The following is a 56782-nucleotide window of genomic DNA, read 5'->3' as shown; positions in this document are numbered from 1 at the left end:
TCTCGAAACAGGGGATGCTGGATACCGACATAGAGATCATCAACATCATGCGGGCCAAGCAACAGGGCAAGGCCGGATGATGAGGGGGGCGGCACTGGCCGCCCCCGGTTTTTACAGATATTGACGTCACCCCGAACGGGGGGCGTGCCGCCACGATGCGGCCAGTTTCGGGGCGAGGCGCAGGGTGCGCCCGTCCATCCATCTCGGGCCTCGCCCGTTTATTTTTGGGGAATCTCATGACTCTTAGCGTTATCGGTAATCTGGCCATCCTGGTCATGTTGCTGCTGTTTCTCTACCGCTTGCAGCAGACCCACGTCAGCTTCACCCGTCGCGTCTTCTCGGGGCTCGGGCTCGGGGTCCTGTTCGGCTGGGCCTTGCAACTGCTGTACGGTGTCGGCTCCGAGGTGCTGGTCCAGACCGGCGACTATCTGGATCTGGTCGGCAGCGGCTACGTGAAACTGCTGCAGATGATCATCATCCCACTCATCATGGTCTCCATCATAGGCGCCATCCTCAAGCTCAGCGGCGGCAGCGCCCTCGGCAAGATCAGCGCCCTGACCATAGGGGTGCTGATCTTCACCACCATGATCGCCGCCGGGGCGGGCATACTGATGTCCAACCTGTTCGGTCTGAGTGCCGAGGGGCTCACCGCTGGCGCCGCCGAGACGGCCCGTGGCGCGGCCCTGCAGACCAGCCTCGGCAGCGTCGAGAGCATGTCTCTTGCCAAGATGGTGCTGGAGTTCATCCCGGCCAACCCCTTCCTCGACATGACGGGTTCACGCAAGACCTCCACCATAGCCGTGGTGATCTTCTCCATCTTCATCGGCCTCTCTGCAACCGGCATCGCCCGCAAGCAGCCCGAGATCTTTGCCAGCTTCGAGCGCTTCATGCAGGTCGCCCACGCCATCGTCATGCGCATGGTGACCCTGGTGCTGCGCCTTACCCCCTACGGCGTGCTGGCGCTGATGGCCAAGGTGGTGTCCGGCTCCAACTACGCGGACATCCTCAACCTGCTGAACTTCGTGCTGGCCTCCTACGGCGCCATCGCCATCATGTTCCTGGTGCACCTGCTGCTGGTGAGCCTGGTGGGGATCAACCCGGTTCGCTTCCTCAAGAAGATCATGCCGGTGCTGGCCTTCGCCTTCACCTCCCGCACCAGTGCGGGCTCCATCCCGATGAACGTGCAGACCCAGACCCGGGCGCTTGGTATTCCTGAGGGCATCGCCAACTTCGCCGCCTCCTTCGGCGCCACCATAGGCCAGAACGGCTGCGCCGGCATCTACCCGGCCATGCTGGCGGTGATGATAGCGCCGACCGTGGGGGTCAACCCGATGGATCCCGGCTTCATCATGACGCTCATCGCCATCATCACCGTCAGCTCCTTCGGGGTGGCCGGAGTGGGGGGCGGCGCCACCTTCGCGGCGCTGATCGTGCTCTCCGCCCTGGACTTCCCGGTGGCCCTGGCGGGTCTGCTCATCTCCATCGAGCCCCTCATCGACATGGGGCGCACCGCCCTCAACGTCTCCGGCTCCATCACCGCTGGTACCCTGACCAGCCGCTTGATGGGACAGACCGATATGGCGGTGTTCAACGGCGACGCCGAGGTAAGCCTGGACGGGGAAGAGTCTGCGGTCTGACCGGGCCCTCTCTTCTGATTTGTTTATGAAAAGGGGAGGCGAGGCCTCCTCTGTCGTGACTGGAGTCAAGCTATGCGTATTGTGATCATCGGTGGCGAAGCCGCCGGCATGAGTGCGGCGGCCAAGGCGCGCCGTCTGGCCAGGGATGCCGAGATAGTGGTGTATGAGGCCTCCGAGGTGATCTCGTTTGGCGCCTGCGGCCTGCCTTATTTCGTGGGGGATGATTTCCAGGAGCCCGGCTACATGGCCGAGTTCACCCCGGAACAGTTCGCCGCCAAGGGGATAGAGGTGAAGACCGGCCACCGGGTGCTGAGCCTCGACGCGGCCGCCCAGACCCTGGTGGTCGAACACAAGGGCGACAGCTTCACCGATCGCTACGATCGGCTGATGATCGCCACCGGCGCCCGTGAAGTGATGCCCCCCATCCCCGGCCTGCAGCAAGAAGGGGTATTCGGCCTGCGCCGCATGGCCGATGGCCTGGCGCTCAAGGCCGCGGTGCAGGATCCGCGCAACAAGAAGGCGGTGGTGATCGGCTCCGGCTTTATCGGGCTGGAGGTGGTGGAGGCCCTGGTCCATCAGGGGAAGGAGGTGCGCCTCATCGAGCTGGCGGACAGGGTCATCCCCGACGCCTTTGACTCGGAGATCACCCAGCATATCGAGACCGAGCTGCGGGAGCAGGGGGTCTGTTTGCATCTCGGCGAGCGGGTCGAGGCCCTGCTGGGGGAGGGCAAGGTCAGCGGCGTGCGCACCGATCGGGGTGAGTATGAGGCCGATATAGTCGTGGTCTGCACCGGGGTCAGGCCCAACACCGAGTTTCTGGCCGACACCGGCATAGCGCGGCTCGGCAATGGCGCCATCGAGGTGGACCGGCAGGGCAGAAGCTCCTTGCCGAATGTCTGGTCGGCGGGGGATTGCGCCAGCGTCTGGCACAGTGTCAAGCAGCAGCAGGTCTATGTGCCGCTCGCCACCATCGCCAACAAGCTGGGGCGCATGGTAGGCGAGAACCTGGCGGGGGCCGAGCAGGTGTTTCCCGGCACCCTGGGTTCGGCGGCGCTCAAGGTGCTGGGGCTGGAGGCGGGTCGCACCGGGCTTTCCGAGCAGGAAGCCCAAGCGATGGGCATCGACTACCGCACCGTGGTGATCAAGGACAAGTGCCACACCAACTACTGCCCGGGTCAGTCCGACATTCACGTCAAGCTGGTCTATGAGGCGGGCAGCAAGCGGCTGCTCGGCGGCCAGATCCTGGGTCGCAAGGGGGCGGTACACCGCATCGACGCCCTGGCGGTGGCCATCACCATGGGGGTCACCACCGAGCAGCTCGGCATGCTGGACTTCGCCTATGCGCCGCCCTTCTCCCGCACCTGGGACGTGCTCAACGTAGCAGGCAACGTAGCCAAGTAGCTGAATGAAGATGACGGCGCATACAGGGCGCCGTCATGGGGCCGCACTCTGCAGGGAAATTGCAGCCATAAAAAAACCGATGCCTTGGCATCGGTTTTTTTGTACCCGTCATGCTCAGCCGCGGCCGAGGCGATTGTCCGGGTAGTTCTTGGCCAGCACTTCGCGGGCGTGGCGGGCCAGGGTCGGCATCTTCAGGGTATCGTAGGCGTTGACCATGATCTCCAGTGCCTTCTCTGTCTCCACAGTGTCGGGATAGGTTTCGACGACCAGCTTGGCGCGGTTGGCGGCGGCGATCAGGGCATCACGCTTGACGTAATACTCGGCCACCCCCAGATCGTAGCGGGCGAGACGGTTCTTCAGACCGACCATGCGGGCACGGGCATCGGCCGCATACTGGCTGTTCGGGTAGTTCTGCAGCATGGTCTTGAAGTCCTGGAAGGCCTGACGGGCGTAGGAGGGGTCCTTGTCGTCCCGATCGATCCCCAGGAAGTCCTGGAAGAAGTTGTAGTCCGCCGCCATGTTGGTCAGACCGCGCATGTAGAACACGTAATCGATGTTCTTGTGCGCCGGATTGAGGCGGATGAAACGGTCGATATTGGCGATCGCCTGGGCGGTGTCATCCTGCTTGTAGTAGGCGTAGATGAGGTCGAGCTGCACCTGGTTCGAGTAGGCACCAAAGGGATAACGAGAGTCCAGGGCTTCCAGCAACTCGATGGCATTCAGGTAGTTGCCTGTGTCCAGCTTGAGACGGGCTTTCTGGTACAGAACTTCCGGCGGTTCGTCGGGAACCTTGGGTTTGGTGCTGGAACAACCAGTGATCAGCGTAGCGACCAAGGCGAGCGACATCAGCAGGCGAGACTTCTTTCCCATCAACAACATCCGGTCCATTTCCACGAAATTGGCAAAGTATCCGTTATGCTTGGCTAAAAGAAAAGCTAGAATACCCGGATTATTTCGAATTGATACCCCCGCTCAAGAGACCATACATGAGCCAGCATATTGAACTGACAGGCGAATTTCAGGATCACCAATTCGGGCAGCGACTCGACCAGGCCCTGGCCGAATTGTTTCCAGACTACTCCCGCACCCGCATCAAGGAGTGGATTTTACAGGACAGAGTGACCCTGGACGGTCAGGTTGCCAATACCCCGCGCGAGAAAGTGGTGGCCGGGCAGCAGGTACATGTAGATGTCGAGTTGGAAGACGATACCCGCTGGGATGCCCAGAACATCGACCTCAACATCGTCTATGAAGATGAACACATTCTGGTGATCGACAAGCCGGCCGGCCTGGTGGTTCACCCGGGCGCCGGCACGCCGGATGGCACTATTCTCAACGCCCTGCTGCACCGCTACCCCGGCATCGCCGAGGTGCCCCGCGCCGGTATAGTGCACCGTCTGGATAAAGACACCACCGGCCTGATGGTGGTTGCCAAGACCATTCCTGCCCAGACCCATCTGGTGGAGGCGCTGCAGGCGCGCCAGATCACCCGTGAGTACGAGGCCGTTGCCATCGGTCACATGACCGCAGGCGGCACGGTCGACGCCCCCATAGGTCGTCACCCGACCCAGCGTACCCACATGGCTGTGGTGCCCAATGGCCGTCCTTCCGTGACCCACTACCGGGTGCACGAGAAGTTCCGTGGCCACACCCGTCTGCGTCTGCGTCTGGAAACCGGTCGTACCCACCAGATCCGTGTCCACATGGCTCACATCAAGCATCCGCTGGTGGGGGATCCCGCTTACGGTGGTCGTCTGCGCCTGCTGCGCAATGCGACCCCTGAACTGACTCTGGCCCTGCGCAACTTCAACCGCCAGGCGCTGCATGCCACCATGCTGAAGCTGGCTCACCCCATCACCGGTGAAGTCATGGAGTGGCACTCTGCCACGCCGCAAGACATGCTGGACCTGATGGAAGTGCTGCGTGCCGATACGCTCGCCAACCCGGACGATTTAGTCTGGAGTTGATGCCAGGTCGGTACCGATGAGAGTGTTGCGTACAGTTATCACCCTGGCCAACCCGGACGATTTGGTCTGGAGTTGATGCAATAGGGCCTGCGTCGGTTTCTGCCGTCGTCCGGCCCGAAGAGATGACAAACGGGGTTCCCTTTCAGGAGCCCCGTTTTTATATCCGTGAATGGAAGGAGTCACAGATGAACTGGATTGAACCCGACTGGCCCTCTCCTGGCAATGTCAGGGCCCTGTCGACCACCCGGGATGGTGGCCTGAGCGAAGGGGTCTTCGCCGGTCTCAACCTGGGGGCCCATGTGGGGGACGAGCCTGCACGGGTCGAGGCCAACCGCGCCCGCCTGCAGCAGGCGGCGCAGATCCCCGGGCCCCTCAACTGGCTCAATCAGGTGCACGGCACTGCCGTCCACTCCGTCAGCGACCAGTACGATGTGGCGCCGGATGCCGATGCGGCCTGCGCCCACGAGGCCGGGCAGGCCTGCATAGTGATGACAGCCGACTGCCTGCCGGTGCTGTTCTGCGACCGGGCTGGCACCCGGGTGGCTGCCGCTCATGCTGGCTGGCGTGGGCTGAAGGAGGGGGTACTGGAAGCCAGTATCGCAGTCATGGGCTGCGAACCGGGGGAGATCCTGGCCTGGCTCGGCCCTGCCATCGGCCCCACGGCCTTTGAAGTGGGGGGCGAGGTGCGCGAGGCCTTTATGGCGGAACAGTCGGAAGCGGCTGCGGCCTTCGTCTCTTCGTCCAATGAGGGGAAATGGTTGGCAGACATCTACCAGCTGGCCCGGTTGCGGCTGGCCCGCGCTGGCGTCACCGCCGTCTATGGCGGCGGGTTCTGCACCTTCAGCGACGGCGAGCAGTTCTACTCTTATCGTCGCAACGGCCAGACCGGCCGCATGGCCTCGATTATCTGGTTGGCTGAGTAAGTGTCTGGGGACGTTCCCCCATACCGAGAGCAGTTCTACTGCCCATGTCGTCGCGACGGCCAGACCGGCCGCATTGCCTCCATCATCTGGCTGGTGCCTTGACGAATTTCCCGCCCTGCATCTTGCAAGGGCGGGGATCCTGCCAGCGCCCTCGTTGCAGAAAAAATAACCAGGCTCGCCCCTTGAAATAGCCCGTACGGGCCTCATCTTTCATCTCAGAAAGTTATGTTGTTTGCCGCGCAAGCGGCGTGTCTGTTTCAAAGGGGGAGTGCAATGCGCCTCGATCGCCTGACCAGCAAATTCCAAGTCGCTATTTCCGATGCCCAGTCTCTCGCACTGGGTCGTGACCACCAATTCATCGAACCCGTCCATCTTATGACAGCCCTGCTCAATCAGGATGGCGGCTCCATCCGCCCGCTGCTGACCCTGACCGGGATGGACATCAATGCCCTGCGCTCCCGTCTCGGCGAGGAGCTCGACCGCCTGCCCAAGGTGAGCGGCGTCGAGGGGGATGTGCAACTTTCCAACGGCCTCGGTCGTTTGCTTAACGTCTGTGACAAGCTGGCCCAGCAGCGCAAGGATCAGTTCATCTCGTCCGAGCTGTTCGTACTGGCAGCCCTCGACGAGAAGGGCAACCTGGGGGAGCTGCTGCGCGCCCAGGGTCTTACCAAGGAGAAATTGGAAGCGGCCATCGACAAGGTGCGTGGCGGCAAGAAGATCGATGATGCCAACGCCGAGGAGAACCGCCAGGCGCTGGAGAAGTACACCATCGATCTGACCGAGCGGGCCGAACTCGGCAAACTCGACCCGGTGATCGGCCGGGATGAAGAGATCCGCCGTACCATCCAGGTGCTGCAACGCCGTACCAAGAATAACCCGGTGCTGATCGGCGCCCCCGGCGTCGGCAAGACCGCCATCGTCGAGGGGCTGGCCCAGCGCATCATCAACGGCGAGGTGCCGGAAGGGCTCAAGAACAAGCGGGTGCTGTCGCTGGACATGGGGGCCCTGGTGGCCGGTGCCAAGTATCGCGGCGAGTTCGAGGAGCGGCTCAAGGCGGTGCTGAGCGATCTGGCCAAGGAGGAGGGCAACGTCATCCTCTTCGTGGACGAGCTGCACACCATGGTCGGCGCCGGCAAGGGCGAGGGGGCCATGGATGCGGGCAACATGCTCAAGCCTGCCCTGGCGCGGGGTGAGCTGCACTGCGTCGGCGCCACCACGCTCGATGAATATCGGCAGTATGTGGAGAAGGATGCCGCCCTGGAGCGCCGCTTCCAGAAGGTGCTGGTGGAGGAGCCCTCGGTGGAGGACACCATCGCCATACTGCGTGGCCTGAAGGAGCGCTATGAGCTGCACCACCATGTGCAGATCACCGACCCGGCGATTGTGGCGGCGGCCCAGCTGTCCCACCGCTACATCGCGGATCGCCAGCTGCCTGACAAGGCCATCGACCTCATCGACGAGGCGGCGGCCAGCATACGGCTGCAGATCGACTCCAAGCCGGAATCCCTGGACCGCCTCGAGCGGCGCATCATCCAGCTCAAGCTGGAGCAGCAGGCGCTGATGAAGGAGGACGACGACGCCAGCCGCAAGCGCCTCGATCTGCTCAATCACGAGCTGGCCGAGAAGGAGCGGGAATACAACGAGCTGGAAGAGGTGTGGAAGGCAGAGAAGGCCGCCCTTGCTGGTACCCAGCACATCAAGGCAGCGTTGGAGCAGGCCCGCCAGGATCTCGAGGTGGCCCGCCGTGCCGGGGATCTCGGCCGCATGTCCGAGCTGCAATATGGCCGCATCCCCGAGCTGGAGAAACAGCTGGATCTCGCCACTCAGGCCGAGATGCAGGAGACCAGCCTGCTGCGCAACCGCGTCACCGACGTGGAGATCGCGGATGTGCTGGCGCGCTGGACCGGGATCCCGGTGGCGCGGATGCTGGAAGGGGAACGGGACAAGCTGCTGCGGATGGAGGATCAGCTGCACAGCCGGGTGATCGGCCAGGAAGAGGCGGTGGACGCCGTTTCCAATGCCATTCGTCGCTCCCGTGCCGGGTTGTCCGATCCGAACCGGCCCATCGGCTCCTTCCTGTTCCTCGGCCCGACCGGGGTGGGCAAGACAGAGCTGTGCAAGGCGCTGGCCGAGTTCCTGTTCGACACCCAGGACGCCATGGTGCGCATCGACATGTCCGAGTTCATGGAGAAGCACAGCGTGGCCCGGTTGGTGGGGGCGCCTCCCGGCTACGTGGGCTACGAGGAGGGCGGTTATCTCACCGAGGCGGTACGCCGTCGCCCCTACTCGGTGATCCTGCTGGACGAGGTTGAGAAGGCGCACCCGGATGTGTTCAACATCCTGTTGCAGGTGCTGGACGACGGTCGCCTGACCGATGGTCAGGGCCGTACCGTGGACTTCCGCAACACCGTGGTCATCATGACCTCCAACCTCGGCTCGGATCTCATTCAGGAGCACTATGCCGAGAAGGACTATGAGGAGATGAAGTCCCTGCTGATGGAGTTGCTGACTCGCAGCTTCCGGCCGGAGTTCATCAACCGGATCGACGAGACCGTGGTGTTCCACCCCCTTGGCGAGGATCACATCAAGTCCATCGCCCGCATCCAGCTGAAGAGCCTGATGGGCCGTCTGGAGTCCCAGGGCTTCGAGGTGGAGGTGAGCGAGGAGCTGCTGACCAAGCTGGTCCATGCCGGTTTCGATCCCGTCTACGGGGCGCGTCCCCTCAAGCGGGCGATCCAGCAGAAGGTGGAGAACCCGTTGGCCCAGGCCCTGCTCAGCGGTCGGGTCATCCCCGGCAAGAAGCTGCTGCTGGGAGCCGACAGCAACGGCCTGACCATGACCCAGTAACCGATCTCGTGTCGGTGCCCACAACGCCAGCCCTCGGGCTGGCGTTGTCATATCTGGTGGCGGTGATTCGGAGGCAAAAAAAACGGCAATCCGAAGATTGCCGGGAGGAATGTATTCGATGCGACCTGGCGTGGGTTGAGCGGGTCGCAGGGGCAAGCCCCGGTTTCGCAGCGGATCATCAGGGATGACCACACGGCTTACAGCCTGCCCGGACTGCGCTCTCTCAGTCCGCACGGCTACACACCTTCTGCATCCGGCATGGGTTGCCGGATGCCATCAATCTGCTTACAGCATGCCCGGGATGGCAGCCTTCATGTCGGATGGCCAGACACCGACCTGTACCTGCCCGATATGCTCTTTTTGCAGCAACAGCATGGCCAGACGGGATTGACCGATGCCGCCGCCGATGGTCTGCGGCATCCGCGCGGCCAGCAGATCCTGGTGCCAGTCATACTGCAGGCGATCCTCGTCCCCTGTGATGGCGAGCTGGCGGCGCAGCGCCTCGGCGTCCACCCGGATCCCCATGGAGGAGATCTCGAAGCTGTCTTCCAGCACCGGGTTCCACACCAGGATGTCGCCGTTCAGACCCGCCAGCCCCAGTTCGCTCTCGCTGCTCCAGTCGTCGTAGTCCGGGGCGCGTACGTCGTGGCGCTCACCGTGGGAGAGGGCACCGCCGATGCCGATGAGGAAGACAGCCCCCAGCTCCTTGGCGATGGCCTGCTCGCGCCCCTTGGCATCGAGATCCGGATAGCGGGTTAGCAGCTCTTCGCTGTGCAGGAACTGGATCTCGCTTGGCAGGAAGGGGGTCAGCGCGTGTTCGGCGCAGACCGCGCGCTCGGTGGCCTTGATGGCGGCCCAGATGCCGCGCACCGTCTCCTGCAGGTAGGCCAGATCCCGGCGCTCACCCGGCATCACCTTCTCCCAGTCCCACTGATCCACATAGACGGAGTGGATGGGGGTCAGCCTGTCTTCGTCCGGGCGCAGCGCCTTCATGTGGGTGTAGATGCCTTCGCCCGGGCCGAAGCCGAAGCGGCCGAGCGTCTGGCGCTTCCACTTGGCCAGGGAGTGAACCACTTCAAAGCTGTGTTCGGGGAGTGTCTTCACCTTCACTTGCACCGCATTCTCGTGGCCAGACAGGTTGTCCTGAGTGCCATCACCGACTCGGCTCAGGATGGGGGCTTGTACCTCCATCAGACCCAGTTGCTGGGCGAGTTGGCGGGAGAACATCTCTTTGACGAAGCTGATCTGTTGTTGGCTGCGAATGTAGTGCTGTTTCATGCTGAATACCTGTTTCAAACTCGTTGGATATGGCGATTCTTCAACAGAATGAGCAACAAATTCAATATTCGATAATAGAAATAGGCTTTACGTATTTTTTTGTTCAAAATATCAGGGTTGTTACTGAGATATCATCAACGGGAGTGCGAAAAAGTGTCGGAAAATTATCGGATCGATAATCTCGATCAGGCCATCCTCACCGCTCTGATGGACAATGCGCGGCTCCCTTACGCCGAGCTTGCCAAGCAACTGGCGGTCAGCCCGGGCACCATCCATGTGCGGGTGGAGAAGATGAAGCAGGCGGGGATCATCGAGGGGACGCGGGTGCAGGTGAACGCGAAGAAGCTGGGTTACGATGTCTGCTGCTTCATCGGGATCAATCTCAAGAGCGCCAAGGATTACCCCTCGGCCCTGGCCAAGCTGCAGGCGCTGGACGAAGTGGTGGAGGCCTACTACACCACGGGTCACTACAGCATCTTCATGAAGGTGATGACCCGCTCCATCGACGAGTTGCAGACGGTGCTGATCCACAAGATCCAGACCATAGACGAGATCCAGTCCACCGAGACGCTGATTTCACTGCAAAATCCCATCCTGCGGGACGTGAAGCCCTGAGTAGCGCCTTCCACACGAGCCCCTGATTTCGCTGTAGATTCTGATATGGAGCGATGTGAAGCCCTGTTCTCGCCGCCGGCTCCGGCATGGCGGGCTCAGGGCTCGAGGTAGGGGATGCCGTACTTGTCGTAGAGGGCCTTGAGACGGCCGTCGCGCTTCATGTGCAGCAGCTCTGCATCATAGGCTGCCATCAGCGCCGGGGTGTCGGCATCGGCCCGGGCCTTGCACCACACATGGTAGTAGGGGCTGCTCTTGAGCGGCTTGGGCAGGTAGTCGAGCTTGCCCTCAAGTCCCTCTTCCCTTATCTGGGCGAAGGCGGTGACCAGAGACATGGGGACCACATCGATGCGCCCGGCGATCAGCTTGCGCAGTTGCAGCTGGTTGATGGGGATCACCTGGAGGCGATAGGCCGGATCGGCCATGGCTGCCGTCAGTTCCGGGGTGTAGGAGAAGTCTTTGGTGACGCCGATGCGCCAGGGCTTTAGATCGGCCAGGGTGCGGTAGCGGATCTTCCCCAGGTCATCCTTGCGCACGAAGAAGTGCCAGCTGTGGCGGATATGGGCCTGTTTGGGGTAGAGCAGGTAGGACTCCCGCTCCGGCTTGTAGGAGTGGCTCAGCAGCAGGTCATAGACGCCGCCCTCGGCGTTGCGGGTGAGCCTGGCGCCGGAGTCGAGCAGCTCTATCCTGATGGGGACCTTGAGGCCGCCGAAGATGGTGGTGACCAGATCCACATCCAGGCCCCGTGGCTGGCCGCTGTGATCCAGCCATTTCAGAGGGGGTTCCAGGATGCCGCCAATGACCAGCTCTCTGGCCGACAGCCAGCAGGGCAGCAGCAAGCAGAGCACGAGCAAGCTTCGCAAATCACATCTCCTGAACACTCGGGGCGGGTTCACGATCCACGGGGTATAGTGACCGGCAGATATCTCACTAGAGACGACCCCGGATGGCAAACCCTGAAATAGAAAGTGAACTGGATGGCATCGACAGGCTTTCTGTCTGTCTCTATCGTCTCGGACTGAGTCTGACAGCTTTGCTGCTGTTGTGTCGAGGGGCAGGTGTGCTGGGGTGGCTGGTGCCGTTGTCGCCGTCTCAGTGGCTGACCATGCTGGTGGTGGCGAGCGGTCTGTGTGGATTCTGTCTGCACCTATATGACAAGCGGGTGCGGTTTTTACTGCAGGGGCTGGCCTGGGGCGGGTTGATGCTGGCCGCCTGTGGTGCCCCCGCCATCCTGGTGCTGGGGGCGGCCCTGGCCACCCTCTGTGGCCTGGCGTACAAGGAGCAGTTCTGTTTCGCCATCCCGGGCATCAGGCTTCTGCCACTGTTGTTGCCCTTGCTGTGGTTGCTGGAGTGGACCCGCGTTGCCTGGGCTGCGGCCCTGGTTGCCCTGGCGAGCGGCCTGCTGCTCGGCCTGCTCAGTCTGGCCAAGTGGCGCATGCCGCTGCATTTCGATATCGGCGATCGGGGACGCTACCAGCTCTAGGTGGCCTGACACTGCTTCATCTGCGCGTTGAGGGCCTGCATCACCTGCCGGCGGTTGATGATGCCGACCACCTTGTCCCCTTCCCGCACCGGATAGATCTTGGGCTTGGCCCCGGTCATCTGGCGGGCGAGATCCAGGATGCTGTCGTCCGGGCTGACGAACAGCGGGGTACGGCTCATCAGATCCTCCACCTGGGTACGGCTGTCGCAGTGGTAGCTGCCGGTGAGCAGACTCGGGATGCAGTCCTGCTCGGAGAGAAATCCGATCAGTCGTTTCTGGTCGTCCAGCACCGGCAAGCCGCTCGAGTCTGCCTGATGGAGCCTGTCGAGTGCCTCGGCCAGGCCGAGTTGCGGGCTGAGGGAGTGGGTCAGGCGGCTCATGTGATCGCGGATCTGCAGCATGTGTGTGGCTCCAAAAGGGTTAAAGTGGTGTCACTATGTCCGCTGGACGGTGCTCGGGGCCAATGGCTTGTACCGTTGAGATTGATAGGCACGGCCCCGGGCCGGCAAGCAACGACAAAAGGAGAGGGTATGCGTGCATTGGTAACGGGCTGCGGCCGTCGGCTGGGGTTCTATGTATGCGAGCAGCTGGTGGCCGCTGGCTGGCAGGTGACGGGCAGCTATCGCAGCGAGCGAGCCGAGCTGGCCCACCTGCGGGCCCTGGGCGTTGAGCTGGTGCAGGCGGATTTTGCCGTGGAAGGGGAGGTCGCACGGCTTGCCACGGCACTGGGTGCCCATGATGATCTGGCGTTGATCATCCACAACGCCTCGGCCTTCGAGCCAGAGGCTGACGAGCCGGCGGCACAACTGGAACAGTTCGAGCAGTTTTACCGGGTGCACATGGCGGCGCCATTTCAGCTGAATCGCGCGCTGGCACCCCAGCTGGCGCGCCAGCACAACGCCAGTATCATCCACATCACCGACATCTACATTCACGCCCCGGCGCCCCAGTTCGCCGCTTATGTGGCCACCAAGGCGGGCGCCCATTCGCTGGCCATGAGCTTTGCCCGGGAGCTGGCACCCGCGGTGCGGGTCAACACCATAGAGCCCGGCCCCATCCTGTTTCTCGATGAGCATGGCGACGCCTGGCGCCAGCAGGTGCTGGCCCGGACGCCGTTGGCGAGGGAGGGGGGGCTGGAACCCATCTGGCAGGCAGTCACGCTCTTGATGGCAAACGACTATATGACGGGAGCCAGCATCCGGGTGGATGGTGGTCGGGCTCTGGCCGTCATCTAGACGTTATGAGCGCGTCGTTGAATGAAGCGATGGCGGGAGTCTGATCGGGCTCCCGTCGTGGTGATCCAGCAGGGCGACTAGTGGTGGCGAATGGTTGCCTGATGGGCAGGCATGTCCGGGGGCACGGCGGACAGCTCCTGGCGCTCATCGGCCGGCTGTCGGAGGGCGACGGGCTGCTGGCCGAAGGCCTGCTGTGCAAACACCTTGCTGGTCCGCAGACGCAGCGTCACCTTGTGGGCGCCAACCCGTCCCCCCTCATACATCTCGGCCAGCAGATCCCCGAGATAGGCATCCACCCCGACCCCGGCGAAGGCATCCCTCTCGTGGCTGGCCAGGATGTCGATGTCGAGGGGTCTGTCCGTCACCTTGCACAGGGGATTGCCGCGATCCCGCCCATGGGCCAGCTCCATGGTCACAAATTCGGCCTTCAGCTGGGCGGCGGAGAGCTCGCTCTGGACGACGAACAGGCAGTTGAGAAAGTCATGGTGCGAGCGCATCCCCACCGGTGTGGTCTGGATCACCGAGCTCAGACGCAGCTGGCCGAAGCGGGCCAGCAGCTCTTCCACGGCCTGGCTGACATGCTGGGCAGGGTCGAGATTGGATCCAATGCTGCAGAGGTAAAACATGGTTGCCATTCCTTGGGTTGGGCTCGTCTGAAATATATACGCAGCTCACGGTTATCTGATTCACTATGAATTAACATATTGTTATCTGTTGTGATCCAACTCTGATTGGCAGAAAGGAGGTTTGCATGAGTGTGGAGATGAAATGGGCGCTGTTGACCGCCTCAGGAGCCTTGGCCGTGATCCTGATCATCTGCCTGGCATCCGTCGGTCTGGCGTAAATCCGAGTTCCGAGTGCAATCAAACCGGCCCCCTGGCCGGTTTTGCTTTTTCATGGAGTGCGGATATGCTGGCCCCCCCATGACGAATCGAGACAGCAGAAGATGACCAAGGTTCGGCCTCGTTCCCTGCTCCAGGTGGTATTGATGGGCTTCGTGCTGGTGTTGATGCCCCTGGGGGGCATGATCTGGCACGACAGTCAGGCGCTCTCCCATCTGGGGCAACTGACCAGCGACGAGATGGAACGTGCGGTGCGGGATACCCGCCGGGCTACCCTGCTCACCGCCCAGGCCATCGATCTGGAGCGCACCTTGCGCCGCTATGCGGTGCTGGGGGACGAGCGCATTCTCGGCAGTTATCAGCAGCAGTTGGCCCGCTATCGCGAGCTGCTCGCCACTCATCGGCAATCCATCCCGGATGCCGCCGTCTACTCCGATCTCGAGGCCACCCTGGCCTGGCTGGATGGCTTGCAGGATCTGCGCAAGGCCAGGATGGAGGCGACCAGTCCCAATTTCACCCAGTTCAATGAACTCAACCAGCAGCTGGAAGTGGTCACCCGCAGTCAGGTTGACGAGCATGTGGCGGGGATGCGGGCGGCCATCGCCGAGCTGAGGAAGGAGATCTGGTGGGTGAGCGGTTTCGTGGTGGGGCTCAGTCTGCTGCTGGTACTGCTGTTTACCTACCTCATCATCCACCCCGTGCGTCAGATTGAGTCGCGGATCCTGAGCCTGGGGGCCGGTGTCGAGCCGGACACGCGCCCGGTGGATGGCCCTGCCGAACTGGTGTTGCTGGGAGAGCGGATCGGCTGGCTGCACGACAAGCTCAAGGAGCTGGAACAGCAGAAGTACCAGTTCCTGCGCCATGTCTCCCACGAGTTGAAGACGCCCCTCGCCGTGCTGCGGGAGGGGGCTGATCTGCTCTCCGAGCAACTGGTGGGGCCGCTCAATGGGGATCAGCAGGAGATCTGCCAGATGCTGGAGGAGAACAGCCGCCGGCTGCAGACCCTGATCGAGCGGCTGCTCGACTTCAATCGCCTCAGCCAGCAGGAGGTGTTCAGCCTGATGGCGGTGCCGCTGGCCCCCCTGTTGTCAGAATTGTCTGCAGAGTACCGGCTGGCGCTGGAATCCAAACAAATCAGTGTACACTGGCCGCCCGAGCCCATCAGCTTGCAGGCAGAGCCTTATCGCCTGCGACTCATCCTCGACAACCTGTTTTCCAACGCGGTCAGTTATGGCGCCAAGGGTGGCCAGATCTGGATCCGTGCCGGCCAGGATGCCAATGGCGGCTGGCTGGAGGTGGCCAATGAAGGGCCCGTCATCCCGCTGGACGAGCGGGAACGGATCTTCGAGCCGTTCGAGCAGGGCAGCATAGTGCGCCAGGGGTTGTTGAAAGGATCCGGGATGGGCCTCTCCATTGCCCGCGAGTCGGCGATGAGCCTGGGGGGCGAGCTTAAATTAATTGAGGATGAACAGGCTGATGTCTGTTTCCGGTTGGATCTTAAGTGAAATTCAAGATGAAACGATTCGTTGTACCCGTATTGATGATGAGCCTGCTCGCAGGCTGCTCCCTGCTGCCATCGCGCAGCCTGACAGAGCCCTCGGAGCAGGTCCTCGCCAAGCGGATGGAGTTCGCCAATAAAGAGATGCAGGTGCGCCTGCAGTACTCGGACTGGTTGCTGGCCAGCCGTCCCCAGCAGCGGATACAGGAGCGCGAACGGCTGGCCGGAGCCACCGATCTCGAGAGCCGGGTCAGCCTGGCCATGGTCAACACCCATCCGTCCGAGTCGGTGGCGAGTCGCCGGGCCGGGCTGGACAAGCTCAAGGCCCTGCTGCCCGAGCTCGGCCTGGATGCCCAGGCCTTTCTGCGCAGCTGGATAGCCCTCGGTGAGGAGCTGCTGGCCCGTGACAGTCGCCGCGACGATCAGAGCCAGGAGGTGCAGCGTCTGCGCCGCCAGATCGAGCAGCTCTCCGCCATCGATGAACAACTCAACCAGCGCAAGCTCAATGGGGGCGCCCAGCCATGATGCGCCGAGGGCATGCCGGGCAGGGGAGAACAACAAGTCTTCACGGTAAAGGGGTGAGAGCATGAGTCGCATTCTGCTGGTGGACGACGATGCCAGCCTGCTCAAGCTGATGAGCATGCGCCTGCGCAGTCAGGGTTACGAGGTGGATACCGCCGACAGCGCCGAGGGGGCGCTGGACAGGCTGCGTCAACAGCGGGCCGATCTGGTGCTGAGCGACCTGCGGATGGGGGGCATGGACGGACTGGCGCTGTTCGAGCGGATCCAGTCCCAGTGGCTCGGCATGCCGGTCATCATCATGACCGCCCACGGCACCATTCCCGACGCCATCCAGGCGACCCGCTCCGGGGTGTTCAGCTTTCTCACCAAGCCCATCGACAAGGACGAGCTGCTCGTCACCATAGAGCACGCCCTGAGCCTGACCCGTCCGAAACAGCAGCATGAGTGGCAGTCCCTCATCCAGACCCGCAACCCCCAGATGGAGCAGTTGCTGATCCAGGCGAGCAGCATCGCCGCCATGGAGGTGCCCGTGCTGATCATGGGGCCGTCAGGTTCCGGCAAGGGGGTGATGACCCAGGCGCTGCACCAGGCAAGCAGCCGCCGTGACCAGCCGCTGCACACCATCAACTGCGCTGCCTTGCCGTGGGCGGCGCTGGATTTGCAGCTGTTTGGCGAGGATGGGCAGTCCGGCCTGTTCGAGCAGGCCAAGGGGGCGACCCTGTTTCTCGACGAGATAGGAAATCTGTCGGAGTCGTTGCAGGCCAAGTTGCTGCAGGTGCTGGCGGAATATGGTCAGGGCACCCCCGAGGTGCGGGTCATCAGCTCCAGCCACCAGGATCTGGTCACCGCCATGGAGGAGGGGCGTTTTCGGGAGGATCTCTTCTACCGCCTCAATGTGGCCAACATCACACTGCCGCCCCTCAGCGCCCGCAGCGAGGATATCCCCCTGCTGGCACGTCAGGCGCTGGACGACTATCGCAGTCGCCACGACAACTGCGCGGCTCTCGGGTTTTCGCCGGAGGCGCTGGCCCTGCTGGCGGCGGCGGCCTGGCCCGGCAACGTCCGTCAGCTCCAGGGGGTGGTGGAACAGCTCGCCAGCCTCTGCTGCAGCCCGGTGATCGGCGCCGCCATGGTGGAGTCGGCCCTGAGCGGTGGCGTCGGCGGCATACCCTCGTTCAACGAGGCGCGCGCCGAGTTCGAGAAGGAGTATCTGATCCGCCTGCTGCGCACCACGGAGGGGAATGTGACCCTGGCGGCCAACATGGCGGGGAGAAACCGTACCGATTTCTACAAGTTATTGAATCGGCACGGTATCGAGGCGGCCAACTTCAAGCTGAAGAGCTGATCCCAAGGGCAAAATGAAAACGGCCTGACCACTGTGGTGGTCAGGCCGTTTTGCCATGTCGCGCCGGGTTTCAGGAGCGGGCGGGATCGGCCGCGTTCGCCGTGGCCTGGGTCTTGCTGGATAGCCAGAGGCCGCTCGCCTTCATCAGATAGCCAAAGAGCGCGCCTATCACCAGGGAGGGCAGGATGAGCCGCCACTCCCCCGCCGCCCCGAAGGTGGCGCAGCAACCGGCGAAGGTGCCCGGAATGTAGCCCAGCCACTGCTGCCTGGCCTGCACGCACATCAGGGTCGCCACCACCCCCGTCATCAGATAGCCCGCCATGCCCGCACCCCACCAACCTTCGCCGTGGATCAGCAGCAGTGCCCACAGCATGCCGGAGGCATTGCACAGCAGGGTCTGCAGCAGCGCCTTGTAACCGCCGCTCGAGGCGAAGTAGCTGGTACAACCGAGGAAACCGACCCAGGAGATGAGGCCGAGGGCGGCGGCCAGTCCGCCCCAGACGGCAGAGAGGATCCCGGTCGTGATGGCGATGGCGATCAATGGGCTCATGGCATGACTCTCAGTGGTTGAATCCGGAAAAGGAGGCAGCCTACCCTTCGGCAAGGGGGCGGCAAGCAGGGGCCGGATTGTGTGTGATCTTCGTCACTCTTTTCAACTCGGGAATACGCTTGCGCTCGCGAAAAAAATTCACTGGAGGCGTCCTTGGCCTTAGCCCATAGTTAGAGGCCCTGTCCCGCTCATGGAGTGAGTCTGATGGCGCCAAACGTGATCGTCCCCCTGCTGGTATTCATTCTGCTGTTCCTGGTCGGCACCATGGCCAAGGCGCTGCCTCTTTACCAGCCCATGTAATTTTGTGTGAAATAAAACTCGACCGGGGCGGGTCTTATGGTTGTCAGCCTCATCGCCCCGGGAGTTTTCCATGTTGATCAAGCGCCGTTCCTCTCATCACCTCACCGAACAGAATGTCACGCCGGAAGCCGTCTATCAGGATCGCCGACTCATTCTGAAAGGGTTGGGACTGAGTGCCGCCACCCTGGCGTTTCCCACCCAGGCCAGCCTGCTGGATCTCTTCTCCGCCGAGGAGTCGACCCCGGCGCCTGCCACCAAACCACTCAATTACAAGGCTGCGACCCGGCCGGACGGATTGACCCTGACGCCGCTGGAGAAGGCGACCAGCCACAACAACTTCTATGAGCTCGGCACCGACAAGGGGGATCCGGCCCGCAATGGCCATTACCTCAAGCCCGAGCCCTGGACGCTCAAGGTCGAGGGGGAGGTGGCCAACCCCTTTACCCTGGATGTGTGGGATCTCATCAACAAAAGTACCCTGGAGGAGCGCATCTACCGGCTGCGCTGCGTGGAGGCCTGGTCCATGGTACTGCCCTGGAGCGGCATCCCGCTGGCGGATCTGATCCGCCGGGCCGAGCCCAACAGTCGTGCCAAGTTCGTGGCGTTCGAGACCCTCTATGATCCCGAGCAACTGCCGGGACAGGCCTCCCGCTCCCTCGGCGGCGGTATCGATTACCCCTATGTGGAGGGCTTGCGCCTCGACGAGGCGATGCACCCGCTCGCCTTCCTGGCGATGGGGCTCTACGGCAAGACGCTGCCCGCCCAGAACGGGGCGCTCATCCGGCTGGTGGTGCCCTGGAAGTACGGCTTCAAGAGCATCAAGAGCATCGTCTCCATCCGCCTGGTGGAGGAGATGCCTCCCACCACCTGGAACCTGCTGGCACCGAACGAATATGGTTTCTATGCCAACGTCAATCCGCAAGTGGATCATCCGCGCTGGAGCCAGGCGAGCGAGCGCTTCATCGGTGAGGGGGGCATCTTCGGCGCCAAGCGCCAGCCGACCCTGATGTTCAACGGCTATGGCGACGAAGTGGCGTCCCTCTATCAAGGGATGGATCTGCGCAAATGGTATTGAGACGGGGAGCCGACGCATGACAATGAGACTGACCACGCGCCATATCACCTTGCTGCGGGCCCTGGTGCATCTGGGGGCGCTGGGGTGCCTGCTCTGGCTGGGCTATGCGGTGCCGGCCGGGTTGTTGGGGGGGGACCCGGTACAGGGGCTGACCCACTACCTCGGCAAGGGGGCCCTGCATCTGCTGCTGCTCACCCTGCTGGTCTCGCCGCTGGCCAAACGCTGGCGCCAGGGTCAGCTCATCAAGCTGCGCCGCCCCCTCGGGCTCTGGTGCGCGGCCTGGGCCGGCTTGCACTTCATGGTCTGGCTGGGGCTGGATCTGCAGTTTGACTGGGGGCTGATCGGCGGCGAGCTGGTGAAGCGCAGCTACATAGTGGTCGGGGCGCTGGCCTTGCTGCTGTTGCTGGCGCTGAGCATCACCTCGATCCCGGCTCTGCTGCGGCGCATGGGGCCCATCTGGCAGAAGCTGCACAACTGGATCTATGCGGTGGCCCTGCTGGTGCCGGTGCACTACTGGTGGTCGGTCAAGAGTGGCTGGCAGGAGCCGTTCATCTACCTGTTGCTGGCCTGCGTCCTGCTGGTGCCGCGTCGCGACAAGCTGCTGCGTCCCTGGCGCCGACCGCCGCAACCGGCCGGGAGGGCGGCGCAACAGCCGTCACGCCCATAGCAAAAGAGGCCTAATCGGCCTCTTTTTTGGTGATCTCTCCGCTGTAGGCATCGACCTGCAGCTGCACTCGCCTATCGTCGGCGTCCAGGGTTTCCACCTCGAATTTGTCCCCTTCCAGCTCGACTTCCCGAATGTCGTGGTACCCTTGTGCCAGCAATAGCTTGACCAGGGCCGGCATGTCGAGACGCGCCTGAGCCGCCCAGCCAAGGGTGGAAAAAAGGCAGAGGATCAGCAGGATACTGCGTGGGATCATATTCATTCCGGATTCATGGCTGGCACACTATAAACGGCATTATGTTAGGTTTTGAGAGATGAATCACCCATGAATAGCGCGCTGCCCCTGCTGGGATTGCTGCTGCCGATGCTGGTCCAGTCGGCCCAGCCGAACGAGGCCTTGCTGCAACAGGCGGTCAGCGAGGGGCGGATCCGGCCTTTTCATGAGCTGATGGAGGTGGCTTCCCGCCTGCCGGTGCGCGTACTGCGCGTCGATCTGGGGGAGGAGGACGGGGTCTGGCTCTATGAGCTTCGGCTCATCGACGACGAGAACAGCGTCATCAAGGTAGGCTATCGCGCCGACAACCTGGAGATGGTGTGGCTCAAGGGCCATCACCTGGAACGCCTGTTCGAGCCTCGCCCACCCCCGGAAGAGGAGTGATCAACCGGATGTTCCCCGCCCTGATGATTCGTCCCCCAATCGCCGCCGGTACAGGCGCAACTCTGCTTTGGATACCCATTTATGCGAATTCTGATAGTTGAAGATGAAAAGATCCTGGCAGGCCAGCTGGCGGAACAGCTGCGCCTGTCCGGATTTGTGACCGATCTCTGCCACGATGGCAACGAGGCGGGTTTTCTCGGCGAAACCGAGCCCTATGATGCCATCATTCTGGATCTCGGCCTGCCGGGTCGCGATGGTCTGAGCGTGCTCAAGGAGTGGCGCAGCAAGGGGATGGACACCCCTGTGCTGGTGCTGACCGCCCGCGGTCAGTTGCACGAGAAGATTGAGGGGCTCAACGCCGGGGCCGATGACTACCTCACCAAGCCGTTCCAGGTCGCCGAGCTGGTGGCACGGGTACAGGCGCTGGTGCGCCGGGCGGCGGGCAACGCCAGCTCCATCCTGGAGATTGGCGGGGTACGGCTCGACATGGCGGCGTCTCAGGTATGGTACGAAGGAACCCCCATCAAGCTCACCGCCCACGAGTTCCGGGTGCTGGGTTACCTGATGCAGCACAGGGGCAAGGTGGTGTCGCGCAGCGAGCTGATCGATCACATCTATGCCCAGGATTTTGATCGCGACTCCAACACGGTCGAGGTGTTCATCGGCCGGATCCGCAAGAAGACCCACGCCGATCTGATCGAGACGGTGCGCGGTCTCGGCTACCGGATCAACGAATGACGCCATCGCAACCGATGACAGGGGGGACTGAATGAGACTGGTGCGTACCCTGCGGGGACGGCTGGTGGTCATCGCCCTCGTCTGGTGCGGGCTCTTCCTGTTTGCCACCGGTTTCAGCCTGCAGACCATGATGCGCAACTACTGGCAGGAGGCGGAAGCCGACGGCCTGCGGTTGCAGCTCTACGATCTGCTCTCCCGTCTCGAGATCCAGCCCGATGGCCTGCCCGTCGTCACCGAGCCCATGGCGGACCCCCGTTTCCGCCAGCCCTATTCCGGCTATTACTGGCAGCTTGAGCTGGGGGATGCCGTGGTCAGCCGCTCCCGCTCCCTGTGGGATGTGCACCTGAGCGCCCACGGCCTGAAATCGGCCTTCGGGGATCCGGATCTCTTCGTCGGCAAGGGGCCCAACAAGGAGCCCCTGCTGATCATGACCCGCACGGTGCTGCTGCCGGGCTCTGACAAGGTGTTTACCCTGGTGATGGCCAAGGACAGCAGCGCCCTGACCCAGACCCTGAAGAAGACCCGGATCAGCCTCTTCCTCGGTCTCGGCTTCGCGGCCGCCGGCCTGGTGCTGGGCTTCATGTTCCAGATCGTCTACGGCCTGCGGCCGCTCCACCTGCTGCGCCGCGAGCTGGGCCGGGTCCATCAGGGTCATCAGGAGGGGTTCAGGCTGCGCTATCCGCTGGAGATCCAGCCGCTGGTGGAAGACATCAACCGCCTGCTGCACCACTACGGTGAGCTGCTGCAGCGGGCCCGCTCCCACACCGGCAATCTGGCTCACGCCCTCAAGACGCCGCTCAGCATCATGCGCAATCAGGTGGCCCAGCTGCCCCCGGAGGATCAGGCCGCCATCGGCGAGCAGCTCGATAAGATCCAGCGCCACATCGATTATCACCTTGGCAAGGCGCGGGTCACCGGGGCCGCCAAGATCCTCGGGGTTTCGACCCCGGTGCGGGCGCGGGTGGAGTACATCTGCCGCGCCTTCTCCCGGCTCTACCCGGGCAAGACGGTGGACCTGCAGGTGCCAGCCAACCTGGCGGTCGGGGTGGAGGAGCAGGACTTCGACGAGATGGTGGGCAACCTGCTGGAGAACGCCTTCAAATGGTCGGCCAGCGAGCTGCGCATCTCCAGCGCCGAGCTGGGGGGCTGGATCACCCTGCGTATCGAGGATGACGGTCCCGGCATGAGCGAGGATCAGATAGCCAAGGCGGTGCTGCGCGGGGTGCGCCTCGACGAGAAGGTGCCGGGCTCCGGGCTCGGCCTCAACATAGTGTCAGACCTGGCCGAAGCCTATCGTGGCAGCCTCATCATGGGACGCGCCGAGCTGGGCGGGCTGGCCGCCTCGCTCTCCCTGCCCAAGGTGGCCAGGGTCGACGGTTAGCACCCCAATGGGTGGTTTGGTTCCATCTTGGGACGCTCGGGCCTGTCTCGTCCTCCGAGGTAGCGTGGGGGACGCACCAGGCATAAGATATGGTCCTTATTTCAAGCGGTAGGAAGGGTAGCAATGACTGACGATCCATGGGCGCTGTGCCATCTCGATGATTCGTTCGATGCCTCCGTGCTGGGTACCAAGGGGGCCCAGATCCAGTGGTTTGAGGACAGGGAGTCCCTGATCGAGTTCTTGCTGGAGGACTTTGTCGATCTGTTGGCCGATGTGGGCGAACTGGATGAGGATCAGACCGAGAGCGCCCGCGAGCGCTTCACCCTGCTGGTGGAGCAGAGTCAGGACGATTGTACCCTGATGGATGCCATCAACGATCTCGCCTCGGGCCTGCGCCGCATCGCCTGGCTGGGGCCGCTCTCGGAGCTGGCCGAGATCAGCGACGACTTCGCGAGTGGTCTGCGCGCCTTCTTCTGGACCCAGTATGATGGGGACGAGGATGACCCCGAGGCCTGGGTGCCGGAAGATCTCTGGCCACAGTTGGTGGAGTGTGCTGAAGAGTACATGGTGGAGGGCGATTTCTAAGCCACGTCACCGGTCACCTAGGATGGAATGTGCAGTTGAAGGACTCACTATCAGCAATAAAAAACGGCGCCTCGAGGGCGCCGTTTTGGTTGGTCAATCGATCACTCAGGCGTTGACCGGTACCTCATGGGCGGTGTTGACGAGATCTGGCCCGCTGTATTTCTCGATCTGCAATTGCGCCATGTGGCCGCAGTTGCCTTGCGCCAGGCTGGAAGAGCCCTCGTCGAAGGTCAGGCAGTTGACGTTGCCGTTCTTGCAGATGGCGCCCACCTCGCCCGGTTTGGCCGGATCAAACCAGGCTCCTTCGCAGATCCGCACCACGCCGGGGCGAATGTCTTTCGAGAGCAGAGCGCCCACCAGGATCTGGCCGCGTTCGTTGAAGGCGCGCACCAGGTCCCCGTCCTGGATGCCGCGCGTCTTGGCGTCGTCCGGGTGGATCAGGATCGCCTCTCGATCGGCGATGGCGAACTTGTCCCGCAGCGGGGTGTTGTCGAGCTGGGAGTGCAGCCGCTGGGTCGGGTGTGAGGTGTTGAGGGACAGTGGATAGCGCGCGGCTGCCTCGCTCTTCACCCACTCCTTGGGCTCATACCATTTGGGATGGCCGGCGCAGTCGGCATAACCCATACCGGCGACCGTATTGGAGAAGATCTCTATCTTGCCGGACGGGGTGCCGAGCGGGTTGAGCAGCGGGTTCTCGCGAAAATCGGCGTGACGGATCCACTGGCGGTTCGCCTCGGGGATCGGGAAACGGATGTAGTTGTTGGACTCCCAGAACATGCTGAACGGCGGCAGCGCGACCCGGGCACCCCGGGCCTGGGCGGCCATGCCGTCGTACATCTGCTTGAGCCACAGCATCTCGTCCTTGCCCTCGGTATAGGCCTCCTGCAGGCCCAGCTTGGCGGCGATGGCGCTGAAGATGTCGAAGTCGTTGCGGGCCTCATGCTGGGGCGGCACGCACTGGTGCATGGGGAACACATAGCGCTGGGAGTAGTCGCCCCCCATCTCCAGATCGTTGCGCTCGTAGCTGGTGGTGACCGGCAGCACTATGTCGGCGTGCTTGGCGGTGGCGGTCCAGTAGGGTTCGTGGACTATCACGGTCTGCGGCTTGCGCCAGGCCTGCAGCAGGTTGTTGGTGTCCTGATGGTGGTGGAAGGGGTTGCCCCCCGCCACGTAGACCAGCTTGATGTCCGGATAGGTCACCTTGCGACCGTTGAAGTCGATGGTCTTGCCCGGATTGGCGAGACAGTCGGCGATGCGGGCCACCGGAATGGGGGCCGGGCTGTTCTTGGGCGCGTTGCCGGCGGAGATACCCGCCAGGATCCCCCCCTTGGCGGTGGGACTGCCACCGGAAGAGTAGTGGTAGCTGAAGCCGTAACCGCCGCCCGGCAGGCCGATCTGGCCCAGCATGGCGGCCAGGGTGACCAGCATCCAGTTTGGCTGCTCCCCGTGGTGCTGTCGCTGCATGCCCCAGCCGGCCATGATCATGGTGCGCTTGGCCGCCATGTCGAGAGCCAGCTGGCGAATCACCTTGGCCTCGACGCCGCAGACGGTGCTCGCCCACTCGGCGCTCTTCGGTTGACCATCGTCCTTACCCAGCAGGTAGTCGAGGAACTTGTCGAAGCCGACGGCGTAGCGATCGAGGAAGGCCTGATCGTGCTTCTTCTCGCTATAGAGGGTGTGGGCCACCCCCAGCATCATGGCCACGTCTGTGTAGGCGTTCGGCGCAATCCACTCGGCGTTGGCCAGCTTGGCGGTCTCGTTGTAGACGGGATCGATGCTGATGACCCGGGTGCCTTTCTCTTTAAGTGCTTTGAAGCCGGCCTGACCCTCGTGATCCGGCATGTTCCAGCTGTTCTTCAGGGTGACCTGAGCGTTGACCCCCCATAGCACCACCAGTTCGGCGTGTTCGACCACGTTGGGCCAGGCGGTCTGCTGCTCGTACACCTCGATGGAGCCCATCACGTGGGACATGATCACCTGGGCCGCGCCTGTGGAGTAGTCACCGGCATAGCCGGTGAAACCGCCACTGAGGTTCATCAACCTATGTAGCAGGGTGCGGCTGTTGTGGAACATGCCCACACTCTTCCAGCCGTAAGAACCAGCGTGGATCGCCTGCGGGCCGACGTCACGCTGGACCCGTTGGATCTCGCCGGCCACCAGGTCGATGGCTTGCTCCCAGCTCACTCGCACCCATTCGTCGGCGCCGCGCAGCTCGGGTTTGGCGCCCGGGCCGTGCTCCAGCCAGCTCTTGCGCACCATGGGGTACTTGATACGGTTCTTGGCATGGACCTGGAAGGGCGCCATGTCGATGAGGTCATTCGGTGCCGGATCGTCGGCCACCGGCTGGACCCGCACCATGCGGCCATCGGCGACGATGGCCTCGAAGGCTCCCCAGTGGGCGCCGGTCAGTATGCCCTTCTGGGCGGGGACCAGGGTGGGGAACTGCTCCAGCGCCGTGCTGATGGCCTGGGCCAGGGCGTGCTTCGGGAACAGGGCACCAAGCAGGGGCAGGGCGGCGCAGGCTCCCAGGCCCTTGAGCAGGCTGCGGCGGGACAGATTGGTCTGTTGATCATTGAAAAAAGTCATATCGAATTCCTCTGTTCCAGCCTTAGTGTGCCGCGCTCATGTCACTGGCGTGTTTCTGCACGTATTGGGTCAGCATGCGCGCCTGCTCCGGGGTGAGGGAGGTGCGGGACTCCATGCCCTTGATGACGCCGATCCACTGGTTGGCATTGAAGTGATCCAGCGCGGTCAGGCCGTGGCAGCCGGTACAGTTGTTGGACATCAGGGTGGAGGCGTATTGCCACAGCTTGCCCTGATCGCCGATGAGCTGGGCCTGATCCACCCAGGCGGTCAGCTTGACCTGATGCCAGGTGAGGTTGGTGGCGCCGTCGGTCTCGCTCTTGCCGGTGATCAGTGCCTGCTTGGCTGCATCGCCGACCAGCACGCTCAGGATGCGCTTGCCGGGGGCGGCGTAGAACACCTCGCTCACGCCGTCCTGCTGCCAGCCCTCGATCTGCACCTGGGCGCGGCCGTTGTCGTTGGCCAGGATCTCGACCTGGGTCGACGGCATCAGGGTGCCCTCGTCCGTGGTGGCCTTGGCATCGAGGAACAGGGGGGTGGTGGCGATGGCGTAACGGGTGGTGACGCTGGCCGGGGTCTGGGCCGCGGCGGCAGCCAGTTCGCTCGCGCCGGCGGCTGCCAGCTCGCTCATGTCGGGCATGATGTGGGCGACACCACGGTGACAGTCGATGCAGGTCTGCCCCTCCTTGATGGCGACCGGGTGTTCGGTGCGGGCGTTGGGGCGCTGGTCCAGAATGTCCATGGCGGCGTAGCTGTGACAGCTGCGGCAGGTGGCGGAGTCATTGGCCTTGAGCTGATCCCAGACCGTCTGGGCCATGCGCAGCTTGTGGTCTTCGTATTTCTCAGGAGTATCGAGCGTGCCGATCGCCTCGTGATAGATGTCCTTCACGGCGCGGATCTTGGTCCAGAGGTAGGAGGCGGGCTCATTGGGAATGTGGCAGTCGGCGCACTCTGCGCGGATCCCCTTCACGTTCTGGAAGTGGACGCTGCCCTGATACTCGGCGAGCGGTGTCTGCATGGAGTGGCAGGAGACGCAAAATTCGGTGGAGCTGGTCTTGTGCAGTACTGTGACTGTCACTCCCAGTGCCGCGACGCCCAGCAGGGCTCCGAGCAACAGGAGCCAGAACCAGGTCTTTCTCAACATTTTTCCAAGCATGGCGGCAGTGTCCTTCGAATCGGATATTACCAATATAGTAGTAGTCTTGAGACTCGAGAGGTTGACCTCAGTCATGGTTTATATTTTGAGATGGTGCAATTTATGGATTTAAATTTCGCTTCATGTTCATTCTGTGAATTTAAATCAAAATTCAATCTCGAGATGAGCCCAGGCCCGCACTAAACCAGGCTCAGGCGGGACAAGGTTGAACGCCAGTCCAGGCCCTGGCGTGCTCCTGCCATATGACCCGCCGCAGGATTTGGGGTTTGTGGAGGGAGCAATGTATACTGTTCGCATATACAGTATTTAGGTGTCTCCGTCATGCGACTCTTTATCGCCGAAAAGCCCAGCCTTGGCCGTGCCATCGCCGATGTTCTACCCAAGCCTCACAAGAAGGGTGAGGGTTTCATCGAGACGGCGCAGGGAGACGTGGTGACCTGGTGTATCGGCCACCTGCTGGAGCAGGCGGAGCCCGATGCTTATGACACCACCTACAAGCAGTGGCGGATGGAGCACCTTCCCATCGTGCCCGCCCAGTGGCAGCTGGTGGCCAAGCCCAAGACCAAAAACCAGCTTGCCGTGATCAAGCGGCTCATCAAGCAGGCCGACTGCGTGGTCAATGCCGGTGACCCGGACAGGGAAGGGCAGCTGCTGGTGGACGAGGTGATCGACTTCCTCGGCTATCCCAAGACCAAGCCGGTGCAGCGCTGCCTCATCAGTGATCTCAATCCCCCCGCGGTGCGCCGCGCCCTCGACAAGCTGCGGGACAACAAGGAGTTCGTGCCGCTGGCGGTGTCGGCGCTGGCCCGCAGCCGCGCAGACTGGCTCTATGGCATCAACATGACCCGCGCCTACACCCTGCTTGGGCGCAAGGCCGGCTGCAGCGAGCTGCTGTCGGTCGGTCGGGTGCAGACGCCGCTGCTGGGGCTGGTGGTGCGGCGGGATCTCGAGATAGACGCCTTCGTGCCCAAACCCTTCTACGAGGTACTGGCCCATGTGATGACGGAGCGCAACGAAAGGTTCAGCGCCAAGTGGCTGCCCTCCGAGGCCTGTGCGCCCTGGCAGGACGAGGAGGGACGGGTGCTCAACCGGGCGCTGGCCGCCAAGGTAGTGGAGCGGATCCAGGGCCAGCCAGCCCAGGTGGAGGAGGTGGAAGAGCAAGCCCGGAAACAGGCGGCGCCACTGCCTTACAACCTCTCCAGCCTGCAGATCGATGCCGCCAAGCGGTTTGGCATGGATGCCAAACGGGTGCTGGATGTCTGCCAGAGCCTCTACGAGCGCCACAAGCTCATCACCTACCCCAGATCCGACAGCCGTTATCTGCCAAGCGATCACTTCAACAGGGCGCCCCAGGTGCGGGATGCCATCGCCGCTACGGCCCCGACGCTGGCCCGCGCCGTGGCCGAGGCGGATGGCAAGATCCGCAGCAAGGCGTGGAATGACGGCAAGGTGGATGCCCATCACGCCATTATCCCCACCGAGAAACATGGCAACCTGGCCAGCCTCTCCGCCGACGAGGGCAAGCTCTATGGCCTGGTAGCCCGTCAGTACCTGCTGCAGTTCTATCCCCCGTTCGAGTACAACGACAGCCGGGTGTTGCTGCGTATCGCGGGCGGCCTGTTCCAGGCCAAGGCGAGGCGCATCCTCAAGGCGGGCTGGAAGGCGCTGCTCGGGGTCGAAGAGGACGATGAGGAGGAGGCCGGCACCCTGCCTGCGCTGCGAGAAGGGGAGCAACTGTCGTGCGAGCGGGGCGAGCTGCTGGAGAAGATGACCCAGGCACCCAAGGCATTCACCGATGCCACCCTGCTGGCTGCCATGACGGGCATAGCCCGTCATGTGCAGGATCCCGAGATCCGCAAGATCCTGCGCGAGACCGATGGCCTGGGCACCGAGGCGACCCGGGCTGGCATCATAGACCTGCTGTTCAAGCGGCGCTTCCTGGTGCGGCAGGGCAAGAGCATCAAGGCGACCCCGACCGGACGGGCCCTGATCCTGGCGCTGCCCGCCACCGCCACCACGCCGGACATGACGGCGCTGTGGGAGCAACACCTGGGTCGGATCGCCGAGCGTCAAACCGGTTACCAGCAATTTATGGGGCCGCTGACGGATCAGTTGAATGCCTTGATCGATGGTGCCAGGCAAGATTCTGGGGCAAGCTTCAGCGCCCTGCCTAGGGAGGCGCCGGGGGCCAACAAGCGGCGCTTCAGCCGCAAGAGTGCGGCGGTCAATAGGGTTGGTGCGGCGCCCCGCAAGGGGGCTGGCAAGCGCCCGGCCAGAAGCAAGGCGTCATGAGCGATCTGAGCGCTTTGCGGTTAGTTGCGGCGGTAAAGAGAGAGGGGCCATTGGCCCCTCTCTCTACTTGGCTGCCGGTTAGCCGGTGTAGACGTTCTCTTCCGGGTAGCGGATCCGGGTCTCGCTCGGTCTGGAGAGCATGATGGCCAGGGTCAGCGGGCCGAGACGGCCACAGATCATTACCAGCACCAGGATGAGCTTGCCCGGCTCGCTCAGGGAGGCGGTGATGCCGGTCGAGAGACCGACGGTGGCAAAGGCCGAGACGGTCTCGAACATGATCTTGTCGAAGGGTTGCGACTCTGTGAGCATCAACAGGAACATGGCCAGCATCAATACCATGACGCTGACGATGATGATGGCGAGTGAACGGGTCACTATCTGGGGCGACAGGGTACGGCCAAACGCGGTGACATGGGGTCGTTTGGTCAGGAAGGCCCTGGTGGCCAGCAACACCACGGCGAAGGTGGTGACCTTGATACCGCCCCCCGTCGAGGTGGCACCGGCACCGATGAACATCAACATCATCATGAACAGCAGGGAAGCCGGCACCATCTGACCGATGTCCACCGTGTTGAAGCCGGCCGTGCGCGCCGTGGCCGACTGGAAGAAGGCCGCCAGCAGTTGGCCACCGGGCCCGGCGTTGCCGAGCGTGGCGGGATTGTTGTGCTCCAGCAGCCAGAACATCAGGGTGCCCAGCAGCAGCAGGGCGGGGGTCATCAGCAGCATCAGCTTGCTGTGCAGCTTCAGCTTGCGCCAGCGATGGTTGCGCACAAGATCGACGATGACGGTGAAACCTATCCCGCCGAGGATGAGCAGGGCCGGTATGGTCAGGCTGATGATGGGGTCGTCTCTGTAGTCGATGAGGTTGTTGGCAAACAGCGAGAAGCCGGCGTTGTTGAAGGCCGAGACCGCATGGAAAAAGCTGACGTAGAGACCATGGCCCCAGCCCATCTCCGGTACCCAGCGAATGGCCATGATGGCGGTGCCGATCAGTTGGGCTATCAAGGCGAATAGCACGATGCGCTTCACCAGCTGGATGATGTTGACCGATCCCTCCTGGCCCAGCGCCTCCTTCGCCAGTATCTGCTGGCGCAGGCCGACCCGCTTGCTGAACATGGCGATGAGCAGCAGTGTCATGGTCATCTGGCCCAGGCCCCCTATCTCCATCAGTATCAGCAGTATGATCTGCCCTTGCAGGGTAAAGGCGGTGCCGGTATCCACTACCCCGAGACCGGTCACACTGATGGCCGAGGTCGCGGTGAACAGGGCATTGATGAAGGTGACTTCGCCCTTGTGGCTCGAGGGCTGCACCAGAAACAGGGTTCCGATCAGGAGGATGATGAGAAAGCTGCCCAGGATCAGCCTGGCTTCACTCCAGCGGGACTCGTTATCCCGATGCAGGGCAAAGGCGTAGTTGCTGCGCCAGTTGATCATAGGGTGTCGAGCCAGTGATCGATGGCGTGCTTGTTGCCGGCGAGGATCAGGATGTCACCGAGTTGCAGCTCCATCTTGCCGGTCAGCACGTTGTGCAATACCTCGCCGCGCTTGATGGCCAGCAACTGGAAGTCGTTCTGTTGCAGCAGATTGAGATCGGCCAGGGTGCGACCATTCTGTTGCAGGCCGATCACGAACTCGGTCAGCACCATCTCGTGCCCCAGCTCCAGGTAGTCGAACAGGCGGTTGTCCAGCATGCTCTGGGCGACCCGGCGGCCCATGTCCCACTCCGGGTTGATCACCTTGTCGGCCCCCACCTTCTGCAGGATCTTGGCGTGGAACTTGTCGCGCGCCTTGACCCACACCTTCTTCACCCCCGCTTCTTTCAGCACCAGCGTGGTGAGAATGCTGGTCTCGAGGTTGTCGCCGATGGCCACGAAGACGATGTCGAAGTTGGCCAGTCCCAGCTCGGCGACCGTGGCCTCATCGGTGGCATCGGCGACGATGACGTGGTTGCACAGGGTCGCGATCTGACGGGTCTTGCTCTCGTCGATATCGATGGCCAGCACCTCGGCATTCTGCAACTGCAGCTCTTCACACAGTGCGCTGCCGAACAGGCCGAGGCCGATGACGGCGAATTGATTGTTCATTCATGCTTCCTCAACGGACTGAAGGGGCTACTCTACTCCAGCGGTTTGAGTCCGAACAGTATCCGGGTTTTTCGTCCCGGGGATCTGGGGTAAACTGCGCCCTTGCCCTTGTCGGAACACGCAGATGAAACTCACTCCCCATGCCCCCCTGTCGGCCCTCAATACCCTGGGCTTGGACGCACACTGCCTCTGGCTTGCCGAAGTCGCCAAGTTGGATGATCTCTGCCAGTTGCGGGCCAATCCAGAGTTGAGTGCCCTGCCACGCCTGGTGCTGGGTGGTGGGAGCAACATCTTGTTCTGCAATGATTTTGCTGGTCTGGTCGTGCTCAACCGAATGAAAGGCATCGAACTGCAGGATGACGGCAGCCACTGGTTGCTGCACGTGGCGGCGGGGGAGGAGTGGCACCAGCTGGTGTGCCATGCCCTGCAACAGGGTTGGCACGGGCTGGAGAATCTGGCGCTGATCCCGGGTACCGTCGGTGCGGCGCCAGTGCAGAACATAGGCGCCTACGGGGTCGAGCTGGCCCATTTCTGTGCCTATGTGGAGGCATTCAACTGGCAGAGCGGCGAGGTGGAGCGCATCGCGGCGGCCGACTGCCGGTTCGGCTATCGCGACAGCATCTTCAAGCACGATTATCAGGACTCCCACTTCATCACCGCCGTTGGCTTGCGCCTGCCCAAGGCCTGGCAGCCAGTGGCGGGTTATGGTCCCCTGGCGGCCCTCGGTGAGCACCCTAGTGCACAGGCCATCTTCGACACCGTCTGTGCCACCCGCATGGCCAAGCTGCCGGATCCGGCCGTGCTCGGCAATGCCGGTAGCTTCTTCAAGAACCCCGTGGTGACGACGGCGCAGGCCGACCAGCTCAAGCAGCAATTCCCGCACATTCCCAGCTACCCGGCCGGGGAGGGGCAGGCCAAGCTGGCGGCGGGCTGGCTCATCGATCAGTGCGGGCTCAAGGGCTTTGCCATCGGCCGTGCCGCCGTGCATCAGGAGCAGGCGCTGGTGCTGGTCAACCTCGGGGGCGCCAGCGCCATGGAGCTCATCGCCTTGGCGGCCCATGTGCGTGACAGCGTTGAGCACAAGTTTGGCGTGGTGTTGGAGCACGAGGTACGTTTCATGGGGCTCACCGGCGAGACCTGGCTGGACGAGGTGCTGGCATGACTCTCACCCCCGTAAGACAGACCCTGATCACCTTGCTGAGCGATGGCCAGTTTCACTCCGGCGAACAGCTGGGGGAGCAGCTTGGCATCAGCCGTGCTGCGGTGAGCAAACACATGGCCGCCCTCAAGGAGCTGGGGCTGGATCTGTTCAGCCTGACCGGCAAGGGGTACCGCTTGGCGGTTCCCATGGCACTCTATGATCAGGCGCAACTGCAGGCCCTGGCCCCCATGGCGCCGGTACACTGCTTCTCGGTGATCGACTCCACCAACCAGTATCTATTTGAACGGGTCAACCAGCTGAGTTCCGGCGAGAGTTGCCTGGCCGAGTGCCAGACCGCCGGTCGGGGGCGCCGTGGCAAGCCCTGGGTCTCGCCGTTCGGCTGCCAGCTGATCCTCAGCATGTACTGGCGGCTCGAGCAGGGCATGGCGGCCGCCATGGGGCTGAGTCTGGCGGTGGGGGTGGCTGTGGTGGAGGCGCTGGAATCCCTCGGTTACCCCGGGGTGGAGCTCAAGTGGCCAAACGATCTCTATTACCAGGGCCGCAAGCTGGCGGGCATACTGGTAGAGATGAGCGGCAGCGCCGGCGCCAGCTGCCATCTGGTGATCGGCATCGGCCTCAATCTGGCGATGCCGAGCCTGCAGGGAGAGAAGATCGATCAGGCCTGGTCTGAACTGCGCCAGGTTCAGCCCGAACTGGTGGATCGCAACCAGCTGGCGGCCTGCGTACTCCTGCATCTGCAAGAGGCCATGCAGACTTTCGAGCAGAGCGGTCTGGCGAGCTTCGTCGAGAGCTGGAACCGGCTCGACTACTTTGCCGGCCAACCGGTGAAGTTGCTGATGGGGGAGCAGGTGATCCGCGGCATCGCCCGTGGCATCGACGATCGCGGTGCCCTGCGGCTGGAGACGGACGAGGGGATCAAGCTCTATCTGGGGGGGGAGATCTCCCTGCGCCGGGGGGACTGAGCGAGGTCGGCTCATGAGAACCCAACAGAAGAGGGGGCCTGCGGGCCCCCTCTTCGCTATCCGGCGACCCGCTGCGGTTATTTGCGCAGCTTGATCTGCTCGATGGCGTGCTCTTGTCCCTTGGTCAGGATCAGGTTGGCCCGCTCCCGGGTCGGCAAGATGTTCTCTTGTAGATTCAGATAGTTGATATCTTGCCATATGTTGCTGGCAATCTCGGTCGCCTCGCTTTCCGCCAGTTTGGCATAGTGGTGGAAGTAGGAGTCCGGATCCGAGAAGGCCCCGCTGCGGAACTTGAGGAAGCGGTCTATGTACCAGGCGCGCAGCAGCTCGGCGTCGGCGTCCACATAGATGGAGAAGTCGACAAAATCTGACACGAAGACCCTGTGGGGCTCCTGGGGGTAATCCATGCCGCTCTGCAGCACGTTGAGCCCCTCCAGGATCAGGATGTCCGGCTGCTCCACCACCTTCTTCTCATCGGGCAGGATGTCGTAGATAAGGTGGGAGTAAACCGGCGCTTCGACCTTCTCGTGACCCGCCCGTATGTTGGCGACAAACTCCACCAGATGGCGGATGTCGTAGGATTCCGGAAAACCCTTGCGGCGCATCAGCCCGCGCTCTTCCAGCTCCTTGTTGGGATAAAGGAAGCCATCCGTGGTGACCAGCTCCACCCGTGGATGCTCGGGCCAGCGCTCCAGCAATGCTTGCAGGATGCGGGCCGTGGTGCTCTTTCCCCCCGCCACGCTGCCGGCGATGCTGATGATGTAGGTGCCCTTGCCGCGGGACTGGCCGAGAAACTGCTCCAGCACCCGACTGCGGCGCTGCTTGGCCTTGACGTAGAGATTGAGCAGGCGGGAAAGGGGCAGATAGATCTCTTCCACCTCGCGCAATGACACCTTTTCGTTGATGCCACGCAGGGTGTGCAGGTCCGTCTCGGTCAGGGTCAGGGGGACCGCATCGCGCAATAACGCCCATTGTTCGCGGGTGAATTGCAAATAGGGGTTATGCTCTGTCGTCATGGTGTCATCACTGTTTCTTGGGCAGGGCGACCATACACCAAGGGATCGGGAGCGACAAGGGACGCGTCCGGTTGGGACTGAGGAGGAGCGTTTTTTTGCATAGATCCCGGCAATAATGCACATTTTGCAGGGCGCAATGGTTGCATCCCCAAAATCCTTACCATAAAATGCGCGACGCTTGGATGTCTGTCGTCTATTTGCCCAGCAAAAACGACAAAAACAACGGGTGCAAGCAGAATTACCGTTGTGGCATTCGTGCAATCGGAGGGGTTCCCGAGCGGCCAAAGGGATCAGACTGTAAATCTGACGGCTCTGCCTTCGAAGGTTCGAATCCTTCTCCCTCCACCATATTTCTCTGCGGTTTGAGTTCTTTGGGTTAGAGAAATGCGGGCATCGTATAATGGCTATTACCTCAGCCTTCCAAGCTGATGATGCGGGTTCGATTCCCGCTGCCCGCTCCAAGATGCTGATATGGCTCAGGTAATTCTGAAAGCCACACCTTAGGGTGAGTTCGGCAATCGAACCTGCCTGTCAGCACCATCCTCTCTGTCCCCCAGATTCAAATCCATCATATAAACTGTTCTGTGGTTAGCTTGCCACCGCGTACTCAGCGTTAGTTTAGAGGGACGATCATGTCTAAAGAAAAATTTGAGCGTAATAAACCGCACGTTAACGTGGGTACCATCGGCCACGTTGACCACGGTAAAACCACCCTGACCGCCGCCATCACCAACGTGCTGGCCAAGCACTTCGGTGGTAAAGCTTTCGCCTTCGACCAGATCGACAAGGCACCGGAAGAGCGTGAGCGTGGTATCACCATCAACACCTCCCACGTAGAATACGACACCGCGATCCGTCACTACGCCCACGTAGATTGCCCGGGTCACGCCGACTACGTTAAGAACATGATCACCGGTGCTGCCCAGATGGACGGCGCGATCCTGGTAGTAGCCGCGACTGACGGCCCGATGCCGCAAACTCGTGAGCACATCCTGCTGGGTCGCCAGGTTGGTATCCCGTACATGATCGTGTTCATGAACAAGTGCGACATGGTAGATGACGAAGAGCTGCTCGAACTGGTCGAGATGGAAGTTCGTGAACTGCTGACCGAGTACGACTTCCCGGGTGATGACCTGCCGGTAGTTCGTGGTTCCGCGCTGAAAGCGCTGGAAGGCGACGCCGCATGGGAAGAGAAGATCATCGAGCTGGCTCACCACCTGGATACCTACATCCCGGAGCCGGAGCGTGCAATTGACCAGCCGTTCCTGATGCCTATCGAAGACGTCTTCTCCATCGCTGGCCGTGGTACCGTAGTTACCGGTCGTGTAGAGCGCGGTATCGTCAAGGTAGGTGAGACTGTAGAAATCGTTGGTATCAAAGACACCGTTTCTACCACCTGTACCGGTGTTGAAATGTTCCGCAAACTGCTGGACGAAGGTCGTGCTGGTGAGAACGTTGGCGCGCTGCTGCGTGGCGTGAAGCGTGAAGAAGTTGAGCGTGGTCAAGTACTGGCCAAGCCGGGCTCCATCAAGCCGCACACCAAGTTCGAATCTGAAGTGTACGTGCTGTCCAAAGAAGAAGGTGGTCGTCATACTCCGTTCTTCAAGGGCTACCGTCCGCAGTTCTACTTCCGTACTACCGACGTGACCGGTACCATCGAACTGCCGGAAGGCGTAGAGATGGTAATGCCAGGCGACAACATCAAAATGGTTGTTACCCTGATCGCCCCGATCGCGATGGACGACGGCCTGCGTTTCGCTATCCGTGAAGGTGGCCGTACCGTAGGTGCTGGTGTTGTAGCCAAAGTTATCGCTTAATCTTGGCTTACATAAATAAAGCAAAGCCCCTATAATAGGGGCTTTCTTATGCAGGGGCGTAGTTCGAATTGGTAGAACAGCGGTCTCCAAAACCGATGGTTGCGGGTTCGAGTCCTGCCGCCCCTGCCATATACCTCGTCTCGTACGGGGCTTTTGTGTCTTTGGTTACGTCAGATACAGGTGGGTTGTATGAGTGTTAGTTCTGAGGGACAGGGCGGAAGCAAGGATACCCTTCTTTGGGGCCTGGTTTTCATCATCCTGGCGGCCGCTGTAGTGGGTAATTACCTGCTCACCGATGTTGTCGCAGCCGTCCGCGCCCTGGGTGTGGTCGTTGTCATCGCTGCTGCAGGTGCAGTAGCCCTGCAAACCACCAAGGGCAAGGCAACACTGGCTTTTGCTCGTGAGTCGCGCCTGGAAGTCCGCAAGGTCGTTTGGCCAACCCGTCAGGAAGCCATTCAGACAACCCTGATTGTGCTGGCGGTGACCGCCGTGATGGGGCTGTTGCTGTTCGTTCTGGACGGTGCCTTGGTCTGGTTGGTCAACCTGATTACCGGTGTGTAAGGAAAAGCCATGACTGAACAACGTGAACAACGTATGAGATGGTATGTCGTGCAGGCATTTTCCGGCTATGAAGGCCGGGTTGCCAAATCCCTGCGTGAACATATCAAGATGCATGGCATGGAAGAGCTGTTTGGCGAAGTGCTGGTCCCGACCGAAGAAGTGGTCGAGATGCGTGCCGGCCAGAAGCGCAAGAGTGAGCGCAAATTTTTCCCGGGTTATGTCCTGGTCCAGATGATGATGGACGAGACCACATGGCACCTGGTACGCAATGTACCACGGGTCATGGGCTTCATCGGTGGCACCTCCGATCGTCCTGCTCCTATCTCCGATAAGGAAGCGGATGCCATCCTCAATCGTCTGCAAGACGCCCACGACAAGCCGCGTCCGAAAACCCTGTTTGAACCGGGTGAAATGGTGCGGGTTGCCGATGGTCCGTTCGCTGACTTCAACGGTACCGTTGAAGAAGTGGACTACGAGAAGAGCCGCGTGAAGGTCTCCGTATTGATCTTCGGTCGCTCAACGCCGGTAGAACTGGATTTTGGTCAGGTCGAAAAGGGCTGATTAAACTCTGTACGTTTAACGGTTGTCAGGGGCAGCGATTATCTCTATAATTCGCTGCCCCTTTATTTGTTGGGGAGCCGTTTGCAGGAGTATGTCTCCGAGGCGCTAGAACCCATTTTTGAGGTATTTTCGTAATGGCTAAGAAAGTCACAGCTTATATCAAGCTGCAAGTTAAGGCTGGCAGTGCTAACCCCAGCCCTCCCGTTGGTCCTGCTCTGGGTCAGCACGGTGTGAACATCATGGAATTCTGTAAGGCGTTCAACGCTCGTACAGAAAAGCTGGAAAAAGGTTCACCGACTCCGGTCGTGATCACCGTTTACAGTGACCGTTCCTTCACCTTCGAAACCAAGACTCCGCCTGCTTCCTTCCTGCTGAAGAAAGCCGCTGGTATCCAGTCTGGTTCCGCCAAGCCGAACAAAGACAAGGTTGGTAAGGTGACTGTTGCTCAGCTGCAAGAAATCGCCAAGACCAAAGAGCCGGATATGACTGGTGCCGATCTGGATGCAAAAGTACGTTGCATCGCAGGCTCCGCTCGTTCCATGGGCCTGGTAGTGGAGGATTAAGACAATGGCAAAACTTTCCAAGCGTATGCGCGTTATTCGCGAAAAAGTTGACGGTACCAAAGAGTACTCCATCAACGAAGCCATTGCCCTGCTGAAAGAACTGGCTACCGCCAAGTTCGTTGAAAGCGTTGACGTTGCCGTTAACCTGGGTATCGATGCTCGTAAATCTGACCAGAACGTACGTGGTGCTACTGTACTGCCGCACGGTACCGGTCGTGACATCCGTGTCGCCGTATTCACCCAGGGCGCCAACGCCGAAGCCGCCAAGGCTGCCGGTGCTGAGCTGGTTGGTATGGATGACCTGGCCGAGCTGGTCAAGAAAGGCGAGATGAACTTCGACGTCGTTATCGCATCCCCGGATGCCATGCGCGTTGTTGGTCAACTGGGCCAGATCCTGGGCCCGCGCGGCCTGATGCCTAACCCGAAAGTGGGTACCGTTACCCCGAACGTTGCTGAAGCTGTGAAGAATGCTAAAGCCGGTCAGGTTCGTTACCGCAATGACAAGAATGGTATCATCCATACCACTCTGGGTAAGGTTTCTTTCAACGAAGTTCAGCTGAAAGAAAACTTGGAAGCTCTGCTGGTTGCTCTGAAAAAGGGCAAACCCTCTTCCGCCAAAGGCATCTTCATCAAGAAAGTCAGCATCTCCACCACCATGGGTGCCGGTGTTGCCGTAGACCAAGCTTCTTTGGAAGCTCAGGGCTAATTGATGGATTTTACAAGGCGCAAAATTTAATCTATAATTTTGCGCCTTGATTGGTTGGGGGTTTCGACCTCCGTCCAAGACCGCAGGTGGCTGCAAGGCCTTAATTTTTCCTGCGTAGACGGTGCCGGAAACCCAGCGAGAAAGTTTTCTTTCTCTTCTGGAATCCTGCTACCGCATCGTTCCCCTCTGTTGTGAAGGTAGGGGGGATGTGTCAGTACTGAGTCATGAGACTCAGATTCAATCCAGGAGTTAAGCCAATGGCATTGGGACTCGAAGACAAAAAGGCAATTGTTGCTGAAGTCAACGAAGCTGCCAAAGGCGCTCTGTCTGCAGTTGTAGCCGATTCTCGCGGTGTGACTGTTGACAAGATGACCGTCCTGCGTAAATCCGCTCGTGAAGCCGGTGTGTACATGCGCGTTGTGCGTAACACCCTGCTGCGTCGCGCGGTAGAGGGCACCGAATTCGGTTGCCTGAACGACGTATTGACTGGTCCTACCTTGATTGCTTTCTCTAACGAACACCCGGGCGCCGCCGCTCGTCTGTTCAAAGAGTTTGCCAAAGCGAACCAAAAGTTCGAAATCAAGGCTGGCGCTTTTAACGGTGAGTTTATCGCCGCAGCACAAATTGATCGTCTGGCCACGCTGCCGACTTACGACGAAGCAATTGCGAAGTTGATGGCTACCATGAAGGAAGCCTCTGCTGGCAAGCTGGTTCGTACTATCGCTGCTGTTCGCGACCAGAAACAAGCTGCTGCTTGATTCTCGCCTATTTAGGCTGTTTGAGTTTATTCAACATCAGGAATTTTTGTCATGTCTATCACTAAAGACCAAATCATCGAAGCCGTTGCTTCCATGTCCGTAATGGAAGTTGTTGAGCTGATCGAAGCAATGGAAGAGAAGTTCGGTGTTTCTGCCGCTGTTGCTGTAGCTGCCGGTCCGGCCGCTGAAGCAGTAGAAGAGAAGACCGAGTTCGACGTAGTTCTGACTGCTGCTGGCGCCAACAAAGTTGCCGTCATCAAGGCCGTTCGTGCTGCCACCGGCCTGGGCCTGAAAGAAGCCAAGGACCTGGTAGAAGCCGCTCCGACCAACCTGAAAGAAGCCGTCTCCAAAGACGAAGCTGAAGCTCTGAAGAAAGAGCTGGAAGCTGCCGGTGCTTCTGTTGAGATCAAATAATCTGCATTTATGTAGATTAGCCTGATAAAACAGGCTAGGGCTGGTGAATGTTTGTTCACCAGCCTTTTTGCGCTGTAGACTGAGAGCATTTCACACCGTTTACGACTCTCGGTGCACCAGCAATCCGGACCGCCTCATCGTCCGGGCCAACACAAAACGGTGTTGAGACAGAGCTGTCCCGCGGGACAGAGTGGGTCACTTATCAGCGAGCTGAGGAACCCTATGGTTTACTCTTATACCGAAAAAAAACGCATTCGTAAGGACTTCGGTAAGCGAGACCAGGTACTGGACACGCCTTATCTGTTGTCCATTCAGCTGGACTCCTTCAAGCAGTTCATCGAGGCTGACCCGGAAGGTGAATATGGCCTAGAGGCCGCTTTCCGTAGCGTTTTCCCGATCACCAGTTACTCCGGTAGTGCTGAGCTTCAGTATGTCAGCTATCGCCTGGGTGAGCCGGTATTTGACGTAAAAGAATGCCAGATCCGTGGAGTGACCTACTCCGCGCCGCTGCGTGTCAAGCTTCGTATGGTTCTATACGACCGTGAAGCAGCTGCCGGCACCGTCAAAGATATCAAGGAACAAGAAGTATACATGGGCGAAATTCCGCTCATGACCGAGAACGGCACCTTTGTCATCAATGGTACCGAACGGGTTATCGTCTCCCAGCTGCACCGCAGCCCGGGCGTCTTCTTCGACCACGATAAAGGCAAAACACATTCATCCGGTAAGGTACTGTATAACGCCCGCGTTATCCCCTACCGTGGCTCCTGGCTGGACTTCGAGTTCGATGCGAAAGACAACCTGTTTGTCCGTATCGACCGTCGTCGTAAACTGCCGGCCTCCATTATTCTGCGCGCCCTGGACTTCAGTTCCGAAGAAATCCTGGCCACCTTCTTCGAGACCATTGGTTTCGAGGTCAAAGATGGCAAGTTGATGATGGATCTGGTGCCCGAGCGCCTGCGTGGTGAGACTGCGACCTTCGACATCATTGCCAATGGCGCCGTGGTGGTTGAGACCGGTCGTCGTGTCACTGCCCGTCATATCCGTCAGTTGGAAAAAGACGCCATCACCCAGATCGAGGTGCCGGTAGAGTATGTTGTTGGCAAAGTTGCAGCCAAGAACTACGCGCACCCGCAAACTGGTGAAATGGTCGTGACTGCCAACCAGGCTCTGAGCTTGGAAGCGGTAGCCAATCTGTCCCAAGCCGGCTTCAAGCACTTCGAGGTTCTGTTCACCAACGAACTGGACCACGGTGCCTACATGTCCGAGACCCTGCGTATCGACAACAGCTCCAACCGTTTGGAAGCGCTGGTCGAGATCTATCGCATGATGCGTCCGGGCGAGCCACCCACCCGCGAAGCGGCAGAGCAGCTGTTCGAAAACCTGTTCTTCTCTTCCGAGCGTTACGACCTGTCTACCGTGGGTCGGATGAAGTTCAACCGCCGTCTGTCCCGTGAAGACGAGACCGGTGTGGGCACCCTGACCAAAGACGACATCGTCGAAGTCATGAAACGCCTGATCGACATCCGTAACGGCAACGACGAGGTGGACGATATCGACCACCTGGGTAACCGTCGTATCCGTTCCGTCGGTGAAATGGCCGAGAACCAGTTCCGCGTCGGTCTGGTCCGTGTCGAGCGTGCGGTGAAAGAGCGTCTCTCTCTGGGCGATCTGGACACCCTGATGCCGCAGGATCTGATCAACGCCAAGCCGATCTCCGCCGCGGTCAAAGAGTTCTTCGGTTCCAGCCAGCTGTCCCAGTTCATGGACCAGAACAACCCGCTGTCCGAAGTGACCCACAAGCGCCGTATCTCCGCGCTGGGCCCGGGCGGTCTGACCCGTGAGCGTGCCGGCTTCGAAGTTCGAGATGTACACCCGACTCACTACGGTCGTCTGTGCCCCATCGAGACTCCGGAAGGTCCGAACATCGGTCTGATCAACTCGCTGTCCGTGTATTCCCGCACCAACGAGTACGGTTTCCTCGAGACCCCGTACCGCAAGGTCATCGACGGTGTGATCACCGACGAAGTGGACTACCTGTCAGCCATTGAAGAAGGCAAGTACGTGATCGCACAGGCCAACGCCGCGACCACCGAAGATGGCCGTCTGAAAGACGAGTTGATCCCGTGCCGTCATAAGGGTGAATCCACCTTTATGAACGCCGACCAGATCCAGTACATGGACGTGAGCCCGCAACAGATCGTATCTGTGGCAGCGGCCCTGATCCCGTTCCTGGAACACGATGATGCTAACCGAGCCCTGATGGGTTCGAACATGCAACGTCAGGCCGTACCGACTCTGCGTGCCGACAAGCCGCTGGTAGGTACCGGTATGGAACGCGCCGTGGCCGTTGACTCCGGTGTTACCGTAGTGGCCAAGCGTGGCGGCATGATCGACTACGTCGACGCCTCCCGTATCGTGATCAAGGTCAATGAAGATGAGCTGCTGCCTGGCGAAGCCGGCATCGACATCTACAGCCTGACCAAGTACACCCGTTCCAACCAGAACACCTGTATCAACCAGCGTCCTTGCGTGATGTTGGGTGAGCCGGTGATGGCGGGCGACGTGCTGGCTGACGGCCCGTCTACCGACCTGGGCGAACTGGCGCTGGGCCAAAACCTGCGCGTCGCCTTCATGCCGTGGAACGGCTACAACTTCGAAGACTCGATCCTGGTGAATGAGCGCGTGGTACAGGAAGATCGCCTGACCACCATCCACATCCAGGAACTGGCCTGTATCTCCCGTGACACCAAGCTGGGTCCGGAAGAGATCACTGCCGACATCCCGAACGTGGGTGAAGCCGCTCTGTCCAAGCTGGACGAGTCCGGTATCGTCTACGTGGGTGCCGAAGTGAAGGGCGGCGACATCCTGGTCGGCAAGGTAACACCCAAGGGTGAAACCCAGCTGACGCCGGAAGAGAAGCTGCTGCGCGCCATCTTCGGTGAGAAGGCCTCCGATGTGAAGGACTCCTCCCTGCGTGTGCCGAACGGTGTGTACGGTACCGTGGTTGACGTGCAAGTCTTTACCCGCGATGGCGTGGAAAAAGACAAGCGCGCCAAAGAAATCGAAGAGATGCAGTTAAAGGAAGCGAAGAAGGACTTGACCGAAGAGTTCAAGATCCTGGAAGACGGCATCTTCGGCCGCTCCCGCAACCTGCTGCTGGCCGCCGGTTACAGCGAAGATCGTCTGAACAAGCTGGATCGTTCCAAGTGGTTTGAATTGGCCATCGAAGATGAAGCCAAGCAGATCGAGCTGGAGCAGATCGCCGAACAGCACATCGAGCTGAAAGCCGACTTCGACAAGAAGTTCGAGAACAAACGTCGCAAGATTATCCAGGGTGATGATCTGGCGCCGGGCGTACTGAAAATCGTCAAGGTTTACCTGGCAGTCAAGCGTCGCATCCAACCGGGTGACAAGATGGCGGGCCGTCACGGTAACAAGGGTGTTATCTCCAAGATCTGTCCGGTCGAGGACATGCCCCATGACGAGTTCGGCCGTCCGGTCGACATCGTACTGAACCCGTTGGGCGTACCGTCCCGTATGAACATCGGTCAGATCCTCGAAGTGCACCTGGGCCTCGCGGCCAAGGGTATCGGCGAGAAGATCGACCGCATGATCAAGGATCAGCGCGAGCTGCACGAGATGCGTGACTTCCTGCAACAGGTCTACGACCTGGGCGAAAAAGACACCCAGCAAGTGAACATCGCCGAGCTGTCTGATGACGACGTACGTACCCTTGCGGGTAACCTGCGTAAGGGTCTGCCGGTTGCTACACCTGTCTTTGATGGTGCCAAAGAGCGCGAAATCAAGGCCTTGCTGAAGCTGGCCGATCTGCCGGAATCCGGTCAGATCTCCCTGTTCGACGGTCGTACCGGCAACGCCTTCGAGCGTAAGGTCACCGTGGGTTACATGTACATGCTGAAGCTGAACCACTTGGTAGACGACAAGATGCACGCGCGTTCTACCGGCTCCTACAGCCTGGTTACCCAGCAGCCGCTGGGTGGTAAGGCACAGTTCGGTGGTCAGCGGTTCGGTGAGATGGAAGTGTGGGCCCTGGAGGCTTACGGTGCGGCATATACCCTGCAGGAAATGCTGACCGTCAAGTCTGACGATGTGAATGGCCGTACCAAGATGTACAAGAACATCGTGGATGGCGACCACCGTATGGAGCCGGGCATGCCCGAATCCTTCAACGTACTGTTGAAGGAAATCCGCTCTCTGGGTATCAACATCGAGCTGGACGAAGAGTAAGAGCTCGCTCTTATTGTTCGAGAATTGACGTGGGCGCCCTGCTGCTTTGGCAGCAGGGCGCCGAGGTTAGACTCCTGACAGGGGAAACACGTGAAAGACTTACTCAAGTTTTTGAAGGCTCAGACCAAGACCGAAGAGTTTGACAGTATCAAGATCGGTCTGGCCTCTCCTGACATGATCCGCTCCTGGTCATTCGGTGAGGTCAAAAAGCCTGAGACCATCAACTACCGGACTTTCAAGCCGGAACGTGATGGTCTGTTCTGCGCCCGTATCTTCGGACCGGTGAAGGACTACGAGTGTCTGTGCGGCAAGTACAAGCGCCTGAAACACCGTGGTGTGATCTGCGAGAAGTGCGGCGTAGAAGTGACCCAGACCAAGGTCCGTCGTGAGCGCATGGGCCACATCGAGCTGGCCAGCCCGACTGCCCACATCTGGTTCCTGAAGTCCCTGCCGTCCCGTATCGGTCTGCTGCTGGACATGACCCTGCGTGACATCGAGCGCGTGCTGTATTTCGAATCCTATGTGGTTATCGAACCCGGCATGACCAACCTCGAGCGCAGCCAGATGCTGTCCGAAGAGAACTATCTGGACGCGCTGGAAGAGTGGGGCGACGAATTCGACGCCAAGATGGGGGCCGAAGCGATCCTTGCATTGCTGCGTGCCATCGATCTGGAAGGTGAAGTCAAGACCATGCGCGAGGAGCTGGATCAAACCAACTCCGAGACCAAGCGCAAGAAGACCACCAAGCGTCTGAAGCTGATGGAAGCCTTCCTGCAGTCCGGCAACAAGCCGGAGTGGATGATCATGACAGTGCTGCCTGTGCTGCCGCCGGACCTGCGTCCGCTGGTACCGCTGGACGGCGGCCGTTTCGCGACTTCCGATCTGAACGATCTGTACCGTCGCGTGATCAACCGTAACAACCGCCTGAAGCGTCTGCTGGATCTGGCGGCTCCGGACATCATAGTGCGCAACGAAAAGCGCATGCTGCAAGAGTCCGTGGATGCCCTGCTGGATAACGGCCGTCGTGGTCGTGCCATCACTGGCTCCAACAAGCGCCCGCTGAAATCCCTGGCCGACATGATCAAAGGTAAGCAAGGTCGTTTCCGTCAGAACTTGCTGGGTAAACGTGTCGACTACTCCGGTCGTTCCGTTATCACCGTAGGTCCGACGCTGCGTCTGCATCAGTGCGGTCTGCCGAAGAAGATGGCGCTGGAACTGTTCAAGCCCTTCATCTATGGCAAGCTGGAATCCCGTGGTCTGGCGACCACCATCAAGGCCGCCAAGAAAATGGTGGAGCGCGAAGAAGCCGTCGTTTGGGACATCCTGGACGAAGTGATCCGCGAACACCCAGTCCTGCTGAACCGTGCACCGACCCTGCACCGTCTGGGTATCCAGGCGTTTGAACCGACCCTGATCGAAGGCAAGGCCATCCAGCTGCACCCGCTCGTTTGTGCCGCCTATAACGCGGACTTCGATGGTGACCAGATGGCGGTCCACGTACCGCTGACCCTGGAAGCCCAGCTGGAAGCGCGCGCCCTGATGATGTCTACCAACAACATCCTGTCGCCTGCCTCCGGTGAGCCGATCATCGTTCCTTCCCAGGACGTGGTCTTGGGTCTGTACTACATGACCCGTGCCCGTATCAACGCCAAGGGCGAAGGTATGGTGCTGGCCGGTCCGAAAGAAGCCGAGAAGGTCTATCGTGCCGGTCTGGCCGATCTGCATGCTCGTGTGAAAGTGCGCATTACCGAATACCTGCGTCAGGAAGACGGTTCCCTGCTGCCGCACACCGAGATGAAGAACACCACCGTTGGTCGTGCGATCCTGAGCCTGATCCTGCCGAAAGGCATGGAATATGCGCTGATCGACGAACCCAAGGTGCTGACTGCCGCCGAGCAGGCCGATCTGGATGCCAATCCGCAGAACTGGATCAAATCCGTATCCAACAAGGCGCTGGGCAAAAAGCTCATCTCCCGTCTGCTGAACACCTGCTATCGCAAGCAGGGCCTGAAGGACACCGTCATCTTCGCTGACCAGCTGATGTATACCGGTTTCCATTACGCGGCTCTGTCCGGTGCTTCCGTTGGTATCGATGACATGGTCATCCCGGATGCCAAGAAAGACATCATTGCGGCAGCCGAAGCCGAAGTTGCCGAGATCCAGGACCAGTTCCTGTCCGGTCTGGTGACCGCTGGCGAACGCTACAACAAGGTTATAGATATCTGGGCCAGCGCGAACGATCGCGTCTCCAAGGCCATGATGGATAACCTCTCCAAGGAGCGGAACGTCAACTCCCTGGGTGAAGAAGAAGAGCAGGCCTCTTTCAACAGCATCTTCATGATGGCCGACTCTGGTGCGCGGGGCTCCGCCGCCCAGATCCGTCAGCTGGCCGGTATGCGTGGCCTGATGGCCAAGCCGGATGGCTCCATCATCGAAACGCCGATCGTGGCGAACTTCCGTGAAGGTCTGAACGTACTGCAGTACTTCATCTCCACTCACGGTGCTCGTAAGGGTCTGGCGGATACCGCACTGAAGACAGCGAACTCCGGTTACCTGACCCGTCGTCTGGTTGACGTGGCTCAGGACATGGTGATCACCGAGGACGATTGCGGTACGACCGAAGGTCTGTGGATGACTCCGCTGATCGAAGGTGGTGACGTGGTCGAGCCGCTGCGTGAGCGCGTGCTGGGTCGTGTGGTCGCTGAAGATGTGATCAAGCCGGGTACTGAAAGCGAGATCTTGGTCGCGCGCAATACTCTGCTCGACGAGTATCTGTGTGACCTGTTGGAGCGTAACTCCGTCGACCGCGTGAAGGTACGTTCTGCCATCACCTGTGAGACCGACTTCGGTAACTGTGCTCACTGCTACGGCCGTGATCTGGCCCGTGGTCACCTGGTGAACAAGGGTGAGGCTGTCGGTGTTATCGCCGCCCAGTCCATCGGTGAGCCGGGTACCCAGCTGACGATGCGTACCTTCCACATCGGTGGTGCCGCATCCCGAGCTGCTGCCGAGAGCAGCATCCAGGTCAAGAACACCGGTAGCATCAAGCTGCAGAACGCCAAGTTTGTTACCAACAGCGCCGACAAGCTGGTTATCACCTCCCGTTCTACCGAACTGACCATCATGGACGAGATGGGCCGTACCAAGGAAAGCCACAAGCTGCCTTACGGTTCCGTCCTGGAAGTGAAAGATGGCCAGGCCGTGAGTGCCGGTGATACCGTCGCCAACTGGGATCCGCACACCCACCCGATCATCACCGAAGTAGCAGGTCGTCTGGACTTCGAACACATGATCGACGGTGTGACCATCACTCGTCAGACCGACGAGCTGACCGGTCTCTCCTCTATCGTCGTGCTGGATGTCAATGAACGTCCGAGCGCCGGTAAAGAGATGCGTCCGACCGTGAAGCTGGTTGACCAGAACGGCAAGGATGTCATGATCCCGGGTACCGATGTTGCAGCCCAGTACTTCCTGCCGGGCAAGGCGATCGTGAACCTGGAGGATGGTGCCAACGTGGGCGTGGGTGACGCGGTCGCGCGTATCCCGCAAGAGTCCAGCGGTACCAAGGACATCACCGGTGGTCTGCCGCGCGTTGCGGATCTGTTCGAAGCACGTCAACCGAAGGAACCGGCTATCCTGGCCGAGATCTCCGGTACCATCTCCTTCGGGAAAGAGACCAAGGGCAAACGCCGTCTGGTCATCACCCCGACCGACGGTGGCGACATCTACGAAGAGATGATTCCGAAGTGGCGTCACCTGAACGTGTTCGAAGGTGAAAAAGTTGAGAAGGGTGAAGTACTGGCTGATGGTCCTGAGTCTGCTCACGACATCCTGCGTCTGCGCGGTATCAGCCCGGTCGCCAACTACATCGCCAACGAAGTGCAGGACGTTTACCGTCTGCAAGGCGTTAAGATCAACGACAAGCACATCGAAGTCATCGTTCGTCAGATGCTGCGTAAGTGCGAGATCCTGAGCGCTGGCGACACCGATTTGATCGAAGGCGAGCAGGTTGAAGTGGCTCGCGTGAAGATTGCCAACCGTAAGCTGGTTGCCGAGGGTAAGACTCCGGCCACCTTCCGTCATATCCTGATGGGTATTACCAAGGCATCTCTGAGCACCGAGTCCTTCATCTCCGCGGCTTCCTTCCAGGAAACCACTCGTGTTCTGACCGAAGCGGCCGTTGGCGGCAAGCGTGATGAACTGCGTGGCCTGAAAGAGAACGTAATCGTGGGTCGCCTGATCCCGGCTGGTACCGGCTTTGCCTACCACCATGCCCGGATCAACCAGCGTGCCGCCGCAGCCCGTGCTGTTGGTGTGCCACAGGTGACTGCCGATGAGGCTCAGCAAAATCTGGCGGACCTGCTCAACGCAGCCGGCAGTTTTGACGAAGAGTAATCTTCAGCTGCAGTGATTAAAAAGGGCTCCTTCAAGGGGCCCTTTTTGTTGCCTGACCACCAGTAGAGCGCTGCACCGGGCTGGGGCAGGGGATGATCCAGTGCAAGGTTATAGAGCAAAAAATCAAAAAAAGTTGACATTGATCCCCCGCAATTGAAAACTCGGGAAAGTTGAATGGTTATTACAGGGGTAGAACATGGCTGTCGGTATCGAGGAAGTACTGCTTCCCGAAGAGCAACTGAGCGGTCGCGCTTTTACAGACGAAGACAGGGAATTGTTGCGTTCATATGAGGGCCTCATCGAGGGCCTAGCCGATCTGTTCGGCAAGCACTGCGAAGTGGTGCTGCATTCCCTGGAAAATCTGCATGAGTCAGTGATCAAGATAGCGAACGGATTCAACACTGGGCGGACTCTGGGAGCACCGATCACCGATCTGGCCCTGCGCATGCTCAAGGACATAGAGAGCACGGGTCAGGATCACACCCAGAGCTACTTTGCCCGCAGCCGGACCGGTGCGCTCATGAAGTCGAGCACCATCGCCATCCGCAACCGCGACAAGCAGGTGATAGGTCTTATCTGCATCAACCTGCACATCAATGCGCCTTTCCATGAGTTCGTGGCCGAATTCTTCCCGACGCCCCAGCAAGTGGAGCGTCAATCGCCGGAGACCTTCGCCAACAGCGTAGAGGAGCTGGTTGCCCAGACGGTGGACAACACCATCGACGAGATCAACCGCGATCCCTCCGTGGCCAACAACGCCAAGAATCGTTTTATCGTGACCCAGTTGTTCGAGAAGGGCATATTTGATATCAAGGACTCGATCAACCTGGTCGCCGACAAGCTGAATATTTCCAAACATACCGTGTATCTCTACATCCGACAGCGCAAGCAGGGTGAAGAAGAGAGCGAGTAAGCGCCATAGATAGGGGATAGATAACAATGGCTAAAGAAGTGATTGCAACCGACAAGGCGCCTGCCGCAATTGGTCCTTATGTTCAGGCTACCAAGCTGGGTGATCTGGTGTTCACCTCCGGGCAGATCCCGCTCGATCCGGCCACCATGGACATAGTTGCCGGTGGTATCGAGGCACAGGCCGAGCAGGTGATGAAGAACCTGGTTGCAGTATTGAAGGCGGCGGGTGCCGATACCAGCAAGGTGTTGAAGACCACCTGTTTCCTGAGCGACATGAACAACTTCGTGGCCTTCAACCAGGTCTATGCCCGTTACTTCGGTGACGCTGCGCCGGCGCGTTCCTGCGTGGAAGTGGCTCGCCTGCCGAAAGATGTGCTGGTCGAAGTTGAAGCCATTGCTCATGTCTGAGTCTGAGTCATCGGAAGAGCCCCTCCCAGGAGGGGCTTTTTCGTCTCTGAGGTAGAATGGATGCACATCTGTGCAGGAGACCGGACATGAGTCTGAATTTTGCCCTGCTGGTCACCGGGCCCGCCTATGGTACCCAGACGGCCAGCACCGCCTATCGCTTCGCCCTGAGCCTCATCGAGCAGGGGCATCGTCTCTCCCACCTGTTCTTCTATCAGGATGGGGTCCATAACGGCAATGGCCTGCATGCCCCGGCCAGCGATGAGACCGACCTGGTGGCGCTGTGGCGCGAGCTTGCCCTGGCACAGGGCATTGCCATCGATGTGTGTGTCGCCGCTGCCATGCGCCGCGGGGTGCTCGATGAAGCCGAGGCGAAGGGGATCGGCAAGACCCACTTCAATCTGCAGGCCCCGTTTCGTTTGAGCGGGTTGGGTCAGCTGGCCGAGGCCAGTCTGACCGCCGACCGCTTCGTCCAGTTCTAGGGGGATGGAATGACCAAGATAGCCTTTATCTGCCGGCGTGGCCCCCACGGTACGGCAAGTGGACGAGAGGGCCTGGATGCCTTGCTGGCCACCTCTGCGTTGACGGAATCCCTGGCGCTGTTCCTCATCGGTGACGGCGTGCTGCAACTGCTAAGGGAGCAGTCGCCACAAGGGATATTGCAGCGCCACTACGCCCCGACCTTCAAGATGTTGGAACTGTACGATATCGAGGAGGTCTATGTCTGTGCGGCGTCGCTGGCCGAACGTGGCCTGACGGCCGAGGATCTGCTGATCCCCGTGACGGTGGTGAGTCCGACCGAGATCCGCCGCCAGTGGGATAACTTCACCACCCACATCAGCTTTTGAGGTACCCATGATACAGCTTGTACTGAGCTCGCCTTTCCTCAGCCAGGACCTCGAGCAGGTGTTGCGTTATCGCCAGGACGCGGATCTGCTGGTGCTGATGCAGGACGCCGTAGTGGCGACGACGGCTCCGCAGTGGTGCGAGCGATTGAGCGGGATCCCGCTCTATGTGATGGGGGAAGACCTGAAGGCGAGGGGGTTGTCCCCCAGGATCGGGATGGCACTCGACATGGCCGGCCTGATCAAGCTGATCGCCGAGCAGGGATCACCACAGACCTGGGCCGGCTAAATTTGATTTTTATCAGCTATCTCAGGCGATTATCACAATAGTGGCGGAATGTCATTTGCCCTTTTGGCGCACGAATTGTATAAATCTTGACTCCCTAGACAACAGGGCATAAAATTTCGCGTCCCCGTATCTGCGGGGAGGATTTTTCACACGTTTATGAAGTCATTATCAGGAGCCTTTTGATGGCAACTATTAACCAGTTGGTTCGCAAGCCACGCATCAAGCTCGTTGTGAAAAGCAACGTGCCGGCGCTGGAAGCGTGCCCTCAGAAGCGTGGCGTATGCACCCGTGTATACACCACCACCCCCAAGAAGCCTAACTCTGCACTGCGTAAAGTGTGCCGTGTACGTCTGACCAACGGCTTCGAAGTCACCTCCTACATCGGTGGTGAAGGTCACAACCTGCAGGAGCACTCCGTTGTTCTGATCCGTGGCGGTCGTGTCAAGGATTTGCCAGGTGTTCGTTATCACACCGTTCGTGGTGCGTTGGACTGTGCCGGTGTTAAAGACCGTAAGCAGGCTCGCTCCAAGTATGGCGTGAAGCGTCCGAAAGCTTAATGGTTCTCCGTTAAGTAAGGCCAAACGTTAATTCGTTTCTAGTTAGATAACTTTCTAGTTTTGGGTAACCCCTGAAGTTACGGAGAATTTGAAATGCCAAGACGTCGTGTTGTTGGTCAGCGTAAAATCCTGCCGGATCCCAAGTTCGGGTCAGAGCTGCTGGCTAAATTTGTCAACGTAGTAATGGTTGACGGTAAGAAATCTGTTGCAGAAGCCATCGTTTATGGCGCCCTGGACATCATTGCCACCAAATCTGGCAAAGAGCACCTGGCCCTGTTCGAAGTCGCTCTGGACAACATTCGTCCGGCGGTCGAGGTTAAATCTCGTCGCGTCGGTGGTGCAACCTATCAGGTACCGGTAGAAGTTCGCCCGGTTCGTCGCAATGCCCTGGCAATGCGCTGGTTGGTTGATGCCGCTCGTAAACGTGGTGAAAAATCAATGGCTCAGCGTTTGGCTGGCGAGCTGCTGGATGCCGCTGACAATAAGGGTTCGTCTGTCAAGAAACGTGAAGACGTTCACCGTATGGCTGAAGCGAACAAGGCTTTCGCTCACTTCCGCTGGTAATCCGCCTGCGCAGGGCCTTCAGGCTCTGCGCACCTTCAGTTATCTAGGGGTACGCTCCTAGTAAGAGGATGACAATGGCTCGTACAACCCCCATTGAGCGTTATCGTAACATCGGTATCTCTGCTCACATCGACGCCGGTAAGACTACTACTACCGAGCGCGTTCTGTTTTACACCGGTGTAAGTCACAAGATCGGTGAAGTTCACGATGGCGCCGCCACCATGGACTGGATGGAACAGGAACAAGAGCGTGGTATCACCATCACCTCCGCCGCGACCACCGCTTTTTGGTCCGGTATGGGTAAACAGTTCCAACCGCACCGTATCAACATCATCGATACCCCGGGCCACGTTGACTTTACTATCGAAGTAGAGCGTTCAATGCGTGTTCTGGACGGCGCCGTGATGGTGTACTGTGCCGTAGGTGGCGTACAGCCACAGTCTGAAACCGTATGGCGTCAGGCTAACAAGTACAAGGTTCCCCGTATCGCGTTCGTCAACAAGATGGACCGTACCGGCGCCAACTATCTGCGCTGCGTTGAGCACATCAAGACCCGTCTGAAAGGCGTGCCGGTTCCCCTGCAACTGAACATCGGTGCAGAAGAGAACTTCAAGGGCGTTATCGACCTGGTCAAGATGAAAGCCATCAACTGGAGCGAAGCTGACCAGGGCGTGTCTTTCGATTACGAAGACGTCCCTGCCGAGCTGCTGGAACAAGCGCAAGAAATGCGCATGAACCTGGTTGAAGCCGCTGCTGAAGCGTCTGAAGACCTGATGGAAAAATACCTGGGTGGTGAAGAACTGACCGAGGAAGAGATCAAGAAAGCTCTTCGTCAGCGTGTTCTGAACAACGAAATCATCCTGGTTACCTGTGGCTCTGCGTTCAAGAACAAGGGCGTACAGGCCATGCTGGATGCCGTGGTTGACTATCTGCCGGCTCCGACCGACGTAGCAGCCATCGACGGTCTGAAGCTGGATGGCGAGACCAAGGACGAGCGTCACGCTTCCGATGACGAGCCGTTCTCTGCTCTGGCATTCAAGATTGCTACCGACCCGTTCGTAGGCAACCTGACCTTCTTCCGCGTTTACTCCGGTGTGGTTAACTCCGGTGACTCCGTGCTGAACTCTGTCAAAGAGAAGCGCGAGCGTTTTGGCCGTATCGTTCAGATGCACGCCAACAAGCGTGAAGAGATCAAAGAAGTTCGCGCAGGCGACATCGCCGCTGCCATCGGTCTGAAAGACGTGACCACTGGTGACACCCTGTGTGACGAAAAATCGCCGATCATCCTCGAGCGTATGGAATTCCCGGAGCCGGTAATCTCCATCGCGGTTGAGCCGAAAACCAAGGCTGACCAAGAGAAGATGGGTCTGGCACTCGGCCGTCTGGCGCAGGAAGATCCGTCTTTCCGCGTATGGACTGACGAAGAATCTGGCCAAACCATCATCGCCGGTATGGGTGAGCTGCACCTGGACATCATCGTTGACCGTATGCGTCGCGAGTTCAAGGTTGAAGCCAACGTAGGTAAGCCGCAGGTTGCCTACCGTGAAACCATCCGGAATACCGTCAAGGACATCGAAGGCAAGCATGCCAAGCAGTCCGGTGGTCGTGGTCAGTACGGTCACGTTGTGATCGACATGTACCCGCTGGAAGAAGGCAAAGCCTACGAGTTCGTTAACGACATCAAGGGCGGCGTCATTCCTGGTGAGTTCATCCCGGGTGTTGACAAGGGTATCCGTGAGCAACTGAAGTCCGGCCCGCTGGCAGGCTATCCGGTCATGGATCTGGGTGTGCGTCTGCACTTCGGTTCCTACCACGATGTCGACTCCTCCGAACTGGCGTTCAAAATCGCTGCTTCCATGGCCTTTAAGGCTGGCTTCATGAAAGCCAACCCGGTTCTGCTCGAACCGATCATGAAAGTAGAAGTTGAGACTCCGGAAGATTACATGGGCGACGTCATCGGTGACCTGAACCGTCGTCGTGGCCTGATCGAAGGTATGGAAGACGGCCCGTCCGGCAAGATCGTTCGTGCTCTCGTGCCGCTGGCCGAGATGTTCGGTTATGCGACTGCCCTGCGTTCCGCTACCCAGGGTCGCGCTTCCTACGCCATGGAATTCGCCAAGTATCACGATGCCCCGACTAACGTCGCCCAGGCCGTGATCGAAGAGCGCAAATCCAAGTAATTTATGATTCCCCGCCTACGACGGTAGGCGGGTTTAACCTAGAAGGACTACGTCGTGTCTAAAGAAAAATTTGAGCGTAATAAACCGCACGTAAACGTCGGCACCATCGGCCACGTTGACCACGGTAAAACCACCCTGACCGCCGCCATCACCAACGTGCTGGCCAAGCACTTCGGTGGTAAAGCTTTCGCCTTCGACCAGATCGACAAGGCACCGGAAGAGCGTGAGCGTGGTATCACCATCAACACCTCCCACGTAGAATACGACACTGCTACCCGCCACTACGCCCACGTAGATTGCCCGGGTCACGCCGACTACGTTAAGAACATGATCACCGGTGCTGCCCAAATGGACGGCGCGATCCTGGTAGTAGCCGCGACTGACGGCCCGATGCCGCAAACTCGTGAGCACATCCTGCTGGGTCGCCAGGTTGGTATCCCGTACATGATCGTGTTCATGAACAAGTGCGACATGGTAGACGACGAAGAGCTGCTCGAACTGGTCGAGATGGAAGTTCGTGAACTGCTGACCGAGTACGACTTCCCGGGTGATGACCTGCCGGTAGTACGTGGTTCCGCGCTGAAAGCGCTGGAAGGCGACGCTGCATGGGAAGAGAAGATCATCGAGCTGGCTCACCACCTGGATACCTACATCCCGGAGCCGGAGCGTGCTATTGACCTGCCGTTCCTGATGCCTATCGAAGACGTCTTCTCCATCGCTGGCCGTGGTACCGTAGTTACTGGTCGTGTAGAGCGCGGTATCGTTAAAGTTGGCGAGACCGTTGAAATCGTCGGTATCAAAGACACCGTTTCTACCACCTGTACCGGTGTTGAAATGTTCCGCAAACTGCTGGACGAAGGTCGTGCCGGTGAGAACGTTGGCGCCCTGCTGCGTGGCGTGAAGCGTGAAGACGTAGAGCGTGGTCAGGTACTGGCCAAGCCGGGCTCCATCAAGCCGCACACCAAGTTTGAATCTGAAGTGTACGTACTGTCCAAAGAAGAAGGTGGTCGTCATACCCCGTTCTTCAAGGGCTACCGTCCGCAGTTCTACTTCCGTACTACCGACGTGACCGGTACCATCGAACTGCCGGAAGGCGTAGAGATGGTCATGCCAGGCGACAACATCAAAATGGTTGTTACCCTGATCGCGCCGATCGCGATGGACGATGGCCTGCGTTTCGCTATCCGTGAAGGTGGCCGTACCGTAGGTGCTGGTGTTGTTGCTAGCGTAATCGCTTAATCGATTCGCTATCTGCACACATAAAAGGGGTGGCTTCGGCTGCCCCTTTTTCTTTTTGGGTCTTATGCCCTATGAGATACTCTGCAAAATCATTTATTGAGGTAGTCCCCAGTGAGCAAGCCCGCCATTTTTCTGGATCGTGACGGTGTCATCAACGAAGACACAGGTTATGTCAGCCAGGTAGACGACTTCCATTTCCTGCCTGGGGTGATCGAAGCCCTGCAACTGTTGAAGAAGAAAGGCTATCTGCTGATCGTGGTCACCAACCAATCCGGCATCGCCCGCGGTTACTTCAGTGAAGACGACTTCATGAACCTGACCGAGTGGATGGACTGGTCACTGGCCGATCGGGATGTGGATCTCGATGGTATCTATTTCTGTCCTCATCATCCGGATCATGGTGCACCCTGCGATTGCCGCAAGCCTGCACCCGGTATGCTGCTGTTGGCGCAACAGGAGCTCGGCATCGACATGGCACATTCTTATATGGTGGGTGACAAGCCTTCCGACCTGAAAGCGGCCATCAATGCCGGGGTCGGACACAAGGTGATGGTGCGCACCGGCAAGGCAGTGACCGATGAGGGCAATACGCTGGCTGATACCGTTTATGACAATCTGCACGATTTTGCTATTTCAGCGCCTGTCGCGGGCTGATTTCGTTCACTTAATACGCGCATTGGTGGCTTTATGAGCGAACGGTTGGTGGAAGCCATCTTTTTGCAATTATCTGCTTGCCAGAAAGTTTCAGCCCCCTATAATGCGCCTCCATCGACAGGGCAAGCGGCAACGCAAACAACCCCGTCGATGACCTCGAAAAGCCTTTGAAAATAAGGCTTGACTCGAGAAAGCGGTTGAGTAGAATTCCACTCCCGCAGCAACACACTGTTGCGTCGCTCTTTAACAATTTGAATCAAGCAATCTGTGTGGGCACTCACAGCATCGAACATCAAACAATTTTGTTGATTTTCA

Annotated in this window: 54 protein-coding genes and 3 tRNA genes (1 of these 57 cut by a window edge); 44 read left to right on the top strand and 13 right to left on the bottom strand. The window is 60.0% G+C overall.

From position 1 onward, the window contains the following. The 3 genes from PG898_RS09535 to PG898_RS09525 all read left to right on the top strand — a co-directional run. Positions 1-80 carry the 3' end of an L-cysteine desulfidase family protein gene (locus PG898_RS09535; protein WP_161507680.1) on the top strand. The gene continues 1213 nt to the left of window position 1, outside the view, so the window shows 80 of its 1293 coding nt (coding positions 1214-1293); the start codon falls outside the window, past its left edge; its stop codon occupies positions 78-80. Positions 81-236: 156 nt separating this feature from the next. Continuing rightward, on the top strand, positions 237-1637 hold the full coding sequence (locus PG898_RS09530) for an L-cystine transporter (RefSeq protein ID WP_270823911.1): 1401 nt from the start codon (positions 237-239) through the stop codon (positions 1635-1637). Positions 1638-1709: 72 nt separating this feature from the next. Then, positions 1710-3038: a CoA-disulfide reductase gene (locus tag PG898_RS09525; protein ID WP_270823912.1), complete on the top strand. Its 1329-nt coding sequence runs from the start codon at positions 1710-1712 to the stop codon at positions 3036-3038. Positions 3039-3152: 114 nt separating this feature from the next. Here the strand turns inward: PG898_RS09525 and PG898_RS09520 are convergent, their stop codons facing one another. Continuing rightward, on the bottom strand, positions 3153-3908 hold the full coding sequence (locus PG898_RS09520) for an outer membrane protein assembly factor BamD (protein WP_270823913.1): 756 nt from the start codon (positions 3906-3908) through the stop codon (positions 3153-3155). Between the two features lie 116 nt (positions 3909-4024). On the opposite strand from PG898_RS09520, the gene rluD reads away from it, so the two are divergent. The 3 genes from rluD (at position 4025) to clpB (ending at position 8775) form a co-directional block, all read left to right on the top strand. Next, complete coding sequence (rluD, locus tag PG898_RS09515; protein WP_005324417.1) at positions 4025-5005, top strand: 23S rRNA pseudouridine(1911/1915/1917) synthase RluD; 981 nt, start codon at positions 4025-4027, stop codon at positions 5003-5005. A gap of 185 nt (positions 5006-5190) precedes the next feature. After that, a complete protein-coding gene (gene pgeF / locus PG898_RS09510; RefSeq protein WP_270823914.1) occupies positions 5191-5928 on the top strand; it encodes a peptidoglycan editing factor PgeF in 738 nt (245 codons plus the stop codon). A gap of 273 nt (positions 5929-6201) precedes the next feature. Next, positions 6202-8775, top strand: a complete 2574-nt coding sequence (clpB, locus tag PG898_RS09505; protein ID WP_270823915.1) for an ATP-dependent chaperone ClpB — start codon at positions 6202-6204, stop codon at positions 8773-8775. Between the two features lie 285 nt (positions 8776-9060). Here clpB and asnA read toward each other — a convergent pair whose 3' ends face one another. Next, positions 9061-10053, bottom strand: coding sequence for an aspartate--ammonia ligase (gene asnA / locus PG898_RS09500; RefSeq protein WP_270823916.1), 993 nt, complete (start codon positions 10051-10053; stop codon positions 9061-9063). A 153-nt stretch (positions 10054-10206) separates the two neighbouring features. On the opposite strand from asnA, the gene asnC reads away from it, so the two are divergent. Beyond that, positions 10207-10668 (top strand): transcriptional regulator AsnC, encoded by a 462-nt coding sequence (asnC, locus tag PG898_RS09495; RefSeq protein WP_043132833.1) that lies wholly within the window; start codon positions 10207-10209, stop codon positions 10666-10668. 95 nt (positions 10669-10763) lie between these two features. On the opposite strand, the gene PG898_RS09490 is transcribed toward asnC, so the two are convergent. Then, positions 10764-11528, bottom strand: coding sequence for a substrate-binding periplasmic protein (locus PG898_RS09490; protein WP_270823917.1), 765 nt, complete (start codon positions 11526-11528; stop codon positions 10764-10766). Positions 11529-11611: 83 nt separating this feature from the next. Here PG898_RS09490 and PG898_RS09485 point away from each other — a divergent pair, with 83 nt between their 5' ends. Continuing rightward, entirely contained in the window at positions 11612-12148 is a 537-nt protein-coding gene (locus PG898_RS09485; protein WP_270823918.1) for a DUF2301 domain-containing membrane protein, read from the top strand. On the opposite strand, the gene PG898_RS09480 is transcribed toward PG898_RS09485, so the two are convergent. Then, positions 12145-12549, bottom strand: coding sequence for a CBS domain-containing protein (locus PG898_RS09480; RefSeq protein WP_171269332.1), 405 nt, complete (start codon positions 12547-12549; stop codon positions 12145-12147). The genes PG898_RS09485 and PG898_RS09480 overlap by 4 nt on opposite strands. A gap of 129 nt (positions 12550-12678) precedes the next feature. Between PG898_RS09480 and PG898_RS09475 the strand changes: the two genes are divergently transcribed. After that, positions 12679-13383, top strand: a complete 705-nt coding sequence (locus tag PG898_RS09475) for an SDR family oxidoreductase (RefSeq protein WP_270823919.1) — start codon at positions 12679-12681, stop codon at positions 13381-13383. Between the two features lie 77 nt (positions 13384-13460). Here the strand turns inward: PG898_RS09475 and PG898_RS09470 are convergent, their stop codons facing one another. Further along, complete coding sequence (locus PG898_RS09470; protein ID WP_171272830.1) at positions 13461-14009, bottom strand: 2-amino-4-hydroxy-6-hydroxymethyldihydropteridine diphosphokinase; 549 nt, start codon at positions 14007-14009, stop codon at positions 13461-13463. Between the two features lie 125 nt (positions 14010-14134). On the opposite strand from PG898_RS09470, the gene cydH reads away from it, so the two are divergent. The 4 genes from cydH (at position 14135) to PG898_RS09450 (ending at position 17590) form a co-directional block, all read left to right on the top strand. Further along, entirely contained in the window at positions 14135-14227 is a 93-nt protein-coding gene (gene cydH, locus PG898_RS09465) for a cytochrome bd-I oxidase subunit CydH (RefSeq protein WP_106885551.1), read from the top strand. Positions 14228-14329: 102 nt separating this feature from the next. Then, positions 14330-15730 (top strand): sensor histidine kinase, encoded by a 1401-nt coding sequence (locus PG898_RS09460; protein WP_041206551.1) that lies wholly within the window; start codon positions 14330-14332, stop codon positions 15728-15730. A gap of 8 nt (positions 15731-15738) precedes the next feature. After that, positions 15739-16248, top strand: a complete 510-nt coding sequence (locus PG898_RS09455; protein ID WP_041207108.1) for a hypothetical protein — start codon at positions 15739-15741, stop codon at positions 16246-16248. Positions 16249-16309: 61 nt separating this feature from the next. Beyond that, a complete protein-coding gene (locus PG898_RS09450) occupies positions 16310-17590 on the top strand; it encodes a sigma 54-interacting transcriptional regulator (RefSeq protein WP_042650598.1) in 1281 nt (426 codons plus the stop codon). Positions 17591-17660: 70 nt separating this feature from the next. Here the strand turns inward: PG898_RS09450 and PG898_RS09445 are convergent, their stop codons facing one another. Further along, complete coding sequence (locus PG898_RS09445; RefSeq protein WP_268435942.1) at positions 17661-18140, bottom strand: DUF1097 domain-containing protein; 480 nt, start codon at positions 18138-18140, stop codon at positions 17661-17663. 370 nt (positions 18141-18510) lie between these two features. On the opposite strand from PG898_RS09445, the gene msrP reads away from it, so the two are divergent. Continuing rightward, positions 18511-19515, top strand: a complete 1005-nt coding sequence (gene msrP / locus PG898_RS09440; protein ID WP_270823920.1) for a protein-methionine-sulfoxide reductase catalytic subunit MsrP — start codon at positions 18511-18513, stop codon at positions 19513-19515. 16 nt (positions 19516-19531) lie between these two features. Continuing rightward, positions 19532-20182 (top strand): protein-methionine-sulfoxide reductase heme-binding subunit MsrQ, encoded by a 651-nt coding sequence (gene msrQ / locus PG898_RS09435; protein WP_270823921.1) that lies wholly within the window; start codon positions 19532-19534, stop codon positions 20180-20182. 10 nt (positions 20183-20192) lie between these two features. Here the strand turns inward: msrQ and PG898_RS09430 are convergent, their stop codons facing one another. Then, positions 20193-20441, bottom strand: coding sequence for a PepSY domain-containing protein (locus PG898_RS09430; protein WP_005332668.1), 249 nt, complete (start codon positions 20439-20441; stop codon positions 20193-20195). 63 nt (positions 20442-20504) lie between these two features. On the opposite strand from PG898_RS09430, the gene PG898_RS09425 reads away from it, so the two are divergent. The 4 genes from PG898_RS09425 to PG898_RS09410 all read left to right on the top strand — a co-directional run bounded on the left by PG898_RS09425 (position 20505) and on the right by PG898_RS09410 (position 23541). Next, on the top strand, positions 20505-20837 hold the full coding sequence (locus PG898_RS09425; protein ID WP_042650602.1) for a PepSY domain-containing protein: 333 nt from the start codon (positions 20505-20507) through the stop codon (positions 20835-20837). Between the two features lie 81 nt (positions 20838-20918). Further along, positions 20919-21575, top strand: a complete 657-nt coding sequence (locus tag PG898_RS09420; protein ID WP_005332666.1) for a response regulator transcription factor — start codon at positions 20919-20921, stop codon at positions 21573-21575. Between the two features lie 31 nt (positions 21576-21606). Further along, the gene (locus tag PG898_RS09415) at positions 21607-22956 is read left to right on the top strand and encodes a sensor histidine kinase (RefSeq protein WP_005332665.1); all 1350 of its coding nucleotides are present in this window, start codon (positions 21607-21609) and stop codon (positions 22954-22956) included. A gap of 123 nt (positions 22957-23079) precedes the next feature. After that, on the top strand, positions 23080-23541 hold the full coding sequence (locus PG898_RS09410; protein WP_270823922.1) for a hypothetical protein: 462 nt from the start codon (positions 23080-23082) through the stop codon (positions 23539-23541). Between the two features lie 105 nt (positions 23542-23646). On the opposite strand, the gene torA is transcribed toward PG898_RS09410, so the two are convergent. Both torA and PG898_RS09400 read right to left on the bottom strand, forming a co-directional pair. Beyond that, positions 23647-26127, bottom strand: a complete 2481-nt coding sequence (gene torA / locus PG898_RS09405; protein WP_270823923.1) for a trimethylamine-N-oxide reductase TorA — start codon at positions 26125-26127, stop codon at positions 23647-23649. Between the two features lie 22 nt (positions 26128-26149). Continuing rightward, positions 26150-27280, bottom strand: a complete 1131-nt coding sequence (locus PG898_RS09400; RefSeq protein ID WP_270823924.1) for a NapC/NirT family cytochrome c — start codon at positions 27278-27280, stop codon at positions 26150-26152. Between the two features lie 321 nt (positions 27281-27601). Between PG898_RS09400 and PG898_RS09395 the strand changes: the two genes are divergently transcribed. Next, complete coding sequence (locus tag PG898_RS09395; RefSeq protein WP_270823925.1) at positions 27602-29572, top strand: DNA topoisomerase III; 1971 nt, start codon at positions 27602-27604, stop codon at positions 29570-29572. 78 nt (positions 29573-29650) lie between these two features. Here the strand turns inward: PG898_RS09395 and PG898_RS09390 are convergent, their stop codons facing one another. Together PG898_RS09390 and PG898_RS09385 are read right to left on the bottom strand one after the other, a co-directional pair. Continuing rightward, the gene (locus tag PG898_RS09390; protein ID WP_042650607.1) at positions 29651-31006 is read right to left on the bottom strand and encodes a TrkH family potassium uptake protein; all 1356 of its coding nucleotides are present in this window, start codon (positions 31004-31006) and stop codon (positions 29651-29653) included. Next, positions 31003-31656 (bottom strand): potassium channel family protein, encoded by a 654-nt coding sequence (locus tag PG898_RS09385; protein ID WP_042650608.1) that lies wholly within the window; start codon positions 31654-31656, stop codon positions 31003-31005. Before PG898_RS09385 ends, PG898_RS09390 begins: the two co-directional genes overlap by 4 nt. Before the next feature lie 124 nt (positions 31657-31780). On the opposite strand from PG898_RS09385, the gene murB reads away from it, so the two are divergent. Continuing rightward, entirely contained in the window at positions 31781-32818 is a 1038-nt protein-coding gene (gene murB, locus PG898_RS09380) for a UDP-N-acetylmuramate dehydrogenase (protein WP_171272821.1), read from the top strand. Beyond that, complete coding sequence (gene birA, locus PG898_RS09375) at positions 32815-33780, top strand: bifunctional biotin--[acetyl-CoA-carboxylase] ligase/biotin operon repressor BirA (RefSeq protein ID WP_025328621.1); 966 nt, start codon at positions 32815-32817, stop codon at positions 33778-33780. The genes murB and birA overlap by 4 nt, the downstream gene beginning before the upstream one ends. A gap of 77 nt (positions 33781-33857) precedes the next feature. Here birA and coaA read toward each other — a convergent pair whose 3' ends face one another. Beyond that, positions 33858-34796, bottom strand: coding sequence for a type I pantothenate kinase (coaA, locus tag PG898_RS09370; RefSeq protein WP_270823927.1), 939 nt, complete (start codon positions 34794-34796; stop codon positions 33858-33860). A gap of 263 nt (positions 34797-35059) precedes the next feature. Here coaA and PG898_RS09365 point away from each other — a divergent pair. The 22 genes from PG898_RS09365 to gmhB all read left to right on the top strand — a co-directional run bounded on the left by PG898_RS09365 (position 35060) and on the right by gmhB (position 56467). Then, positions 35060-35144, top strand: a tRNA-Tyr gene (locus tag PG898_RS09365). Positions 35145-35182: 38 nt separating this feature from the next. Beyond that, positions 35183-35257 (top strand) — tRNA-Gly (locus tag PG898_RS09360). A 171-nt stretch (positions 35258-35428) separates the two neighbouring features. After that, a complete protein-coding gene (tuf, locus tag PG898_RS09355) occupies positions 35429-36613 on the top strand; it encodes an elongation factor Tu (protein WP_025328607.1) in 1185 nt (394 codons plus the stop codon). A gap of 52 nt (positions 36614-36665) precedes the next feature. Next, positions 36666-36742, top strand: a tRNA-Trp gene (locus PG898_RS09350). Between the two features lie 60 nt (positions 36743-36802). Then, positions 36803-37174: a preprotein translocase subunit SecE gene (gene secE, locus PG898_RS09345; RefSeq protein ID WP_025328619.1), complete on the top strand. Its 372-nt coding sequence runs from the start codon at positions 36803-36805 to the stop codon at positions 37172-37174. 9 nt (positions 37175-37183) lie between these two features. After that, complete coding sequence (nusG, locus tag PG898_RS09340; protein ID WP_005323644.1) at positions 37184-37735, top strand: transcription termination/antitermination protein NusG; 552 nt, start codon at positions 37184-37186, stop codon at positions 37733-37735. Positions 37736-37869: 134 nt separating this feature from the next. Then, positions 37870-38298: a 50S ribosomal protein L11 gene (gene rplK, locus PG898_RS09335; protein WP_016352267.1), complete on the top strand. Its 429-nt coding sequence runs from the start codon at positions 37870-37872 to the stop codon at positions 38296-38298. 4 nt (positions 38299-38302) lie between these two features. After that, positions 38303-39004: a 50S ribosomal protein L1 gene (gene rplA, locus PG898_RS09330; protein ID WP_041206544.1), complete on the top strand. Its 702-nt coding sequence runs from the start codon at positions 38303-38305 to the stop codon at positions 39002-39004. A 257-nt stretch (positions 39005-39261) separates the two neighbouring features. After that, the gene (gene rplJ / locus PG898_RS09325; RefSeq protein WP_025328617.1) at positions 39262-39762 is read left to right on the top strand and encodes a 50S ribosomal protein L10; all 501 of its coding nucleotides are present in this window, start codon (positions 39262-39264) and stop codon (positions 39760-39762) included. A gap of 51 nt (positions 39763-39813) precedes the next feature. Continuing rightward, the gene (gene rplL, locus PG898_RS09320; RefSeq protein ID WP_025328616.1) at positions 39814-40176 is read left to right on the top strand and encodes a 50S ribosomal protein L7/L12; all 363 of its coding nucleotides are present in this window, start codon (positions 39814-39816) and stop codon (positions 40174-40176) included. 222 nt (positions 40177-40398) lie between these two features. Next, the gene (gene rpoB / locus PG898_RS09315; RefSeq protein WP_270823928.1) at positions 40399-44427 is read left to right on the top strand and encodes a DNA-directed RNA polymerase subunit beta; all 4029 of its coding nucleotides are present in this window, start codon (positions 40399-40401) and stop codon (positions 44425-44427) included. Positions 44428-44517: 90 nt separating this feature from the next. After that, positions 44518-48822, top strand: coding sequence for a DNA-directed RNA polymerase subunit beta' (rpoC, locus tag PG898_RS09310; protein WP_005325063.1), 4305 nt, complete (start codon positions 44518-44520; stop codon positions 48820-48822). 196 nt (positions 48823-49018) lie between these two features. Then, a complete protein-coding gene (locus PG898_RS09305) occupies positions 49019-49735 on the top strand; it encodes a helix-turn-helix transcriptional regulator (protein ID WP_025328613.1) in 717 nt (238 codons plus the stop codon). A gap of 26 nt (positions 49736-49761) precedes the next feature. Continuing rightward, positions 49762-50142 carry a RidA family protein gene (locus PG898_RS09300; protein ID WP_106885569.1) on the top strand — a complete coding sequence of 127 codons (381 nt, stop codon included), beginning with the start codon at positions 49762-49764 and terminating at the stop codon, positions 50140-50142. Positions 50143-50228: 86 nt separating this feature from the next. Next, a complete protein-coding gene (gene tusD / locus PG898_RS09295) occupies positions 50229-50621 on the top strand; it encodes a sulfurtransferase complex subunit TusD (protein WP_270823929.1) in 393 nt (130 codons plus the stop codon). 9 nt (positions 50622-50630) lie between these two features. Continuing rightward, the gene (gene tusC / locus PG898_RS09290; protein ID WP_270823930.1) at positions 50631-50987 is read left to right on the top strand and encodes a sulfurtransferase complex subunit TusC; all 357 of its coding nucleotides are present in this window, start codon (positions 50631-50633) and stop codon (positions 50985-50987) included. A 7-nt stretch (positions 50988-50994) separates the two neighbouring features. Then, complete coding sequence (gene tusB / locus PG898_RS09285) at positions 50995-51273, top strand: sulfurtransferase complex subunit TusB (RefSeq protein ID WP_043133757.1); 279 nt, start codon at positions 50995-50997, stop codon at positions 51271-51273. Between the two features lie 182 nt (positions 51274-51455). After that, on the top strand, positions 51456-51830 hold the full coding sequence (rpsL, locus tag PG898_RS09280; protein ID WP_005306278.1) for a 30S ribosomal protein S12: 375 nt from the start codon (positions 51456-51458) through the stop codon (positions 51828-51830). A 93-nt stretch (positions 51831-51923) separates the two neighbouring features. After that, positions 51924-52394, top strand: coding sequence for a 30S ribosomal protein S7 (gene rpsG, locus PG898_RS09275; protein WP_010675949.1), 471 nt, complete (start codon positions 51924-51926; stop codon positions 52392-52394). Between the two features lie 74 nt (positions 52395-52468). Then, on the top strand, positions 52469-54574 hold the full coding sequence (fusA, locus tag PG898_RS09270) for an elongation factor G (protein ID WP_270823931.1): 2106 nt from the start codon (positions 52469-52471) through the stop codon (positions 54572-54574). A gap of 54 nt (positions 54575-54628) precedes the next feature. Then, entirely contained in the window at positions 54629-55813 is a 1185-nt protein-coding gene (gene tuf / locus PG898_RS09265; RefSeq protein WP_041206539.1) for an elongation factor Tu, read from the top strand. Positions 55814-55924: 111 nt separating this feature from the next. After that, the gene (gene gmhB / locus PG898_RS09260) at positions 55925-56467 is read left to right on the top strand and encodes a D-glycero-beta-D-manno-heptose 1,7-bisphosphate 7-phosphatase (RefSeq protein ID WP_182787294.1); all 543 of its coding nucleotides are present in this window, start codon (positions 55925-55927) and stop codon (positions 56465-56467) included. A gap of 98 nt (positions 56468-56565) precedes the next feature. Here the strand turns inward: gmhB and PG898_RS09255 are convergent. Further along, positions 56566-56782: hypothetical protein (locus tag PG898_RS09255; RefSeq protein WP_270823932.1), on the bottom strand; the 217-nt coding region annotated here is incomplete at its 5' end.

This window comes from Aeromonas sp. QDB31 (genome assembly GCF_027707605.1).
GTDB lineage: Bacteria > Pseudomonadota > Gammaproteobacteria > Enterobacterales > Aeromonadaceae > Aeromonas > Aeromonas media.
The sequence above is the reverse complement of the archived record's forward strand: the minus strand, read 5'-3'. Positions and strand labels throughout refer to the sequence as shown.

Bases quoted from the DNA above. Each gene is read 5' to 3' on its own strand.
- PG898_RS09385 (WP_042650608.1), bottom strand. From the start codon at position 31,656: ATGAACAATCAATTCGCCGTCATCGGCCTCGGCCTGTTCGGCAGCGCA.
- PG898_RS09520 (WP_270823913.1), bottom strand. From the start codon at position 3,908: ATGGGAAAGAAGTCTCGCCTGCTGATGTCGCTCGCCTTGGTCGCTACG.
- rplJ (WP_025328617.1), top strand. From the start codon at position 39,262: ATGGCATTGGGACTCGAAGACAAAAAGGCAATTGTTGCTGAAGTCAAC.
- coaA (WP_270823927.1), bottom strand. From the start codon at position 34,796: ATGACGACAGAGCATAACCCCTATTTGCAATTCACCCGCGAACAATGG.
- PG898_RS09390 (WP_042650607.1), bottom strand. From the start codon at position 31,006: ATGATCAACTGGCGCAGCAACTACGCCTTTGCCCTGCATCGGGATAAC.
- rpsG (WP_010675949.1), top strand. From the start codon at position 51,924: ATGCCAAGACGTCGTGTTGTTGGTCAGCGTAAAATCCTGCCGGATCCC.
- secE (WP_025328619.1), top strand. From the start codon at position 36,803: ATGAGTGTTAGTTCTGAGGGACAGGGCGGAAGCAAGGATACCCTTCTT.
- rpsL (WP_005306278.1), top strand. From the start codon at position 51,456: ATGGCAACTATTAACCAGTTGGTTCGCAAGCCACGCATCAAGCTCGTT.
- nusG (WP_005323644.1), top strand. From the start codon at position 37,184: ATGACTGAACAACGTGAACAACGTATGAGATGGTATGTCGTGCAGGCA.
- asnA (WP_270823916.1), bottom strand. From the start codon at position 10,053: ATGAAACAGCACTACATTCGCAGCCAACAACAGATCAGCTTCGTCAAA.
- PG898_RS09455 (WP_041207108.1), top strand. From the start codon at position 15,739: ATGAAACGATTCGTTGTACCCGTATTGATGATGAGCCTGCTCGCAGGC.
- PG898_RS09305 (WP_025328613.1), top strand. From the start codon at position 49,019: ATGGCTGTCGGTATCGAGGAAGTACTGCTTCCCGAAGAGCAACTGAGC.
- PG898_RS09400 (WP_270823924.1), bottom strand. From the start codon at position 27,280: ATGCTTGGAAAAATGTTGAGAAAGACCTGGTTCTGGCTCCTGTTGCTC.
- murB (WP_171272821.1), top strand. From the start codon at position 31,781: ATGAAACTCACTCCCCATGCCCCCCTGTCGGCCCTCAATACCCTGGGC.
- PG898_RS09450 (WP_042650598.1), top strand. From the start codon at position 16,310: ATGAGTCGCATTCTGCTGGTGGACGACGATGCCAGCCTGCTCAAGCTG.
- rluD (WP_005324417.1), top strand. From the start codon at position 4,025: ATGAGCCAGCATATTGAACTGACAGGCGAATTTCAGGATCACCAATTC.
- PG898_RS09430 (WP_005332668.1), bottom strand. From the start codon at position 20,441: ATGAATATGATCCCACGCAGTATCCTGCTGATCCTCTGCCTTTTTTCC.
- rplL (WP_025328616.1), top strand. From the start codon at position 39,814: ATGTCTATCACTAAAGACCAAATCATCGAAGCCGTTGCTTCCATGTCC.
- PG898_RS09445 (WP_268435942.1), bottom strand. From the start codon at position 18,140: ATGAGCCCATTGATCGCCATCGCCATCACGACCGGGATCCTCTCTGCC.
- PG898_RS09460 (WP_041206551.1), top strand. From the start codon at position 14,330: ATGACCAAGGTTCGGCCTCGTTCCCTGCTCCAGGTGGTATTGATGGGC.
- PG898_RS09395 (WP_270823925.1), top strand. From the start codon at position 27,602: ATGCGACTCTTTATCGCCGAAAAGCCCAGCCTTGGCCGTGCCATCGCC.
- PG898_RS09530 (WP_270823911.1), top strand. From the start codon at position 237: ATGACTCTTAGCGTTATCGGTAATCTGGCCATCCTGGTCATGTTGCTG.
- birA (WP_025328621.1), top strand. From the start codon at position 32,815: ATGACTCTCACCCCCGTAAGACAGACCCTGATCACCTTGCTGAGCGAT.
- PG898_RS09415 (WP_005332665.1), top strand. From the start codon at position 21,607: ATGAGACTGGTGCGTACCCTGCGGGGACGGCTGGTGGTCATCGCCCTC.
- tusC (WP_270823930.1), top strand. From the start codon at position 50,631: ATGACCAAGATAGCCTTTATCTGCCGGCGTGGCCCCCACGGTACGGCA.
- PG898_RS09475 (WP_270823919.1), top strand. From the start codon at position 12,679: ATGCGTGCATTGGTAACGGGCTGCGGCCGTCGGCTGGGGTTCTATGTA.
- msrQ (WP_270823921.1), top strand. From the start codon at position 19,532: ATGACAATGAGACTGACCACGCGCCATATCACCTTGCTGCGGGCCCTG.
- PG898_RS09420 (WP_005332666.1), top strand. From the start codon at position 20,919: ATGCGAATTCTGATAGTTGAAGATGAAAAGATCCTGGCAGGCCAGCTG.
- cydH (WP_106885551.1), top strand. From the start codon at position 14,135: ATGAGTGTGGAGATGAAATGGGCGCTGTTGACCGCCTCAGGAGCCTTG.
- pgeF (WP_270823914.1), top strand. From the start codon at position 5,191: ATGAACTGGATTGAACCCGACTGGCCCTCTCCTGGCAATGTCAGGGCC.
- clpB (WP_270823915.1), top strand. From the start codon at position 6,202: ATGCGCCTCGATCGCCTGACCAGCAAATTCCAAGTCGCTATTTCCGAT.
- PG898_RS09525 (WP_270823912.1), top strand. From the start codon at position 1,710: ATGCGTATTGTGATCATCGGTGGCGAAGCCGCCGGCATGAGTGCGGCG.
- PG898_RS09485 (WP_270823918.1), top strand. From the start codon at position 11,612: ATGGCAAACCCTGAAATAGAAAGTGAACTGGATGGCATCGACAGGCTT.
- tuf (WP_025328607.1), top strand. From the start codon at position 35,429: ATGTCTAAAGAAAAATTTGAGCGTAATAAACCGCACGTTAACGTGGGT.
- PG898_RS09300 (WP_106885569.1), top strand. From the start codon at position 49,762: ATGGCTAAAGAAGTGATTGCAACCGACAAGGCGCCTGCCGCAATTGGT.
- fusA (WP_270823931.1), top strand. From the start codon at position 52,469: ATGGCTCGTACAACCCCCATTGAGCGTTATCGTAACATCGGTATCTCT.
- PG898_RS09470 (WP_171272830.1), bottom strand. From the start codon at position 14,009: ATGTTTTACCTCTGCAGCATTGGATCCAATCTCGACCCTGCCCAGCAT.
- PG898_RS09480 (WP_171269332.1), bottom strand. From the start codon at position 12,549: ATGCTGCAGATCCGCGATCACATGAGCCGCCTGACCCACTCCCTCAGC.
- torA (WP_270823923.1), bottom strand. From the start codon at position 26,127: ATGACTTTTTTCAATGATCAACAGACCAATCTGTCCCGCCGCAGCCTG.
- rplA (WP_041206544.1), top strand. From the start codon at position 38,303: ATGGCAAAACTTTCCAAGCGTATGCGCGTTATTCGCGAAAAAGTTGAC.
- rplK (WP_016352267.1), top strand. From the start codon at position 37,870: ATGGCTAAGAAAGTCACAGCTTATATCAAGCTGCAAGTTAAGGCTGGC.
- PG898_RS09425 (WP_042650602.1), top strand. From the start codon at position 20,505: ATGAATAGCGCGCTGCCCCTGCTGGGATTGCTGCTGCCGATGCTGGTC.
- PG898_RS09410 (WP_270823922.1), top strand. From the start codon at position 23,080: ATGACTGACGATCCATGGGCGCTGTGCCATCTCGATGATTCGTTCGAT.
- tusB (WP_043133757.1), top strand. From the start codon at position 50,995: ATGATACAGCTTGTACTGAGCTCGCCTTTCCTCAGCCAGGACCTCGAG.
- tusD (WP_270823929.1), top strand. From the start codon at position 50,229: ATGAGTCTGAATTTTGCCCTGCTGGTCACCGGGCCCGCCTATGGTACC.
- rpoB (WP_270823928.1), top strand. From the start codon at position 40,399: ATGGTTTACTCTTATACCGAAAAAAAACGCATTCGTAAGGACTTCGGT.
- msrP (WP_270823920.1), top strand. From the start codon at position 18,511: ATGTTGATCAAGCGCCGTTCCTCTCATCACCTCACCGAACAGAATGTC.